General features: G+C 43.9%; 51 protein-coding genes. 15 read left to right on the top strand and 36 right to left on the bottom strand.

All coding sequences use genetic code 11. The annotated features are described in order from the left end of the window. The first annotated feature begins 305 nt into the window (after nucleotides 1-305). A complete protein-coding gene (locus BW716_RS26010) occupies nucleotides 306-683 on the top strand; it encodes a hypothetical protein (protein ID WP_083727605.1) in 378 nt (125 codons plus the stop codon). A gap of 522 nt (nucleotides 684-1,205) precedes the next feature. Here BW716_RS26010 and BW716_RS26005 read toward each other — a convergent pair. From BW716_RS26005 to BW716_RS25965, 9 genes are all read right to left on the bottom strand, one after another. Beyond that, a complete protein-coding gene (locus BW716_RS26005; protein ID WP_083727603.1) occupies nucleotides 1,206-2,900 on the bottom strand; it encodes an ATP-binding protein in 1,695 nt (564 codons plus the stop codon). A gap of 1 nt (nucleotide 2,901) precedes the next feature. Further along, the gene (locus BW716_RS26000; RefSeq protein WP_083727601.1) at nucleotides 2,902-4,026 is read right to left on the bottom strand and encodes a histidine kinase; all 1,125 of its coding nucleotides are present in this window, start codon (nucleotides 4,024-4,026) and stop codon (nucleotides 2,902-2,904) included. Nucleotides 4,027-4,068: 42 nt separating this feature from the next. After that, on the bottom strand, nucleotides 4,069-4,662 hold the full coding sequence (locus BW716_RS25995) for an N-acetyltransferase (protein ID WP_083727599.1): 594 nt from the start codon (nucleotides 4,660-4,662) through the stop codon (nucleotides 4,069-4,071). Nucleotides 4,663-4,670: 8 nt separating this feature from the next. Then, a complete protein-coding gene (gene kdpC, locus BW716_RS25990) occupies nucleotides 4,671-5,225 on the bottom strand; it encodes a potassium-transporting ATPase subunit KdpC (protein ID WP_083727597.1) in 555 nt (184 codons plus the stop codon). 11 nt (nucleotides 5,226-5,236) lie between these two features. Then, the gene (kdpB, locus tag BW716_RS25985; protein ID WP_083727595.1) at nucleotides 5,237-7,252 is read right to left on the bottom strand and encodes a potassium-transporting ATPase subunit KdpB; all 2,016 of its coding nucleotides are present in this window, start codon (nucleotides 7,250-7,252) and stop codon (nucleotides 5,237-5,239) included. A 12-nt stretch (nucleotides 7,253-7,264) separates the two neighbouring features. Then, nucleotides 7,265-8,932 (bottom strand): potassium-transporting ATPase subunit KdpA, encoded by a 1,668-nt coding sequence (kdpA, locus tag BW716_RS25980; protein ID WP_235643950.1) that lies wholly within the window; start codon nucleotides 8,930-8,932, stop codon nucleotides 7,265-7,267. 13 nt (nucleotides 8,933-8,945) lie between these two features. Continuing rightward, nucleotides 8,946-9,023 (bottom strand): K(+)-transporting ATPase subunit F, encoded by a 78-nt coding sequence (gene kdpF, locus BW716_RS39085; protein ID WP_368677926.1) that lies wholly within the window; start codon nucleotides 9,021-9,023, stop codon nucleotides 8,946-8,948. 94 nt (nucleotides 9,024-9,117) lie between these two features. Then, the gene (locus tag BW716_RS25970) at nucleotides 9,118-9,468 is read right to left on the bottom strand and encodes a hypothetical protein (RefSeq protein ID WP_083727589.1); all 351 of its coding nucleotides are present in this window, start codon (nucleotides 9,466-9,468) and stop codon (nucleotides 9,118-9,120) included. A 158-nt stretch (nucleotides 9,469-9,626) separates the two neighbouring features. After that, the gene (locus tag BW716_RS25965) at nucleotides 9,627-10,964 is read right to left on the bottom strand and encodes a sigma-54 dependent transcriptional regulator (protein WP_083727587.1); all 1,338 of its coding nucleotides are present in this window, start codon (nucleotides 10,962-10,964) and stop codon (nucleotides 9,627-9,629) included. 302 nt (nucleotides 10,965-11,266) lie between these two features. Between BW716_RS25965 and BW716_RS25960 the strand changes: the two genes are divergently transcribed. After that, nucleotides 11,267-11,731, top strand: coding sequence for an ATP/GTP-binding protein (locus BW716_RS25960; RefSeq protein ID WP_083727585.1), 465 nt, complete (start codon nucleotides 11,267-11,269; stop codon nucleotides 11,729-11,731). A 16-nt stretch (nucleotides 11,732-11,747) separates the two neighbouring features. On the opposite strand, the gene BW716_RS25955 is transcribed toward BW716_RS25960, so the two are convergent. Both BW716_RS25955 and BW716_RS39080 read right to left on the bottom strand, forming a co-directional pair. Then, nucleotides 11,748-12,062, bottom strand: a complete 315-nt coding sequence (locus BW716_RS25955; RefSeq protein WP_083727583.1) for a hypothetical protein — start codon at nucleotides 12,060-12,062, stop codon at nucleotides 11,748-11,750. A gap of 193 nt (nucleotides 12,063-12,255) precedes the next feature. Continuing rightward, the gene (locus BW716_RS39080; protein ID WP_083727615.1) at nucleotides 12,256-12,531 is read right to left on the bottom strand and encodes a transposase; all 276 of its coding nucleotides are present in this window, start codon (nucleotides 12,529-12,531) and stop codon (nucleotides 12,256-12,258) included. A gap of 156 nt (nucleotides 12,532-12,687) precedes the next feature. Between BW716_RS39080 and BW716_RS25945 the strand changes: the two genes are divergently transcribed. Beyond that, nucleotides 12,688-13,689 carry a hypothetical protein gene (locus tag BW716_RS25945; RefSeq protein ID WP_143709039.1) on the top strand — a complete coding sequence of 334 codons (1,002 nt, stop codon included), beginning with the start codon at nucleotides 12,688-12,690 and terminating at the stop codon, nucleotides 13,687-13,689. 639 nt (nucleotides 13,690-14,328) lie between these two features. Here the strand turns inward: BW716_RS25945 and BW716_RS38670 are convergent. From BW716_RS38670 to BW716_RS25860, 19 genes are all read right to left on the bottom strand, one after another. Further along, the gene (locus BW716_RS38670; protein WP_083727579.1) at nucleotides 14,329-15,546 is read right to left on the bottom strand and encodes a hypothetical protein; all 1,218 of its coding nucleotides are present in this window, start codon (nucleotides 15,544-15,546) and stop codon (nucleotides 14,329-14,331) included. Continuing rightward, the gene (locus BW716_RS38665; RefSeq protein WP_083727577.1) at nucleotides 15,543-16,889 is read right to left on the bottom strand and encodes a hypothetical protein; all 1,347 of its coding nucleotides are present in this window, start codon (nucleotides 16,887-16,889) and stop codon (nucleotides 15,543-15,545) included. Before BW716_RS38665 ends, BW716_RS38670 begins: the two co-directional genes overlap by 4 nt. Then, the gene (locus BW716_RS25930; protein WP_083727575.1) at nucleotides 16,886-18,766 is read right to left on the bottom strand and encodes a glycosyltransferase; all 1,881 of its coding nucleotides are present in this window, start codon (nucleotides 18,764-18,766) and stop codon (nucleotides 16,886-16,888) included. Before BW716_RS25930 ends, BW716_RS38665 begins: the two co-directional genes overlap by 4 nt. Further along, complete coding sequence (locus BW716_RS25925; RefSeq protein ID WP_083727573.1) at nucleotides 18,750-20,582, bottom strand: FISUMP domain-containing protein; 1,833 nt, start codon at nucleotides 20,580-20,582, stop codon at nucleotides 18,750-18,752. The genes BW716_RS25930 and BW716_RS25925 overlap by 17 nt, the downstream gene beginning before the upstream one ends. Before the next feature lie 31 nt (nucleotides 20,583-20,613). Further along, complete coding sequence (locus BW716_RS25920) at nucleotides 20,614-24,960, bottom strand: hypothetical protein (protein WP_083727571.1); 4,347 nt, start codon at nucleotides 24,958-24,960, stop codon at nucleotides 20,614-20,616. A 14-nt stretch (nucleotides 24,961-24,974) separates the two neighbouring features. Further along, nucleotides 24,975-25,913 carry a hypothetical protein gene (locus BW716_RS25915; RefSeq protein WP_143709038.1) on the bottom strand — a complete coding sequence of 313 codons (939 nt, stop codon included), beginning with the start codon at nucleotides 25,911-25,913 and terminating at the stop codon, nucleotides 24,975-24,977. Between the two features lie 7 nt (nucleotides 25,914-25,920). Continuing rightward, nucleotides 25,921-27,390 carry a hypothetical protein gene (locus tag BW716_RS25910; protein WP_083727567.1) on the bottom strand — a complete coding sequence of 490 codons (1,470 nt, stop codon included), beginning with the start codon at nucleotides 27,388-27,390 and terminating at the stop codon, nucleotides 25,921-25,923. Between the two features lie 26 nt (nucleotides 27,391-27,416). Then, entirely contained in the window at nucleotides 27,417-30,656 is a 3,240-nt protein-coding gene (locus BW716_RS25905; RefSeq protein WP_083727565.1) for a DUF6603 domain-containing protein, read from the bottom strand. A 42-nt stretch (nucleotides 30,657-30,698) separates the two neighbouring features. Then, nucleotides 30,699-31,184 carry a hypothetical protein gene (locus BW716_RS25900; RefSeq protein ID WP_083727563.1) on the bottom strand — a complete coding sequence of 162 codons (486 nt, stop codon included), beginning with the start codon at nucleotides 31,182-31,184 and terminating at the stop codon, nucleotides 30,699-30,701. A 38-nt stretch (nucleotides 31,185-31,222) separates the two neighbouring features. Continuing rightward, a complete protein-coding gene (locus BW716_RS25895; RefSeq protein ID WP_083727561.1) occupies nucleotides 31,223-32,392 on the bottom strand; it encodes a hypothetical protein in 1,170 nt (389 codons plus the stop codon). 16 nt (nucleotides 32,393-32,408) lie between these two features. Next, entirely contained in the window at nucleotides 32,409-33,410 is a 1,002-nt protein-coding gene (locus BW716_RS25890; RefSeq protein ID WP_083727559.1) for a hypothetical protein, read from the bottom strand. A 417-nt stretch (nucleotides 33,411-33,827) separates the two neighbouring features. After that, entirely contained in the window at nucleotides 33,828-33,980 is a 153-nt protein-coding gene (locus BW716_RS36940) for a hypothetical protein (protein ID WP_179091273.1), read from the bottom strand. A gap of 172 nt (nucleotides 33,981-34,152) precedes the next feature. Then, entirely contained in the window at nucleotides 34,153-34,281 is a 129-nt protein-coding gene (locus tag BW716_RS38510) for a hypothetical protein (RefSeq protein ID WP_255373902.1), read from the bottom strand. 240 nt (nucleotides 34,282-34,521) lie between these two features. Continuing rightward, nucleotides 34,522-35,427 carry a hypothetical protein gene (locus tag BW716_RS25880; RefSeq protein ID WP_143709037.1) on the bottom strand — a complete coding sequence of 302 codons (906 nt, stop codon included), beginning with the start codon at nucleotides 35,425-35,427 and terminating at the stop codon, nucleotides 34,522-34,524. Continuing rightward, entirely contained in the window at nucleotides 35,424-35,798 is a 375-nt protein-coding gene (locus BW716_RS25875) for a M91 family zinc metallopeptidase (RefSeq protein WP_083727554.1), read from the bottom strand. Before BW716_RS25875 ends, BW716_RS25880 begins: the two co-directional genes overlap by 4 nt. 113 nt (nucleotides 35,799-35,911) lie before the next feature. Beyond that, nucleotides 35,912-36,457, bottom strand: a complete 546-nt coding sequence (locus tag BW716_RS25870) for a hypothetical protein (RefSeq protein WP_083727552.1) — start codon at nucleotides 36,455-36,457, stop codon at nucleotides 35,912-35,914. A 212-nt stretch (nucleotides 36,458-36,669) separates the two neighbouring features. Next, nucleotides 36,670-36,831, bottom strand: coding sequence for a hypothetical protein (locus BW716_RS36935; RefSeq protein WP_179091272.1), 162 nt, complete (start codon nucleotides 36,829-36,831; stop codon nucleotides 36,670-36,672). A gap of 870 nt (nucleotides 36,832-37,701) precedes the next feature. Next, nucleotides 37,702-38,070 carry a hypothetical protein gene (locus BW716_RS25865; protein WP_083727550.1) on the bottom strand — a complete coding sequence of 123 codons (369 nt, stop codon included), beginning with the start codon at nucleotides 38,068-38,070 and terminating at the stop codon, nucleotides 37,702-37,704. Nucleotides 38,071-38,170: 100 nt separating this feature from the next. Beyond that, nucleotides 38,171-39,298, bottom strand: coding sequence for a Fic family protein (locus BW716_RS25860; RefSeq protein ID WP_179091271.1), 1,128 nt, complete (start codon nucleotides 39,296-39,298; stop codon nucleotides 38,171-38,173). Nucleotides 39,299-39,736: 438 nt separating this feature from the next. Here BW716_RS25860 and BW716_RS25855 point away from each other — a divergent pair, with 438 nt between their 5' ends. Next, a complete protein-coding gene (locus BW716_RS25855) occupies nucleotides 39,737-40,276 on the top strand; it encodes a hypothetical protein (protein WP_083727548.1) in 540 nt (179 codons plus the stop codon). 36 nt (nucleotides 40,277-40,312) lie between these two features. Here the strand turns inward: BW716_RS25855 and BW716_RS25850 are convergent, their stop codons facing one another. Then, nucleotides 40,313-40,936 (bottom strand): hypothetical protein, encoded by a 624-nt coding sequence (locus BW716_RS25850; protein WP_083727546.1) that lies wholly within the window; start codon nucleotides 40,934-40,936, stop codon nucleotides 40,313-40,315. A 102-nt stretch (nucleotides 40,937-41,038) separates the two neighbouring features. Between BW716_RS25850 and BW716_RS25845 the strand changes: the two genes are divergently transcribed. The 11 genes from BW716_RS25845 to BW716_RS25795 all read left to right on the top strand — a co-directional run bounded on the left by BW716_RS25845 (nucleotide 41,039) and on the right by BW716_RS25795 (nucleotide 50,472). Beyond that, complete coding sequence (locus tag BW716_RS25845; protein WP_143709036.1) at nucleotides 41,039-41,320, top strand: hypothetical protein; 282 nt, start codon at nucleotides 41,039-41,041, stop codon at nucleotides 41,318-41,320. A gap of 13 nt (nucleotides 41,321-41,333) precedes the next feature. Continuing rightward, a complete protein-coding gene (locus BW716_RS25840; RefSeq protein WP_083727542.1) occupies nucleotides 41,334-41,657 on the top strand; it encodes a LytTR family DNA-binding domain-containing protein in 324 nt (107 codons plus the stop codon). Between the two features lie 287 nt (nucleotides 41,658-41,944). After that, a complete protein-coding gene (locus tag BW716_RS25835; RefSeq protein WP_083727540.1) occupies nucleotides 41,945-42,508 on the top strand; it encodes a hypothetical protein in 564 nt (187 codons plus the stop codon). Nucleotides 42,509-42,847: 339 nt separating this feature from the next. Beyond that, nucleotides 42,848-43,951, top strand: coding sequence for a hypothetical protein (locus tag BW716_RS25830; RefSeq protein WP_083727538.1), 1,104 nt, complete (start codon nucleotides 42,848-42,850; stop codon nucleotides 43,949-43,951). 132 nt (nucleotides 43,952-44,083) lie between these two features. Further along, the gene (locus tag BW716_RS25825; RefSeq protein ID WP_083727536.1) at nucleotides 44,084-44,956 is read left to right on the top strand and encodes a hypothetical protein; all 873 of its coding nucleotides are present in this window, start codon (nucleotides 44,084-44,086) and stop codon (nucleotides 44,954-44,956) included. Then, a complete protein-coding gene (locus tag BW716_RS25820) occupies nucleotides 44,919-45,560 on the top strand; it encodes an ATPase (protein ID WP_143709035.1) in 642 nt (213 codons plus the stop codon). The genes BW716_RS25825 and BW716_RS25820 overlap by 38 nt, the downstream gene beginning before the upstream one ends. 2 nt (nucleotides 45,561-45,562) lie before the next feature. Then, nucleotides 45,563-45,928, top strand: a complete 366-nt coding sequence (locus BW716_RS25815) for a hypothetical protein (protein ID WP_083727532.1) — start codon at nucleotides 45,563-45,565, stop codon at nucleotides 45,926-45,928. 543 nt (nucleotides 45,929-46,471) lie between these two features. Continuing rightward, nucleotides 46,472-48,007, top strand: coding sequence for a colicin E5-related ribonuclease (locus BW716_RS25810; RefSeq protein WP_179091270.1), 1,536 nt, complete (start codon nucleotides 46,472-46,474; stop codon nucleotides 48,005-48,007). A gap of 5 nt (nucleotides 48,008-48,012) precedes the next feature. Next, nucleotides 48,013-48,303 (top strand): hypothetical protein, encoded by a 291-nt coding sequence (locus BW716_RS25805; RefSeq protein ID WP_083727528.1) that lies wholly within the window; start codon nucleotides 48,013-48,015, stop codon nucleotides 48,301-48,303. Between the two features lie 383 nt (nucleotides 48,304-48,686). Next, nucleotides 48,687-49,334 carry a hypothetical protein gene (locus BW716_RS25800; RefSeq protein WP_083727526.1) on the top strand — a complete coding sequence of 216 codons (648 nt, stop codon included), beginning with the start codon at nucleotides 48,687-48,689 and terminating at the stop codon, nucleotides 49,332-49,334. An 88-nt stretch (nucleotides 49,335-49,422) separates the two neighbouring features. Further along, nucleotides 49,423-50,472 (top strand): hypothetical protein, encoded by a 1,050-nt coding sequence (locus BW716_RS25795; protein ID WP_143709034.1) that lies wholly within the window; start codon nucleotides 49,423-49,425, stop codon nucleotides 50,470-50,472. Nucleotides 50,473-50,782: 310 nt separating this feature from the next. Here BW716_RS25795 and BW716_RS39075 read toward each other — a convergent pair whose 3' ends face one another. The 5 genes from BW716_RS39075 to BW716_RS25775 all read right to left on the bottom strand — a co-directional run bounded on the left by BW716_RS39075 (nucleotide 50,783) and on the right by BW716_RS25775 (nucleotide 53,991). Beyond that, complete coding sequence (locus BW716_RS39075) at nucleotides 50,783-50,890, bottom strand: hypothetical protein (RefSeq protein ID WP_143709041.1); 108 nt, start codon at nucleotides 50,888-50,890, stop codon at nucleotides 50,783-50,785. Between the two features lie 6 nt (nucleotides 50,891-50,896). Next, a complete protein-coding gene (locus tag BW716_RS25790; protein ID WP_179091268.1) occupies nucleotides 50,897-51,805 on the bottom strand; it encodes a hypothetical protein in 909 nt (302 codons plus the stop codon). Between the two features lie 171 nt (nucleotides 51,806-51,976). Then, nucleotides 51,977-52,324: an IS66 family insertion sequence element accessory protein TnpB gene (tnpB, locus tag BW716_RS25785; RefSeq protein ID WP_083727520.1), complete on the bottom strand. Its 348-nt coding sequence runs from the start codon at nucleotides 52,322-52,324 to the stop codon at nucleotides 51,977-51,979. Beyond that, nucleotides 52,321-52,632, bottom strand: a complete 312-nt coding sequence (locus BW716_RS25780; RefSeq protein WP_083727518.1) for a transposase — start codon at nucleotides 52,630-52,632, stop codon at nucleotides 52,321-52,323. Before BW716_RS25780 ends, tnpB begins: the two co-directional genes overlap by 4 nt. Nucleotides 52,633-53,079: 447 nt before the next feature. Further along, complete coding sequence (locus BW716_RS25775) at nucleotides 53,080-53,991, bottom strand: hypothetical protein (protein WP_083727516.1); 912 nt, start codon at nucleotides 53,989-53,991, stop codon at nucleotides 53,080-53,082. Nucleotides 53,992-54,153 lie beyond the last annotated feature (162 nt).

The following is a 54,153-nucleotide window of genomic DNA, read 5'->3' as shown; positions in this document are numbered from 1 at the left end:
CTTCACCCGGGACTTGTTCGCTATTACCGGTAACTATTACTTTCATAATTACAGTATTAACAAGGTTATCAAATGGTCAACTTCACCCGGGACTTGTTCGCTATTACCGGTAACTATTACCCTCATAACTAACGCATTAATAAGGTTCCCAAATGTACAATACTTCACCGGGGACTTGTTCCCCCATACCTGCTTTTAGTAAGATCTCCAAATATACACTACTTCACCCTTGAATTTGTCCGCTTCACCGGAGAAAAAAAGCTCCTATTGGGTAAATTTCTGTCTATTTGCTATAAATCTAAAACATGAAAAACAAAATAGGATTAATTACAATTTTTGTATTGTTTTTGGGAATGTGCCAGGGTGCATTTGCACAGGATGGAACTAAGAAGGACCAGGCTGCGAAAGCAATCACTGATACCATGCAGGTACATCTTTCTCTGAATGATGATCAGTACAAAAAAGTGTATGATATCAATGCGCAGTTTCTGACCAAACTGGCAGGGATTAAGCAGGACAACGGTGGCAAACTGGCCAAATTACAGAAATTCAAGACTGCAGATCAGGAAAGGGATGCCGCGCTGAAACCAGTATTGTCTGACGATCAGTTTAAGAAATTTCAGGAAAATAAGAAAGCGAGAAGAGAGGAAATGAGAGAGAATTATAAAAATAGTAAGAGCTAACGATCAGCTCAGGCACTTTAGCCTTTAGTAAGAATAAAATAAAAACCTGATTTCCATGAAAAAGATATTGATTTGTTCTGTTTTGGGTTTGTTTTGCGCCGTAGGCACAACCGCGCAGGTAGTTGTTGTAAGACCAGTACATAGAGTAGTCGTAGCCGCTCCACCACCCGCAAGAGTTGTGGTAGTCGCAAGGCCAGTTCCTCCACCTCCACCTGCAAGATTCGTGGTGGTCGCAAGACCAGTCCCACCACCTCCACCCAGCGTCGTAATCGTCAGACCAAGACCAATTGTTCGCGTATACGCAAGATTATAAAATCACTTCAGACAACTGCTGCTATTACATTAACTGGAATGGCAGTAATAGTAGTGGTTGTCTGTACCTTCTACACCACCATGAAGACCTTCTACACGACCATGGACAACCCGCTACAAGACAATGAACCCCTTTTAAACCACCATGGCCATCCCTCTTCACCACAGCCACCTGCTCTACCACTTCCACCTCTTCACCACATCCACCCGCTACACCACTATCGGCAAACTAAACCCAAACGTCGCCCCTTCCCCCAACTTACTATTCACCCATATCTTTCCCCCCTGTGCCTCTATAAACTCCCTCGATATCGACAACCCTAACCCTGTCCCCGCTTTCTCGGGCGTACCAGGCACTTTAAAATACCTATCAAAAATCTTCGGCAAATACTTCTCATCTATCCCCCTCCCATGATCCTCCACCGTAAAAGAAATATTATTATGATGAATAGTCGTCGTCAACACAATCTCATCATCCTCCGGTGAATACTTCACCGCATTCGTCAAAAAATTCGTCAACACCCACGCCGTCTTCTCCGGATCCGTCAGCATCTTACATGAAGTACCAGCTTCTTCCACCCGCACCCTGATATTCTTCTGCTGTGCTAAAAAACTCACTGTACTCGTCGCATTTTCAATAATAATCTCCGGACTCACAGGCGCTATCTTCAACTGTATATGCCCCGTTTCTACCTGACTCATATTCAGCAACTCACTGGTGATCTTTAACAATCTGTCTGAATCATCCGTAATACTCCTGATCAACTCATCCTGCTCTTTATTTACCGTACCCACCCGATGATCCGCCAATAACTGCGCACTCATTTTTATACTGGCAATAGGTGTCTTTAACTCATGAGAAATGGTCGCAATAAAGTTCGTCTTTGCCTCATTCAACTCATGGAAAGGCGTGATATTCCGTAACACAATCACCTGCCCGATCACCCGCTCATTATTATCTACATTGATCACATCAAGATGGAAATAACTCTCTTTATTATCCGCAAAGATCTTCAATTCCTTCTCCTTATTATTCTCCTGCAATAAACTGCGCATCAGATCATTCTGCAACGCCACATCCGGGGCATACTTACCAGCTATCTCCATTTCTTTCAACCCTAACAACTTCTCTGCTACGCGATTTGCAAATAGAATATGCCGGGTATCATCTATCCCGATAATACCATCATTCATCTGGTTGATGATCGTATCAATACGGGATTTTTCAAATTTAATTTTAGCAAGATTACTATGTTCATATTCATTCAGCTTTTCCGCCATCGTATTGAAAGCCTGTGCCAGCTCTCCGAATTCATCATGCTGATTCAAATGTATCCTGCGCGAATAGTCTTTATTGACAATAGATTTGATCCCTTCTGATAATGCATTGATAGGCTCACTGATAATACCCGGGAAGTTCACCGCCAGTGTAAATGCAATCAATGAAAGTAAAGAAAAGATAAGCACCAGCCAGTTACTAAACCGCTTTGCATTAGACATCGCAATATTGTTCTTCGCAAAGATAGCCTGTTGATTGGCGGTATTGATCAGGTATATTTTCTCTCTTAATAATTGTTGCAGTGAGTCATTTGATGGTGATTTTTTTAACTGCTCAAAAAGCGCCCGCACAGCGCCTGTCGCCGCACCCTCACCGGGCTCTGTGATATTCGCTTCCTGTTTAGCCAGGTTTTGCTCAAAGGTTTGAATACTGGCAGGATGCGTATGAAACTCCTCGAGTGTCTGCAACATATTATTGCTATACACCAGCGTCTCGTAGTTATCTTTCAATACAAGATGTGCATCTTTCTTCATCAGATTGATAGAGAAGATACCCAGCAATCCGGATACAAGGATGGCCGTAAATAAAAAACCAATGCCTATACTTAATTTCGTTTTCAGGCGCATCTTATGACAGAATTATAATATCAATATCCGATTCTGACAACTTCCCCAGCAACTGGGAAAATACAGCCGTATTCAACACCATCCCCAATACATTCAAATGAGGTTTGCCCATACAAATAGTGGTAATGTTCTTTTCTTCGGCTGTGGTCATGATCGTTTTGGCAATATTACTACTTTTTACTTTCAGTACTTCTCCTCCCAGTTCCATTGCCAGTTTGAAATTATTGATCAGATGGCGCTGAGAGGCCAGCTCGATCCTGTCCATATTCTCCTTTGGCGTTTGTACATACAACACATAGAACCGGCTTTGGTAGTACGCCGCCAGTCTGGCCGTTTTGCGGATCACCTTGCGGGCTATAGCATGATTACTGCTGATGCAGGCCAGAAAGCGTTCACTGCGTAGGTGTGCTGTGCGTGGAAGAGCAGTCTCAATTTTATGCTCCACCTGCGAAGCTACTTCTTTCAATGCCAGCTCACGGAGTTGTAAGATCTTTTCCGGCTGGAAGAAGTTCTTCATGGCTACCGCAATCTTATCCGGGGTATAAATTTTCCCTTCCTTTAAACGGGTGATGAGCTCATCGGCTGTGAGGTCAATATTGACCACTTCATCTGCCTGCATTAAAACGTTGTCAGGAATCCGTTCCGATACATCAATCCCCGTAATATTCTTTACTGAAGCCTGCAGGCTTTCTATATGCTGTATATTCACCGCGCTGATCACATTGATCCCCGCATCGAGTATCTCCATCACATCCTGCCAGCGTTTTTCATTCTTGCTACCTTCTATGTTAGAGTGCGCCAGTTCATCGATCACCACTACTTCCGGGTGCAGGTTCAATACCGCCTGCATATCCAGTTCGTCCAGCATCTTGCCTTTGTAAAATAGCTGGCGGCGGGGTATAACAGGCAACCCCTCCAGTAAGGAGTGGGTTTCTGGCCTGTTATGTGTTTCGATGTATGCGATCTGGATGTTGACACCGTTCCGCAGGAGGGTCCTTGCCTCTGTAAGCATACGATAGGTTTTGCCTACACCGGCACTCATGCCGATGTAGACTTTAAATTTTCCTCTTCTGGACTGACGGATCAGGTCGAGGAAATGTTGGACATTATTTTCTTTTTCAGTCATGAAAAGAAAGGCTGTTTTGTTTTTATCCTGAAAAGGAATTTTTTATTGAACCACCACCTGTTCCCCTGCACGCACGCCTACCCGCAATCCCGCATGTTCTTCCGGCGTATACAACATCGCTGTACATATGCAATGCTTAAAATCCTTTTTCTGTAAAATGTCATAATTGACACAACCCTTACACCCTGCCCAGAAATTCTCATCCTTCGTGATCTCACTAAATGTAACAGGCTCAAATCCCAGTTTGGTATTCATTTTCATTATCGTCAACCCACTCGTAATACTGAATACCTTTGCTGCAGGATACAGTTCCCCCGATAACCGGAAGATTCTTTTCTTAATCCTGGAAGCGACCCCCATATTACGAAAGGCAGGGTTCACTATCAAACCAGAATTGGACACATACTCCCCATGCCCCCATATTTCAATATAAGAAAATCCTACCCAAACTTTATCAGCCGTCACCGCTATTACTGCCTTTCCCTGCCTGATCTTGTCAATAATAGTAGATACAGGTCTCTTTCCTATTCCGGTCCCCCTGGCTTTTGCCGAAGCTTCCATTTCATCCGTAATTGTGGCAGCATATTTAATGTCAGAAAGAGTCGCCTTTCTGACGATTATCCGGTCGTGTTCCATTGTGCAAATTATTTTAACGCGTCCAGCGCGATATTGAGTTTTAAGACATTAATTTTATCCGGGCCTAACCACGATTTATCTGTGTGGTTGGCGATTAATTGGTGCAATACACTGACGTCTATATGACGGGTAGCAGCAATTCTGATTACCTGTATGTCCGCAGCAGCGGGAGAGATGTCCGGATCCAGACCGCTCCCGGATGCAGTAACTAATTCACTTGGAATGTCTGCCATTGCAGTACCGGGATTATGTGCCATAAAGGTATCGATACGCTCCTGTACTGTTTTGATATAATCAGGATTGCTCGCTGCTTTGTTTGAACCACCGGAGCCTGCTGCATTGTAATCTACAGCAGAAGGACGACCCTGAAAATATTTATCTTCAGTAAATTTCTGTCCTATATTTTCGTAACCTACTACTTTACCATCGACAGTTATTGTGCGTCCTTTGCCCTGTCCATTAGCAAAGTGTGCGACACCTGCAATCAACAGTGGATAGGCTACACCTAAAACTAAGATCAGTATTAGGGTGAGTTTTATAGATGGCAAGAGATACTTTTTCATAATTTCAAATTTTACATAAAGATTGACAGGAACAGGTCTATCAGTTTGATACCGATAAAGGGGATGATTACACCACCCAGACCATATATAAACAGGTTTCTGCGCAACAACGCACTTGCCCCAATTGGCTTATAAGCGACACCTTTCAGTGCCAGTGGTATCAATGCCGGTATGATAAGCGCATTGAAGATCACAGCAGAGAGGATCGCACTCTCCGGACTTTTCAGGTGCATAATATTCAGTCCCTGTAATGCGGGTATAGCTGTCACGAACAGCGCCGGCACAATGGCGAAATATTTAGCCACGTCGTTGGCAATAGAGAACGTAGTCAATGTACCACGGGTCATGAGCAACTGTTTACCGATCTCTACGATCTCAATGAGTTTGGTAGGGTCGTTGTCCAGGTCCACCATATTCCCTGCTTCTTTTGCCGCCTGTGTGCCACTGTTCATCGCCACACCTACATCCGCCTGTGCCAGTGCAGGCGCATCGTTTGTACCATCACCCATCATCGCCACGAGCTTACCACCTTCCTGTTCACGACGGATGTAAATCATTTTATCTTCCGGCTTTGCTTCGGCAATGAAGTCGTCCACACCTGCTTTCTCTGCAATGAATTTAGCCGTAAGTGGGTTATCGCCTGTCACCATTACCGTCTTTACACCCATCCGGCGCAAACGTTCAAAACGCTCACGGATACCGGGTTTGATAATATCCTGCAATTCGATCACACCCATTACCTGTTCATTCTGACTCACCACCAGTGGCGTACCACCATTGGAAGAGATCTCTTTTACTTTCTCCTCTGTTTCAGCAGGAAATGAATTTGCAAGTTTGCGAATCGCATCATACGCCCCTTTACGAATACGCAGGTGACCTACATTCACACCACTACAACGTGTCTCGGCTGTAAATGGAATAAACGTAGCACCGGTCGACTGTAAACTGCTGGCTTTGATACCTTTCTCCGCAGCTAATTCAATGATCGATTTACCTTCAGGTGTTTCATCTGCTAAAGAAGCCAATACGCAAGCTTCGAAAAATTCTTTTTTACCGATAGCAAAAGCAGGCCAGAAATGAGTCGCTTTTCTATTACCGATAGTAATAGTACCTGTCTTATCGAGCAAGAGCGTATCCAGGTCACCAGCGGTTTCCACGGCTTTACCACTTTTTGTGATCACATTCGCTCTCAGGGCGCGGTCCATACCTGCTATACCAATAGCACTTAGTAAGCCACCGATAGTAGTAGGAATAAGACACACAAAGAGAGAGACAAATGCAGCAATGGTGATCGGCGTATGTGAGAAGTCACCAAAAGGTTTCAGTGTCACACATACAATAATGAAAACCAGTGTAAAGCTAGCCAGCAGGATCGTAAGGGCGATCTCATTCGGCGTCTTCTGCCGGCTGGCGCCTTCTACAAGGGCGATCATTTTGTCCAGGAAACTTTCCCCGGGATCCGTGGTTACCTTCACTTTAATTTTATCACTCAGTACTTTGGTACCACCGGTTACAGAGCTTTTATCTCCGCCTGATTCGCGGATCACCGGCGCAGATTCACCTGTGATGGCAGATTCATCTATGGTGGCTAGACCCTGAATGATCTCACCATCCATAGGAATCATATCTCCGGCTTCACAAATAAAGATATCACCTTTGCGCAGTTGGGAGGAAGGAACTATTTTCACTTCGTCCATAAAGATTTCACCGACTGCCAGTATTTTTTTGGCGGGGGTTTCTTCTCTTGTTTTACGCAGACTTTCCGCCTGCGCTTTTCCCCTTGCTTCGGCGATAGCTTCTGCAAAGTTGGCAAAGAGTAGGGTTAAAAACAGGATGATAAAGACCGTAAGATTATATCCGGGCGCCCCCTGTGAGCGATCGCCGGTAAAGTAGGTATATATGGTCACAGCCAGCATGATAGCAGTACCTATCTCAACGGTGAACATGACCGGGTTGCGGAACATGATCTTTGGAGACAGCTTCACGAAAGCCTGTTTCAGTGCGCCGGCAAATTTATAATTAGACATGACAGATACTATTTAATAAAGTTGAAAGAATTCAGCAATAGGTCCCAGTGTCAAAGCCGGGAAGAAAGCCAGTGCAGCTACGATCATAATCACAGCATACGTCATGATACCGAAAGTAGCCGTATCCGTTTGCAGCGTACCTGCTGATTCAGGTGTATATTTCTTGCCGGCCAGGATACCTGCGATCGCTACCGGACCAATGATTGGAAGGAAACGACCTAACAACATCACCAGACCCGTGCTGATATTCCAGAAGATATTATTGTCACCCAGCCCTTCAAAACCGGAACCATTGTTGGCGGAGGCAGAAGTATATTCATACAACATCTCTGAAAAACCATGGTGACCGGGATTATTCAACCATCCCGCCTGCGGATGATAAGCCGCGATAGCAGTACTCACGAGTACAAGGAATGGATGGAAGAGGGCAATGATCGCAGCGATCTTCATTTCCTTTGCTTCTACTTTTCGCCCCATGAATTCAGGGGTTCTGCCTACCATGAGACCGGATATAAACACGGCGATGATGAGGAAGATAAAGTAGTTGAGCAGGCCCACACCTTTACCGCCATAAAAGCAGTTGATCATCATACCGAGTAGTTGCATGGCGCCGGAAAGCGGCATAGAACTATCGTGCATAGAGTTCACCGAACCGGTAGAGATGATGGTCGTCATCACCTGCCAGTAAGCAGAAGCTGCTACGCCGAAGCGGACTTCCTTGCCTTCCATGGCACTGTGATCATGCAACCCGATTTTTGCAAGGGCAGGATTACCACCCAGTTCGGAGAGCATATTGGGGATCATCAATGTGAGCATACCAATGGTCATCACACCGAAGATGGCATAACCGAGTTTCCGGCGATTGATGAAGAACCCAAAGGCAAACACCAAAGCCATTGGAAGTATACATTGAGCGATGGCTTCCACCATATTGGTGAAGTAGCTGGGATTTTCCAGCGGGTGGGCGGAGTTAGCGCCGAACCAGCCACCACCGTTAGTACCTAAGTGTTTGATCGCGATCATGCCGGCAGCCGGGCCACGGGATACCTGTACCGTATCACCCTGCAGGGTGGTAATGGTATCCTTGCCATCGAAGGAAGCAGGCGTACCGCTAAAGGCGAGGATGATAGCCATGATCACAGCTAACGGCAATAACAGGCGCGTGATCGTCTTAATAAAGAAAACGAAGAAGTTACCCAGCTTCTCAGTCGTTTTGCCTGCAAACGCCTTAAAAAGCACCGCTACCGCTGCCACACCGGTTGCTGCAGATAAAAATTGCAGGAAGGTGATGACGAGGAGCTGTGTCAGGTAAGTTAATCCGGATTCGCCGGAATAGTGTTGCAGGTTACAGTTGACGAGAAAACTGATACTGGTATTAAAGGCCAGATCGGGAGTCATGCTCGCATTACCATCCGGGTTGAGGGGAAGGTGAGACTGGAACAGGAGTACGAAGAAGGCATAGATGAGCCAGACCAGGTTGATGGTTAATAAAGCCACCATGTGCTGTTTCCAGTTCATTTCCTTATTTGGATCGATGCCGCAGATGCGGTAGAGGAATCTTTCAAAAGGATGGAGAAAGTCGGTAAAGGTGGGCGCCCCGCTGAACACTTTGGCAATGTACTTTCCGAGGGGGAAAGCAATCAGTAAGGTGATTAAAAAAGTGGCTAAGACGCCTGTCATTTCGCTGTTCATTTTAGAATTTTTCAGGTTTTAAGAGCACATACACCAGGTAGATGAATACGAGGACGGATATGATCAGAAGTAATGTCATCATAGCTTAAATGTTTTCGAAGAAGTCAATAGATTTATAAAAGATGTAAAAACAGGCTGCTAAGATGAGCAGGTAGATGAATGTGAGCATATGTTTAAGCGTGTAATTGTTGGATATAAATAGAGAAGATGTTAACGGGCATCTTGCTTTGTATTTCCTGCCATTCCTGGCGGGAACAAACCATTTTCATGGCGCTGAAGCTGTAGATGAATACGTTTTCGATGGCTGTTTTTACCAGCTGATTACCTTTGTTGTAGATTTTTTCGGCCAGGAGCATGGAGTGTTGTACTTCTCTGATTTCATGGTCCTGGATCATTTTCAGGGTATAATTAGCCAATACTTTGATACAGAGATAGGCAGAGCCGAATACGGGGGCTTTGACTATTTCTTTTTGGATGGAAGGGATTTCATCTGCGATTTCGGCAGCGGCTTCATATTGGTTCATAAAAAATGATTTTTATATGGGGAGTGAGGCCAATTGGTGTGCCGGGGTGTTTTTTCTAATTTAAGTGGTTGATTTACAATATGAATGTAAAATAAGTGAAATAATAAAACCCTCTCATTTTGAGAGGGTTTTATCAATTTGGAGGGGCCTGCGGCCGGCTAGAGTTTATACTCTTCAATCTTTCTATACAGCGTAGCAAGCCCTATGTTTAATAGCTTTGCTGCTTCTGTTTTATTGTTTTTAGTATGATGCAACACCTTAATGATATGTAACTTTTCTACACTTGCGAGATCAAATGCAGACAGTATATTTGAGGACTTATCTGCTATCTGCAGGTCAAAAGGTAAATGCTCTACTTTCAATTCATCCCCATCAGCGAGTATCACCGCCCGTTCCAATACATTTTTCAACTCACGTATATTCCCTTTCCATTCATGCAATTGCAGTTTCTCTACAAATGCCGGCGACATAGTAAATGGCTTTCGGTTATTGCGATTGGCAGCGAGCTGGATGAAGTATTCCGCCAGAGCGGGAATATCTTTTTTTCTTTCTCTTAAAGGAGGTAAGGTAATTGCGAATACATTCAGTCTATAATATAGATCTTCCCTGAAAAGCCCTTTCTCAGCTTCTGTCTTCAGATCCCGGTTTGTCGCTGCAATGATGCGTACATTTACTTTGGTAGGTTTGGTATCGCCTACTTTTATAAACTCCCCGGTTTCTAATACGCGGAGTAGTTTGGCCTGTAAGTCCAGCGGCATTTCACCCAGTTCATCCAGGAAGATGGTGCCGTTATTCGCTTCTTCAATCAATCCTTTTTTATCACGGGTGGCATTGGTAAAAGCCCCGGCTTTATAACCGAACAGTTCACTTTCCAATAATTCCCTGCTGAAGGCGCTACAGTTCAGGGCTACAAAGGGTTTGCCGGCGCGCCTGCTATTATTGTGAATAGCCTGGGCAAAGACTTCTTTACCCGTGCCGGTTTCACCTAATAATAATACGGTCGTATCGGAAGGGGCTACTTTGCTGGCCTGAGCGATGGCATCGGAGATGGGGCGGGAATTACCAAGGATACTTTCAAAGCTATATTTCTGTCCTACCTGTTTTTCCAGTTTTTCGATACGTTTTTGCAGCAACACTTTTTCATGGGCACGGTTCAGCAAAGGGATGATACGGTTATTGTCATCTCCTTTGGTGAGGTAGTCGAAAGCCCCGTTTTTAATAGCCTGCACGCCGTCGGGGATGTTGCCATAGGCAGTGAGGAGGATGACTTCAACAGAAGGATATTTTTCTTTAATGGTCTTTACGTAATCTACGCCACTGCCGTCGGGTAGTTTTACATCGCAGAGCACGACATCAATTTCTTCTTTATCGAGTAACTTTTGTGCTGATTTGATATTACCGGTTTCCAGTACGTTGTAACCTTCCAATGTGATGAGGCGTTTCATCAGGCTGCGTAACTTCTCTTCATCGTCGATTATGAGTATCGTTCCTGCCATATAGTTTATTTGTGGGGCAAAATTAAGGTTTATTGGTTAGTAATAGATTTGTCAATGTAATTATAGACTATTAGAAGCACAAGCCAGTTCAACGCATATTCATTTATTAGTATGAAAAGCATTTTGCGCGGGTACAGGTTCTGGCAGGCGTTATTTGAGAAGGCATGCGAACATTTACAGCAAACTGTTATTATCCTGACCGGATTAGGTTCGAGTTTTATTTGCAACGAATGGAATAGCAGTTTTTATTGTTTGTGATTTTGGACATGGTCACCAAATAGAAAAGATTGGTATTTGAGCACATGGGGGAGAAGGAAGAAAAGTTTGAATTCAACTTCAGCGAAGAATCGGATGGTACTAAAAGATTATTGGAATACTTACCAGTATTAAATAGTATTGTGAATTCATCTTCAACCTTTATAATCGATGAAATTGAAAGGAGCATACACCCTCTCATAGTTAAAAAATTGATAAGTAAATTTTCTGGAGATGAATTAACGCAAGGACAACTGATTTTTACTACCCATGAATCAAATCTTTTAGATCAGGAAATTTTTAGGCCTGATGAAATTTGGTTTGCTGAAAAGAACATTATTGGGGCCACCAGCTTATACTCACTTAGTGACTTTAAAGAGCATAATACCATTGATATAAGAAAAGGATATTTAAGTGGAAGGTATGGAGCTATTCCATTCTTAGGGAATTTAAATGACTTAAACTGGCATAAATTCAAGATGAGACGAAGTAATATATACCAGGCGGGATAGGGTGGCGACAGCTTGCTCAATGATTATAATATGTTCTTGGCTCATCATCTCTGTAAGCAGCGTCTATCTCATCTGCTAATTCTACCAGTGTTTCAGCGAGGTAGGAGCCGCGGTATTCAGTATGATGCAGAAATACTTCAGCTACCCAATAGCCAAGGGTATCGTCGAACCATACTATCCCTACGAAATGGGGTGCAAGGTACAGGGCATATTCATGCCGGCCTTTTATTAACTTTGCTATATGGTAATTAATTTTATAGTTAAATCTGGATATGATTGGTTCATTGGAAAATATCATGAAGTTATTGGGTAATGTGAGGGTTGTTTTCATAGTGTTAAAATTATGTAATTCCACACGAAACCAGGCAGCAGTGTAGCCGCTTCTGGTTAGGGAAGGTGGTGAATGGCAATTTGCCGTGCTGTGCATGTTGCCAGGGGAATAAGCTCTTCGAATACCATTTCAACTGGCAGGTGTCTTTTCCGGCCATTAATATGTTTTCCGACATCAATGCCAGTTTCAATATTTATGAATGGACTTTTTTTATACTCTGGTTATCAATGGCTGCTGCAGAAGGAGCATAATTTCGGCCCTGCCTCATTCGTTCCTTTCGTACAACCTTCTTCGTGACATCGTCAAAGAATCCATTCTTCTTCCACTTGTTAAAGTAATAGTAAACTATCTGCCAGTAATGGAATTCGTTGCTTAGGTTGCGCCATTGACAACCCGTTCTGCAAATCCATAGAATAGCATTAAATATGGTTTGAAGAAAATATTTACATTTTCTTTTGTCGGGTAATATTTTTTTCTATACTTTTCCATTGCGAATCGGTCAATAATGTGTACTTCGGTCTCATAGTTTATTTTTGATAAATCCAAACTAATTGATCGATTCGTTTTTAGCTAATTTCCCGCAGTTTTATTTTTAAACATTGTTCCTTAATAAACGGAATTATTTATGAAGAAATTATTTCTTTTCCTATGCCTTGGAGCCAATCTACATATGTTCGCCCAAACAAGCTACGACACCCTCCGCACCAACTACATCGGGGTAGGCGGTAACGTTAACTCTGCCTTCCCCTTGAACGTAGGCGGCATTTCCCGCTTTTCAGAACAAGTCCATTTTGGCGAATGGTATGATGCCGGTGCTTACGGTAAAGTACAGATATCAAGATTGGCTGATCAGGGGGATAATGCCTTTCACCTTTCCTTTGTCAGAGCCGGATCTATTACCGCAGGTATGGGTTTCCTCCGCAACAGCAACACTTTTGCGATACAAACTGCTGCGTCAAATAACTCCTCTACCAAAGGTATCTTTATGACATCCGCCGGAAATGTAGGTGTCAATAATTCCAGTCCAACCGTACCACTTGACGTTACCGGGAATATCAGGCTCAGCGGCAACTTCCTTTATCTGAACACCTATGGCGCATTGTATTCTGATGTCAACAATATCGCCTTATTCGCTGATGGCGGACTTTTCTTTGGAGATAGAAATAATACCTATCCCAGGGCGATTATAGAATCCAGCGGTGTTTTAAGGTTGTACAACAGCACTTCGCATGTGACGACTGCTTATGTAAGCCCCAATGGCGATTCTTATTTAAATAGCGGCGGCCTGGCGATTGGTTTTACCTCCGTGCCGGCGAATTATAAACTGGCTGTAAATGGAACAATAGGCGCTACCAAATTAAAAGTAACGCAATCATGGGCTGACTATGTATTTTCACCAGACTATAAACTTCCTGCATTAAAAGATGTAGAAGCACATATCAAAGCTAATAATAAACTACCTGATATTCCTTCTGAAAAGCAAATTGCTGCTGAAGGGCTTGACGTAGGTGAAATGCAGAAATTGCAAATGCAGAAAATAGAAGAGCTGACACTCTATATCATCGATCTGGAAAAACGCCTGCAAAAACAACAACATGAGATTGATGAATTGAAAACCGGAAAATAATTACTTCCCACCAAACTGATTAATATTAGAACTCATTTCATAATTACCATTTAAGTATTGATTATCAACCACCAATGCCTATTTGTGAAATGAGTTCTATACATAAATTTGCGCTTTCTTTTGTCTGTTAATAATTTTTCTATACTTCTCCATTGCGAATCGGTCAATAATGTGTACTTCGGTCTCATAGTTTGTTTCTGATAAATCCAAACTAATTGATCGATTCGTTTTTAGCTAATTACCTATCATACTAATAATGAGCTTATGTTTTAGAAAAAGCCTTAATACTCATTTAGGATAATCATTCGTGCATTTTTGTTTATTGAAGGGCTGGAATTGAATTTCATGATTTATCTTCTTGGACACTATGGCTAAGAACCATACCACTAAAGTTTATCTGTTTCCCCTGATTGGCCGTGTATATTGAAGTAGATTTCGATTGAATTATTATCATAAGGAAGAAAGCTGCTTAAAAAAGATAATAATCACTTCGGACTTTTTAAAAATATCTTCCCAAAACTCTTCAACTAAGAAATCTTCTCTAAATTCTATTACACCCTATACATCTCATAAAACAGGAAAAAGGCGCCTATTACTTCTGAGACGCCTTTTTAATATTTGAATTACAATCTTTCAATACTACGAAACATTGATCGTGATCGTAGCCGGCGTACCGCTTACCTGGCTGGCTGAACCTGGATTGCCCTGTGAACCCGTAGCGCCCTTGGTACCATTGGTACCGTCGCCATGACCTTTACCGCCATCACCGCCAGTACCTTTCGCGCCACCACCACCGGGAGCGCCGCCCTGTCCGAAATTACCCGGAGGCGCAGTGGCGCTGCCTTTGGTTACCATGCTTGCCATAGCGCTGGGTATCATAACTGTGATATCCCCTGCACAGTTCACCCCATTCCCTGCATCACCTCCACGGCCACCTGAACCACCGGAGCCGCCGTTACCACCATTACCACCTTTGGTGCCGGTACATTCGCAATTGGCGCCATTACCGCCTTTGCCACCGTTACCGCCATTGCCGCCCGTGCCTCCGTTACCACCCGATCCACCTGTACCAGAACGGGTGAAGAAAACTACTGGCTTGCCCGTACTGGTGGTGATTGCATTGTTGATGGTAAATATCGCCTGGCAGCTTGCCAATCCGGGACCACCGGGGTTGCCGGCACCGCCTGTAGCGCCTGCTGTACCATTTCCGCCATTACCGCCTTTGTCGCCGGGTTCTGAACCCGATACTGTACAGGTGCCTTTGCTGCCTTTACTGCCGTTGGTGCCGGTGGCGCCTTTGCTGCCGTTGGTGCCGGTGGCGCCGGTGGCGCCGAAAATATTGAAGTCGCCGATTTCGGAATTGCCGTTGTCCCCATTGCGCACCAAGGTATCCATGGTAAAACCATTGACCACCGTGTTGTAGAAATTGATATAAACACCCTGGTTCAGCGTTACGGTGCCATAGTTGAATGTCAAGGGTATTACCGGGCTATTGAACGTCTTAGGCCCAGTAGGCGTGTAATTGGATTCAGAAGTAGCCTGTATCTGCATCGGGAAGGCGCCCTTGATCCGTTCCCGGTCGGCAGGATGCAATTCAGCATCGCCATAAATAAATTCATTCACACGGCGAAGGGTACCTGCCGCCGTACGGTCGTTCTGTACATCCGTTAATGGAACATTGCCGAAAAGCTGGGCGCCGATGTTGGGATTGTTTTCCCGGTCGATGAATAAATTCGTGATCTCTTTCAACTGGTCAACGTCCTTGACCGTAATGAAGGTGGTAACGGGTATTCCCTTTTCAAGCAATTCGAGGGAATGCCCCAATCGCTCAGCCCTTTCTTTAAAACTCAATTTCATAATGTGTAGTGTTTAGGTAAAGAAAATGATGAATGATACTTATGATCGTTGAGATAGCATACTGCTGCATGTCGCCCCCGGCCATGGAGCCCGTTCTTACCTGGTATTCCATGATGTCCGTTGGTACCGGGCACACCGTTGAGCGTGGCATCGGTCATCGGCACAACGGTTCCGCCTTTGCCGCCCAATCCGGCTTTGCCGCCTTTACCGCCAATACCACCCACCGAGCAGAAAGCCGTCATACGTACATGACCAACCGCTTCTTCCGGCACATTGAGATAAATATTGGAAGAAATACCACCATGACCGGCATTACCGCCACGGCCACCGTTACCGCCGTTGCCGGCATTGCCACCGTTGCCGGCAGGCACTTTCATATTGAAACCATCCAACCCGGGTGCGCCGTTGCCACCATTACCGCCATGGCCTCCATCACTGCCGTCACCACCTGCACCACCGGCACCGGCCTGTGAAAAAAGATGCAGCCGTCCTTCGAGCTCACGAATGGTGATCTCAGCCAGCTTGCACATACCGCCATTACGCCCTTTACCGCCGTCGGTGCCGTTTTCGGCATCGGTTGCATCGGCGCCGTGCAATTCGTTCAATGGCTGTTCGGGTATCCAACGTCCAAGAATACTTGCTTCAGCAATACCCTGTATACCATCACGGCCATGCAAACCGCCCGAGCCATTTTCGCCATGGATGCCGTTTTGCGGACCGTGCCCGAAATCAACCGAAAAAGGTGTAGGCATTATGCCCACCTGGTAATCTATATCAGCACCGGCATTGCCCAGTGTAATGAACCGCTGGCAAAGCAAGGAGAACACATTGCCGCGTATTACTACTTTGGCGCCTTCTTCCAGCACAAGGGTGCCGATATTTACAATGGTGTACAATTCTTCCATTTCGCCCAGGTTCCATATTTCCTGCGGCATGGTCAGGTCCCAGGTTTCTCCTTTGGGAACTACTTTGTGCAGCACCGAAATGCCTTTCAAACACAACGGGAAATGCCGGTTGATCCCTTTGGCATCTTTTTCTGATATGGGCGCACCGGCAAATAATACGGCTTCGCCCCGGTCGTGCTTACCCTGTCCCAGCTTGGTGCGCAGTTCATGTGCGGCACTATAAAATGTAGGCAGGCGCAGGCGGTGCTGTTCATCCGTGGCATTGCTCAGCACCTGGCGTGCAATGTTAAAATCATGCAAATGGAAATATGTGGTGATCTCTTCACCGCTGAGTAATGGTTCATGGTCGTGCCCGATGAGCGATGCCTTGTGCAGGAATTCCTGTATCGATCTTTCAGAAAGTGCGGTAGTCGATTGGGTTTTAACGTTAGCGATCATAATACATCGGTTAAAATAGTTGAAGGATAATACCCGGCCACACGCGCAAAGGGGCGCATGCTGCATACCCATTCAAAATTGTGCAGTTGTGCAGGCCGGTTCACGAAATGATGACTCACGGGGTTCCGGTTATTGTACCGGTATAAAATAGTTTCGTTGAAAATAACGCGGTAAAAGCCGGCCATCTCCATAAGAGGGAACATGATGGCGGTGTCTGTTGCCGATTGTAACCATTCGCCTTCGCTGTTTTTAAGACAATTGTAGTCCGGGTCCTGGTCGGCAATAGCCATAAAAAGTCCGGCACGGAAAGTCCGGATATGCGATACACGCCAGCCCTGTCGCAGGGTGGCAAAATCTTTTGGTGAGGCATAGGGTGCTGAAACGCCCAGGCATCCGTCGGCATCCATATATTGACCGTACATGATCCAGCAATCGTAACGAACATATTGTTCATTGATGATGGAAAGCGCATTGTGGCAGGCCAACTGGTCATCGCCATCGAGGCAAACCACAATATCATCCGGGCGGCACCAGGTTGTGATGGCCTGGTATATATTGTATGCAGATCCCATTTTTTGTTGATTGCGCAACAGCACTGCATCGAGCGCTTGCGGTGGTTCAAAATGCGCACTGGCGTCGGTAGAAGCATCATCTATAAATATCACCTGTGCATTCGGGTAATCCTGCATCAGCATACTGCTTACACATTCACCCAGGAAACGGCCCGGATTGTGAAATGGTACGATCACCACCAGCCGGTTGCGCGTTTCATCCATGTCACGGCCTTTGCCGTGGATCAGTTCAAAAGCCATTTTGCGCGCGTGTATGGTGTATTCGTATATGCCTTGCGGTAAATCGTTCTGCCATAGCAAACGGTTGGCGGCTATAATGGCTTCCGATACCCGGCCACAGGCAATGGCGCAGACCATGAACTCGAACAGCAACTGGTAATCATATACCGGTTTATCGATGAATAGTTTATCATTTGCCGGGTAAGGCGGGTCCTGTAAAGCCATAGATGCCATACAGTATCCCTGCAAGTACTGGTGATTTTCGCGATAATAACGGGCCATGGCATGTAATGTTTCAAGGCGCCAGGGTCTTGCATCGAAGGCCGCCATGTAGGCAGCCTGTACGTCCGTCCATGCGCGTCCCAGCAAACGCAGCATGTCGGCACGCTGCAAACGGGCATACCAGCGTTCTTCATCCCAGCCTTCTTTTTCAATTCTTTTTTCATACCAGTACAATGCCTGTTCGTACAACTCCAGGTCGCTGTACGACTGCGCCAGGTAAAACATATACCGTTCATTGTGCGGCTCGGTTTGCAGCGCTTCGGTAAGCAATTGCACATCGCGCCCGAATTTATCCGAACGGCAACCGCCATCGCCATAATGGGTAAGACTTATTTCGGGCAAAAAAGCCCATTCCGTGGCAGTTTCTGCATGAAGGTATTCGTGGGTAACACCGATGTAACGCCATTGGTGACGGCTGCTGATGAGCATGGGTTGCGAGTAATCGAGACTGCCTTCGTAACGGATCTCGTAAAAATCGTGCTGCAGTTTTTGCCTGAAAGGCGCTTTCACATTCAGCGTCATATCGGCATCCATGATCAACAGGTAATCGGCATGGCTACGCGCCCGTTCAAGTACTTCACTGCGGTTGCGCCCGAAGTTTTTCCAGGTGGTATGATATAGTTGACCGGGTTTGTCCTGCATCACATTGGCAATGACGGCAGGCGTATCATCGGTTGAACCGGTATCGCAAATCACCCAATAGTCTATATACGGCAGTGCCGATTCCAATGCGCGCCGGATGATATGCGCTTCGTTCTTTACCATCATACAAAGGCAGATGGAGGGATCAGGTATTCTTGACATATCGAACGGAAAGAAAATAGGTTCTGTCTATAGAATTTTTGGCGTTCACCGATTTTTGCGTCAGGAAGAAAGCGGTGTCGAAATTATTTCCCGGCTGCTGGTTGTTGGCGGTGGAGGTCCAGTAATAACCTGTAGCCAGGAGGCTGTTGAAATTGCCGAGATTATCGCCCATGCCGCCCGCCTGTGCATTAAAGCCGCTGCTGCCGCCGTTGATCAATGCGGCAAATGCATTGGCGCCAAGCGAAGTGAAAAGATTATTCCAGTCGTCCTGGCTGGGTATACGCCAGCCGGCCGGTGTATTGGTCTGCGCCTGCGCTTCGGTATACAGCATGCCATATTGCTTACGGTTGCTGCTGTTGTTGTCATAGGCCACACAACCATTGCCTGAATTATAATTGTAATTGGCCGCCAGCCAGGTTTGATTGTTGAGGAAAACTGTTGGATACACCTGTCCGTTCGGATCAACAAAAAAGCTGGCCGATATGAATACGGTAAACTGCAGGGCGTTGAGATAATTATTGTTGTTATCGAAAGCCTGCAGTGTAATGAACACGGGCGTTTCCTGCGATACCTGTATGGGCAGCGTCAATGTATAGGTATCATAGGCAAGCGGCTGTATGTTTGGCGACTGGTCGGGCAGGAAATAATTTTTTTGCAGCATGGGTGCCCCGGGAATATTACAAATGAGCTTGATATTATCTACGTAGAACATCGCCCAGCGCAAGGGGATCTGTATGGTTTGTGAAGGTTCCGTTAGGGCTATGATAGAGCCATTGGTGCCAAAAAAGTTGAAGAGTCCACGGGTAGAAGGCGGGTTCTGTTTCGAAATATCGAGTATGAAAGTGACCGGTTTGTATGCCGTGGTACTGTTCATCATAAAGTTGTTGAACGTTACCATCATTTGCGTATGACCGGCTGGCGTAAACGAATTGATATTGTTGAAGGCAAATGTAAGGTTGGCCTCGTTGCCGGTACCGATAATGCCTGTATTGCTGCTTTGGGGATAAAGGGTCCATACAGGTGTATTGCCATCCCCGGTATTGGTGGGGTTTTTGAAAACCCATGACTGGTTGGTAACCAGGGTTACGCCAATATCCCAGGCCTGCCCCGAATTATCGGCAGGCGCCAGGGCACCCGCGGTATTACCATACACGAAAGAAACAGTAACAGTGGGATTGCCCGTCCAGGGTTTGGTATCGTTGTATAAAGGCGTATTCGCCGTGTTGTTGATATTCAGGAAAATGGTATTGCTCAGCGGGTCGCTTGCTGCAGAAACATAAACGGTGCCCTGGTTGTCGAGGCCAAGGTTCAACACCGTAGTAAGGTCTACCGCCTGTGGAGGCGCACTGCTGTTGAGTGCCAGGTTTTGCGATTGCAAACCGGCAGGCACATTCTGACCATTGAGATTGTTGAGATTCACGTTCACTGCACCAATGGTCGGCGATGCAGTGGCTGTTACATTGATGATGGTAAAGGTAAGGCTGGTATCTTTTGCCCAGGTGCCCGATGTATTTCCATACGCGAGCAGCAGCCCTTTGTACGGAGCATCATAGCTGAAGCTCCAGCCCGGTTGCGATATATTGTTGATGGTCATTCCGGCTTTCTGATCGGCGGTAAAAAAATTGGGCATGAACAGCTCGATGCCCGAAGCCGTATCGGCGTTCCCGCCTTGCAGGGTAATATCGGCGCCGGTATTGTTCACAATGGTAATATTCAGCGTAGCGGTAACTTCTACATAGAGCTGGGGCTGGTTGCCGGCATCGGGATTGGCCATGGAAAAGTAAACAGGATCGGAAGAAACGGCATAAGTGCTCATGCTGTTAATAAGTTAATGTTATATGAAAGCATTACTGTTGATTATTTTCCGGTGGTATGGGGCTCAGCACCAACCATCCTTCCTGCAGCACCTGCGGCGAATAGCCGTACACTGGGGTTTCATTCATCACGTTGGCCTTAAGCGCTGTGGTATTGGCGGCGCCGGGCGTTATCCACGACCAGGAATACCCGCTTTCTGCCGGCAGGGGAACGGTCATGCCCTGCGCCATTTGCAGCATGGGGCGCGTAGTGAAGTTCACCGCCAGGTTGTTCATGATATCAGAATACTGATCGGGTGGTATCACCAATTCGCTTACGGCCAGTACACCAGTGGTAGCATGCACCGCAGCACGCGGGTCTACCAGCATGGTAATGGCAATGGGTTGCTGGTTCAACGTAACCTGTATGGTGGTATCGGTAGGTAGCGTTACGCCATTTTTCCAGAAGGCTTTAGCAGCGGGCATGTATAAAGGCTGTTGAGTGTACGGGTTGCTATTAGTTGTTTCAAGCACATAGGCTACCAACCCGTCGTCGAGGTTCGCCAGGTCACCCAGGCGGACAGGAAAAAGTACATTGCCCAGGTTCGCGCTGCTATGGGGCATACGGGTGGGGTAGCTGTAGCGCTGGTTGTTCACATCCTGCGGAAAGGGGCTCTGGGCATTGTTATCCGCCTGGTTCAGCGGCAGCAGGTTGCCCATTGTTTCAAGTCCCAGAATGGCGCGCGTAATTGCCAGCGGGCGTCCGATGAGCACTGCCAGTGAATTGTCCTGCGCATAATTGGAGGGGCTTACAAAGGTTTCCGAATCCTGTATCGCCGTCATCATGTCTTCAAGAAAAGCGCCGCTCTGGTTGAACAGGAACCACATGAAATTAGCCACATGCGGGTTAACGGTAGGCGTGCCACGCTGGCCAATGTCTACAGCGAGCTGCTGTTCGCTGGTGCCGGCATTGGCAATATTACCGGCACGGGTACGGTATACGTTCTGACCATGTTCAACACCAAAGGTGCCAATGGCGGAACCATCTATATCGTAAAAGAAAAGATCGTTATCGAGGTGGTTGGGCATTACCCATCCGCAAATAGGCGCGGTAGCAGGGTGGCTGTTCGTTTCCACGAAATCATTACTTACACCCGTCACTTCGTTATTATGCGTTGCCGACAACCATTTGAACCAGGTCCTTGTGGGTGTTACAATACGGGGCGAAAGGTAAATGCGGCCCTGGTTCTGCTTATCGTTTTCGTTGGGCGTCATGGCATAGGATGTAATGCAACTAAGACCGCCCTGTGGACTGCGGGTTGCTGTTTGCAGGTCCATGCGCTGTCCGAATGCATCAACGATCTCGATGCTGAGGATGTCCATAAACCCGGCGCGCAGCGGACCGAAATTTCCCTGTGCCAGCAAACCGGTAGGGATGGGTTCCAGGTTGGTGAAGGCATCATCGTACCAGTTGTCGTTGGCCGTAGCGCCGGCGGCTGTATTTATCCTTGGCGTAATACTATCCATTCGCCCGGCAACCAGGTTTTCTACTGCTACCTGCGCCACATAGGAAGTAAGTACCAGGTTGCTATTGAAACCGCTCATGGACTGCGAAAGGATCTTACGGTTATCGTACAACGCGGCTATCTGCTTCAGCGTATTGTCTTCCAGGTCGGTTGGATTGTTATTAATATAATTGGTGATCTGGAAAGAGAGTACGCCGGTAGCGCCCGAGCGCATGGTAGCATCGTCATCATAACTTACCGGAGTGAGCGATGTAAAAGGCAGCGGAGCCGTACCATTCATCTTGTATACATAGTCAACCCCATCGGCATCGAGGTTGAAATAATCGGTGATGTTGGTAGCGGCGTACAACTGGTTACCGTGGTCCTGCACCCATTGCAAAGGCGACAGGTTCACATTCCAGATCATAAAGATCGGCATGAAAGGATCTACACGGTTGGCAGCAAATTCAGGCAATGCGTTTTGCGTATTCCAGCCCACGCTGCCACATGAATAGCCGTCGTTGTTGGCATTGGTCCAGGTTACGCTCAGCGCCTGCGGACCTGTTACATTAATGACCAGCGCAGTGCCGGGTTGGTAGGTGCTACTATTGATCAATGCAAATAAACTGTTGGCGGGTGGTGTAGGAACGCCACCGGGATTGGGGGCAATGTCGAGCGGACTGAGTCCTCCCTGTGCATACATCAGCGAAAGCGTACAATTTGCCGGCGATGCTACTGCCGGGTTGCCATTACCGCCTGCCGAAGCAAGCGCCGATGCTACCTGACCAGCCAGCATGGGAGTAGTGAGAAAAGCTTCGCCGATAAGGGTTTGCGCATCGCTTTGTATGGCGGCAGGCATATTGGTGTTCACAGCCGGTACGCCGGGAACAGCCGTTGCATTGACAGTGAAGTTGTTCGAATTGTAGTTGATGAGCAGTTCAGTAAGCAATTCGGTGCTTAACCGCACAAAGGTGGTATCGCCATCGCCATTCCGCTGCGGCGGTTCCATCATATCCCCTTCCATCAAGATCACGGGTTCTGCCGGCATCTGGAAATAATCGGCCATATCGCATTGCAGGGTCCATATGGCATTTGTATTCTGCTTGTTGATGTCGGCAAGTGCATTCAGCACCGTTTGGTAATTGTTATATACGGCATATGCCAGGCTGCTGGTGCTTACGCCCGAACCAGGTGCTATGATGCCACTTACCTGCCCGGTTTCTTCATCGATGGTATATTGCAGCAATCCTACACTGTTGCCATAGCTGATCACATCGTTCAGTTCACCGGCGGTGGACGTGTAGATGAAATTATTCATTGTGCCCTGCTGTATATAGCTGTCGCTGGTTTCGCCCTGGAACATTTTCACGTACCTTACCCAATCCATGAACAGTTGTTTACGGCGCAGGCTCAGCGCGCCGCGTCCCATATCGTACTGCTTTTGCACGCTGTTCAGCAGGTACAACTGTTCGGCCAGGGTAAGCGGCAGGGTTATTTCTGTGTCTTCGGTGCTGCCATCGTTGGTGCCCTGCTTTGTATTTATGATCAGCCAGTTGAAGCCACCCGAAATATTTTCAAACCCATTGTTGTGCAATGCTTCTTCGAGTGTAATGAGTTTGTTGGGCGTTTTTTCAATATCGTTCAGCAAACCCAGTTGCAGGGCATCGAGGAGGTATTCGTAATTCGTAAGTACATTTGGGTCGTCGGTATCCTGCCCCATATCGATCTTCAGAAGTGCCGAAAGCGCTTCTTCTGTTGAATTGCCGATGGCAATTTCGGTATTGGCATTCCATACCGACATATTGCTTTGCCCCGAAGAAAGAAAATAGGTACTGCCTGTATTGCTGGTCATGTTCCATACTACTTCCTGCATAGTGCCGGCGCAAAGTGTTTGCGTGGGCAGGTTCAGTTGTGTGATCTGGTATTCGTCATTTACACTGTATGAAAGATCGCCATTGTTAAAGGTCCACTTCAGGTTTTGTGCGGTTATCTGGCTGAAGAAATCCAGCGGCGTCATTTCAGGCACTGTATTGTTTGCCAGGCAGCGTTGCACATAATCATTATACTGCTCCGTTACCTGGTCCCTGATATCGTTGAGCGGGTCGGTGCTTACATCGTTCAGCCATCCGATCACCTGGTAGGTAGCGCGGAACTGGATGGGGTTATTGCTTTTGATGGCCGATTGCACATCGGGCAGATCGCTGAAATTATCCCAAAAACCAAACACACTGCAACATTCGGGATAATAAGAACTGAAATAAGGTCCCACAAAACCAATTGAAGTGAGATAACAGGGATTGCCATCGGTGTCTTGTTGCGAAGGCAGGTAGCTGGAAGCCGGCTCGGTGGAAGGGTTCCAACTGCTGTGGTCAACCACGCGGCCCATGTACATATAGGGTTGTTGCTGATAAGCGGGGTTTACGGGCAAGGGCACGGTAATATGGGGACGCCCGTCGGAAGGTTTATCAGATGTAATATAGTCGCTCTCCACGATCCAGCTTTTTGCCGTTGGCGCGGCATAGCTGTTGGTCGACTGGTCATAGATGCTGAGATAGCGGGTCACCAGCCAACGGTTTGGGGCATGCGGGAATAAGATATTCGAGCTACCGGGCAGTTGCTGTCCTTTTTTGAAATAATCGGGCAATTCCCAATGCAGATGAATACCCGCGCCCAGCGAGTTGGTGGGGCTCACTAGCGGACCGCCGCTGCTGGTTAAACCCAGCGGTTGAAAAATTTTATCGCCGGTACTTGCCATATTCGTATAGCTGTCACCGGGGTCGGCCCAGGGCATTTTTTCGAACAGGGCGGTCTTGCCCTGGAAATTACCTGCTACTTTATCATAATCATTCTGATTAACGCGCAGTGCGGCGATATTCAGCGGAACGATTGCATTCATACGATCGGGTGCTTTTATTGGTTGATGAAACTTACCATGCCTATGCCTTCGGTCATTTCGAAGCCCATAATGGCGGCATCTATCGTTGCCCCGTTGTTGGCATTTGAAATAGTACCCGCAAGCGCCTTCATATTCAGTACACGGGTAGCCGGCGACCTGAAAGTGTTGCTGATGTCGGTGGGCGTGGAGGTATCGCTCATGTTAACGCTTTGCACTTTGGTGCCATTGGGATTAGTGGTAGTGGTAATGGTGAATGTATGCAGGTTCTTTACTGCCAGCACGGGTACCGTTTTCACCTGGCAATTATCATTGAAACAGTCGATACCATAATGCAGTGCCTGCGGCGCTTCGTGTATGTCGATGCGCCAGGCATTGCCCGAAATAAGACAGATCATGGTGTCGGATTTTGGTCCCAGTTGTTCCAGCCGCAGTATATCGAGCATGTCGGGATCCTGATCATCGGGCGTACCGCCTTTGGGGTACGCATTCACGCCCAGGCTGGGATAATCGAGCACCAGTGAAGAACGCAATAAAAACCCGGTGATGATGGTAGGCGCAGGAGGCGGATCGGTACCCAGTTTCTTCGAACGCACTTTTGTTGTGAATTCGTTGGTCTTTTGCAGCGACTGCGGCAATACCGCCGCATCGAGGTTCAGCATGGCATTGCTGGTATCGGCAGTGAGGTTGCGTCCGATGCTGAAGGCGCCGTCGCACAAAGTTGTTACCCAGTTCTGGTCGAGGTAAAAAAAGCGGATCGATTCCTGCGGCAGCATCCGTTCATCAGGCACCAGGTAGTTGAATGGCACCCCATTCAGCAATGCCAGGCGGCTCAACCAGGAAGCCAGGTCATCCGGCAGATCGGGATCGGTGAGAGAAGCCTGGATACTTGCCACACTGGCATAAGTAGCAGCCAGGCTTTTTCGAAGAAGCGCTCTTGTCAATGTCTTTTTCATAATGGGTTTATTGCTTTAGCTTCAGCACTGTTTGTTTGAAAATACTGCCCGGCAGCAACGATACACGCTTACCACTGCGTTGCGATAAGCCAGGTTGTGGTGATGGCTGCACATTGAAATACTGCATCATCAGCGTATTCTCTACATTGTTGTTCACCTGTTGGGCCAGGCCTTTTTTCCAGTTGTATAGTCCGGTGGAAAAAGAAGTATCCTGAAGGGCTACCATGCGTCCGATGGTCCATGCAGCCGCATAGGAAGTATCGAGCATGCCGGTAGTGGGGTCGAATACGTTCGCCGCATCGGGCGAAGGAATGGGCACCTGCAGGTGGTTGGCGCCGGCATTAGAATAGGGAAGCAGCGGTCCGCGGTACCACGACACGTTTTTTTCGGCGGTGCGCATGGTTTGGTTAAGCGGTACAAAACCCATATTGAAAGCGCCGGCTACCACCGCATTGCTACCGGCATATGGTATGCGAATGTTTGTATTGCTGGCCGGTACGCCACTGCCCGGAGTACAATCATTAAGGCTTTCGAGCTGGTGTACGAATGTGGCGCTTTCGCCGGTGCTGAAAAAGGTCCAGTTTGCCAGCACCGCCAGCCGAATGGTATCAGTTTGTTTATAGTTGGTTGCCGATGGAATGGAACCATCATCCTGCGGCAGAAAAACTTCCAGTCCCTCCAGCGACACCAGGTAAGCCCTGGTTTTACGCTGGGTATTGGGCAGACGGTTGCCAAATACAATCGAAAAGCTGCCGGTAGGCTCGCCGTTCGAATTGCCATTGGTAGGCTGGTTCACCAAACTCACAATGCGCACATGCGCCATCAGTTCCAGGTCATCGATCGAAGGCGCCAGTTGCCAGAACAAACCCATTGGCACGTCGATCACATTGATATTATCTGCCGTATTCTGACCGGGCTCAAGGTCGGCCAGATCGGTAGCTGCGTAAAAGTAAGAATAGGTATTGTCAGGTATTTTACTGTTGGCGTAAGCGGTTTTTGGAAAAAGATCGCAGGTGGTGCAGGGCGTAATACCGTTGGTCAGCGCCGGGTAGGCAGCCGTATCATCATCGTCGAGCAGCAGCACCCAAAGCCAGGTGGGCACATCGCCGTCTACATCCTTACCTGGTTGCGGCGGATCGTACGGTTCCTTAAGCGTGGGATAACGTGTCCAGGGAAATGTTGTTTTATTGAATACCACATGTGGCAGCACGTTCGAAAATTCGCCCGAAGCATTGTCATTCGGGAAAACGCTGTTGATCACGCTACCGGGATTGGCAAGACTGAAGCGATCGCTGGTAACGGCAAATGTATAGGTATTGCTGTAGGCTTCGCCGCTCACGGGCGTTTTACCATCGCTTTGAAATACCTGCTGGTTTAACTGCAACTGGTACTCCCCGGCATCCAGTCCGGGTAAAGCATGTTGTACGAAGGATACCTGTTCATTCAGCAGGTACTGTTCGCTGTTATTATCGGGCATGATACAAATATTTTGATGAAAATATTTTATGCGGCATTGTTGGTTCCAAGAATGGCTATCATTGGCCAATCGGTAAGCATTTCGGTGCTGCCCATATTGGTGAGCGTCACCAGCGAAGATGCGTACGTATTCCAGCCATTATCATTCAGGTCGTCCAGTATGGCATTTCGTTGACCGTTCACCCAGGTATTGATGAATGCACTCAACACATAACTGCTATTATCGAGTTCTTGCGAAGTGGTGCCACTCACGGTGATGTCGAGGGTTTCAGCTTTATCGTTTTCCTTAACCTGCAAGGTGTAGCTGGTATCGGGTTGCGGCGACATATAGCTGAAATTGGTTTGCTCGCCACTGGTAAACAGCAGATCGATGAGCGGCACATTGTTCACTGTATCGGGATTACGCGGCACCGGCGTTATGTTGAAGCCCAGCAGGGTTTGGGTAAGCAGGGCGGGGGTATTGGCATCGTTCGAAGAGAGAGCGGGATCGCCCCAAAGCGCCATATTGCTACTGCCAAGCACGGGGTCAACCGATACATTGTTGCGGTAATCGCTGAACTGGCCTTTTTTATCAGTGCTTTCCCGTTTGCAAAGCGTAATGGTATGTACCGATTGTACATTGGAAAGCTTCATCGGCTTTACATTCACATTCGGGTTCCATACCTGTGTTTTGGAATAGGTTTCTGTACCTGCCGGGAGGTCGTAATAAGGATGACTGCTGGTATCGATATCGGCGCCGTTGTATTGCGTGGGGTCATTGGGAATAGCGGCGTTGGTAGTGGCGCCCGTTGCCCAGTTGGCCATGTTGGCAGGGATGGTGGTAGTGGTAACGATATTGAAATAGTCGGGATCGAGCAGCCAGTTCCAGGTTTCGCCGTCCTGGCTGGAGGCATCCTTGCCCAGCAAACCGGTCGATACCGAAGCCGATACATTGGCCGTAATAGTGGTATCGGTAGCGGCAGCACTCATGCTAACAGCGCTCATCAACCGCGGTTGCGGTTGTGGAGCAGGTTGCTGGGTTTTTACAGGCGGCGGTAAAAAGTTCTGTTCCAGGTTCTGCCAGGTAACCGGTACAGGAGCGGCTGCCGTTGATCCAAACTGGATGGTGATCGTGATCACATCGAGGTCAACATCGGCATGGCCACCAAAGGGTGGTCCCCACAATTGCAGATCGGCGCCTACATGTATCTTGATAGTGAACAGTCCAACATTGAGATCACAGCCTATGTTCACATATGCATCGGCCTCGTACTGGAAGGGCGACCAACAGATGAGAAAATCTGCGCCCATGTTGAACCATACTTTCACCACGGTGGCATCGTAGGTGGCGGCCACCGACATGCCAGCCATGAACATCGAAGGCGTAAGGGCCAGGTAGCTGGAACCAGAAGCCTGGAAGGGACCGAGGTTGAATGTAACGCGAATGCGCGGCACATCAGGATACCATTCAGGTTTGTTAAATGCAGGATGATAACCACCCAGGCTCACAACAAAATCGCCCTGGTGCTCACCGGCAAACCACAGGTAAAAAGCAAAGCCGCCGCTGAGTTTTACAAACGGTCCGAATATATAAGATGCCGGTGTAATAACGCCTGTTACATTGATAAGACCGGTGGAAGGCGTAATGGCCGCCACCAGGTTCACCTGTATACTTGCCAGTGCATCGGGCGAGCCTTCGGGCAGTACAATGGCGCAACTACCTAGCAGGGCTACCTGCATATCTACCCCGAACGAGAAAGTGACCATGGCAAAGGCCGAGATCATATCGAAAGAGGTAAACTGTACGCCGAAACCTACCCAGTACTCACCGGCTTCGTATTTGATCACACTGCCGTTCTGCAACTGGCCGATGATGCTGCTGAGCGCATCCTCGGCGTTGCCCTGCGGCGGCGCCATATTTGGCAGCAACAGGTAGGTTGGCAGAGTGTCGGTGGTAGGCAGTATCAGCGCATAATTCACCCCGAAGCCAAAAGCCAGCCCCGATACATAGAAGAAGGGCGGACCACCAAGCGGCACTTCAAGATTGGCGTAAATGAAGAAAGCTGCCGGGTTGCTGTTTTGCGCCGGGGCATAACCTCCCACAGCTTTAAAACCAAATTCGGCTATCTGTACAATGACTTCACCAAAATAGTTGGTGATATCGGTTTTGGGGTCGACCGTTTTCAGAAAGGCGCCACCGATCTCCAGGCCCGGTTCGGTAAAATCCATACCCAGTCCCTGTATGTCGAAGGTCACTTCATTGCCTGCAGGCATGCCAGGCAATGGGAACGGGAACGTTATGCAAAGTCCCTGCACATCCAGCGTAAAACCGCCCATGCTCATACCGGCGGAAATGCCGAAAGTCGCTTCGCCCGATGCATAGTTCAACCCAATCTTCTGCAGGCTTACCGGGCCAAAGGTTTTGTTTACATTGATCCAGTGCACCGGACTTGCAGGCGGACTGGTTTGTACTTTATTGCCCGGGTTGTTATAATAGGAAGCCGGTGTATTACCAGGTGTTGCAGCAGGCAACGCCAAGGGAAGGGCAAAATTATTTTCCGCCGTAGCCGATCCTTCGCGCATAAGCCCCGCTGTAAGCGAAAAACCACCCTGGGTGAGCGTGAAAGCCGTTTGATCGCCTTTCGTATCGATCGAATAGTTGTTCTTTTCTTTGCCATCGCCAATGGTGCGCGTGTAAAGCGGGTTGGCCGTTGTATTTACTTTGGGAATATGAAAGGTAACTGGTTTGCCCGTTGTTTTCGGATCGGCATTTGTGTAAGAAAAGCCGATGTGCTTCAGGGTATATTCATTGAACACCGGTATATCGCCCACCAATGGAAGGTTTTTAAAAGCCAGGTCGGTATCGATGGCGGCGCCCACCACATATGGGTTGGTGCCGGTTGCCCCGGACTGTATGATGGAGTCAGCATAGAAACTCAATGTTACCTTATCGGTGTTACTGCCATTGGAATACTCCAGTTCAAAACTAGCAGACACGCCCAGCTCGGTAGTAGCATTACCGGTTTTGGGCGATGTATAGATCACCTGTCCGGCTACATAGTTTATGATTGCTTCGAGATTCAGCTCAGGCGGCAATAGCACATTCACACCGAATTGCTGACCAACAAAACTGATGAAGGTACCAATGTCGATCACGGCATTTTGTACGCAGCCGTTGAAAGTATATGTAGTGGCGGTATCGGTGGTGGTCAGTTCTGCAGCCAGCGATACTGGAACGGAACCTATTTCAAGGTTGATGCCTGTTGTCAGATCTACGTTAGTGGGCATAAGGGCGGGTTGAGAGATGCTTAAAGAGTTTGGTCATGTTTGTTACGATGCGCTGCCCGATGTGGCAGAGAAAGCAACGGAAAGGCTTTGGATCTTCAGCCAGTTGTTCAGATCGCCCGGAAGGGCAATGAGCCCCTTCGAAGGATCGCTGCCTTCTATATCGAGATTAAAGGAAAAAAGAAATTCTTTGGAGGATGAGTTGATAGAGAATTCATATACGTTCACCATCGTTTGATTCTGCGCGTTAAAGGTATCTGGTGTAAGCGATGGGAATGCCTGTGTAATGAGCGACATGCCCGGGCTTTGGGAAAGATCGGAAGCGCCGAGTTTCGATTCGATGAAATTGATGACATCGCCCAGGTAGACGGTCACCGGCGGATCGCCCGGCTGCCGGTCGAGTTTGAAAAGAAAGCCATTGGTTACACCATCCTGCGACTGGTCATCACCAAAAGCGAGTTCCGAAGCCAGGGGTACCGTTTGCTCACCGATCAGCAACTTCGCTTTGAAATTAACGGCAGTACTGCTCATGATTTAAAGTTTAAGGTTCACGGTCAAACACCAGGCGGTTATGATGAATAGGCAACCGCTATACTAAATGATTCAAGTGAAAAATTCTCGAAAATGCCGAACTGGCCCGACATAGCTATTTCGAACTCAAAATCCGAAATGTAGCCCGTGGTCACATCGGCATCTGTTGCAAAGTCGAATTTCTCAAGAGTGATACTATTGCCGATGCCGAGGTCAGTAGCCTGCCCCAGCAGGTCCGACACGATCTGCGAAACCGGCTGGTTATATGGATTGTCGAAATTGCCCGAGAGGCTGAAATTAGGTTGATCGGGCGGGTTAGGAAAACCCATATTCAGGTCGAAGGTAAAGTCGGGATTGCCGGTATCGCCCGGGCGATTGAAATTGCACAACACGAAATTACCAACCAGCCCCCAGGCAGGCGTGGGCGTTGTATTTACATTACTGATATTGATCCATATGGCCAGCGGGTTGAGATAGAGGGCTTGTTTATAAATGGGAATATTGGTAATGCCAATGGTAACGTCTACACCACTCACTACTACCGAAAAAGAAGGCGCTGTGCTTACATACAGCGATACCCCCAGACTTAGCAGTTCAAGTTGGGTTTGGTTATTATAATATGGGCCCAGTTGTGTTGAAGGAAAGCAAGTGCTGAAATTGTTATTGCCCGGCACCAAAAAGTTAAGATCACTGAGCGCGATACCGAAATTGGTAAAGCTGGCCGAGATGTTGAAGAAGCCGTCAGACATTGGTATCTGCGTGGTAAGGGTGCCTGTTCCGCTGCCGATGGCAATGGTCATGCTGAGATCTATTTCGTCTGTTTGCGGCTCATCATCGCTGGTTTGCTGTGTGCCGGTAACATTCACGATGCTGATGCCGGCATTTTTACAAATATCGCCCCCGATGATAGGAATGCAGGCGGCAAGTGCTTTGGTCAGTACATCATTATCGGATGATTGCAGGTTCACCGAAAGCTGGTTATTGCTGGTGGTAACGGTGCCAGTTATGGGAATGGTTTTGGTGCCGGTAAGCGCCGCCAGTACATTCATGGCATTGCCGGTAGCTGTAAGATCGAGGCTGGCGCTGAATGAAGTGCCGCTCACAGGCGAGTTGCCCGAAGACACATCGAATACCAGCAAGCTGAGTATACTGTTGGCCAATGCAGGGTAGGTGCTCCCGTACTGGTCGGTAAATTTCCAGTTGGACATGATTGTAGTTTTTTTGTTACCACTCTATTACTACGGGCAGGTGATCGCTCACTATATTATAGGCATTTACCAGTGCCAGCAGGTTGGTGCCTGCCAGCAGGGTATTATTCGCATTCATATTGCGGGCCTTGCCGATCAAATCCACTACCAGTTCCTGACCGTTTTGAAGGACGGTATTGTAAATGATATTATCATATGCATCGCTCAGATAATTAGCCGGTGGCTGCATGCTGTTGGCCGGTTTGGTTCGTACGCTTGATAAAGTGCCGTTAGGTATGAGGGTAATATAGGTAGCCAAACCCGGGGTAAAGGGGAAAACCTGTACTTGCTGCCCACCGACCTGTTCCTTGTTGTAATATGATGCCGGATTGCAATTGAAATCGCCCATGATGAAAGTGTTGTTCATCGTTGCCAGCTCGATAGTAGGCAGAATAGTACAATAGTTGATAGGAGGGCGGTATTTAACACCATCGGCGCCTTTAGGCGGTGGTGCATGAATGCCTACTACCTGGAAAGAATCGGTGCTGTTGAGCACCTGGAACTTGGCGCCATAAGGCGTGCGTGGGTTGATCCAGTTCTGGGTGGTGTTATTGCGAAAAGCCTGTGCCGACAATACTTTCAGCTTTTTGGTATTAAACAATATGCCCACGGTTTCATGATAGCCTGTTATCTGCGGCACAATATAATCGTATTCATAAGGCGGGTTCTGATTATTTGAATAATTTTCTTCAACAAGCGTGTTCAACTTGGCCTTGATATTATTGAGGGTGGGAAGGCAGGTGCCGCTGATGGCTTTGCCTTTCTGGCTGCCGCCAGTCTTCAGCTCTATGACGACAAAGATATCGGCCGGGTTGGTGCTCAGGTTGGGTACGGCATTCCAGCATGGGTTGCCCATTACCAGCCCCGTAATATAATCGATCACATTATTGCCCAGCCCAAAAGCGTTGAAGATTGGGCTGAATGGATTATTAAGTTTGTTATCACCAATATTCTTGAGATTCCAGGAAACGATTTTCATGATAAATTATTGGTATAGGGTTTAGTGGTTATACTGTAATAATGATAAGATCATTTTACTTTTTCAGATACAGTTTCGCTGTTGGGAGAGTTGGGTAGATTGCTATCAGGGGTCAAGGGGTGTTTTCAGTATAATATTTATCCTGTAAAAGGACAAGGTTTTGTTTTCATAATATATGTGTTATCACGCGGAAATGTATTTGAACTGACTATACAATTTAAATCTTTTTTTTCATTAAACCGGATGTATCATTTTACTTTTTTTTAAACCCGGTTATTTTTTTTGAAAATATGTATGGGCCTGACTAAAAAGTAAAACGAAGGCGTTCAGAATTGCGTAAAAGCAATTTCGGCTCCATTACCTACCCGAGAGGGGATAACCTTTTTGGTCAGCCCCTAATGAATATGATATTTGAAATTACATTTGTATCTGGCTTACATATTCAATAAAATCTTTTTTAAATTTCTCTTTATCAAAATCAGGTATTTCCAAAACATTAATAGCTACAATGGAATTAATAAGTTCGGTTTTAATTCGTTTGGTTAACTCTTCTCTTTGTGCATTTAACATACTTTGGAAATCAGCATCCGGCTACAAATTCCGACAGACACCCGATGACAGGAAAAGGCACGATCAGAGAGGATTAGATAAGCTTGGAAAAGCCTCTTCCTAAGTTGTCAAAGTAGAATTAAACGTACCTATAAAACAGCAAAGCCGCAGGAAAAATCTGCGGCTTCGCTGTTTATCTCTTTCGCTTTTTGTATTTCTTATCATACCAGTCATGCCATTTCTGTAAATCTTCCTTTGTAAAATCAAACTGCCCCAAATATGTAATTTTTCCGGATGAAGGGACTTCCGTTTCATCCTTCATAAACCGTACACAATTAATGCATCCATATAGGGTATCATTGGGCGATGCAGCAACCAGTGAGTCCATTATCCTAAAATAATAAGCACGCTCAATATTCTTTTTGGAAGTATTTATGTAATAGTTATCAACTTGGCCATATATAATATTAGGCACAAAAAACACAGTATTAGTATTCTAAAACGCTGACCTACAGACAACATAGTTTTACATTTACGTCTTCTCCGGTAATAACAATCGTGGTCACAGTTGTCTTAAATAATTACCATCTAACTTAAACCTTCGCTTGTTCATAACTACATAATTCCCAATGGGAATCTCAGTCAATACAGTAAGTGCTATTTTTCTTTCATTAAACTTAATGGGAATCCATCCTGACGACATACCATTCTCAAAAGCAATTTTAACGCTATCTATCTTCTCATATTCTCCCTTACACATTCCAATCATTGGGAGACATTTTATAGTGTCATTATTAACTACCACAAAAGCATCTGTCAGGAGTTCATGCTTGACATTTTCTACAACAGCAATATCACAACTATCAACGAATTTTCTATTTTCTCCATTACTTATTTCAGCAGGAAAATTATTCATTTGAAATGTACTTTCCAATATTAATATACCTTCTGACAATTTCCATGTACCCTCACTTATTTGATGAGTGCCAATAGTATTAGCACTATAATAAAAAGTATTATCCTTTTTCAATATTAAGCTTACAAGGCCATAACTGTCTTTGGCTGAATAGTTGAACTTAAAGGAAATACCTTTCATCCTATCATTTTTAGTAATGCGTTCCTTTTTTAATGTTTGGCAATTGCCACATATTGAAAAGAAAATTATGACAGCAACTATAAAAAGTACTTTCATATTGTCAAAAAGCTTTGTAAAACGGGTTGTTAAATGACTTAGAAACGTGTGACGCAGTGATTCCTTATCAATACTATCAGTATTAAGATTGCCCGTACTATGGAGCGCGTCAATGTTATTTTGGTACCATTCTTTTTGTTCAGCCGGTACACTTTGCAATTGATGCTTCATATCAGCTAGCGTAGCTCTATTCCAACCAAGATATAAAGCATCAACGTCTGGTTGAGTTTCTTGTGATAACATTATTATACTTAAACAGGTACTTAGAGGTTTCATAATGACAGTTTATTACTTGGTTGTTTTTTAGGAAACAGAGGCGGCTTCAAATTTGTTTTAATAGAAGGAATAGCTCTTGGAACAACGCCATGCTCTTCTCTTAATTCAGATTCCTTACTCCTTACATTCAATTCCTCGTTTGGAAGATTGCTGCCTGGATGGTCCGGATCGCTGGAATAATTAGCTGTTCTATAGTCCATCTTACCTTCGAAAATTTTTTCAGTATGTATGAGTTCATGCAACAGACCAATAAATGATGGCCTGCCTGATGTTCCGTCTTCATTTTGGATCCTGCTACCCGGATCAGTTGGATTGTATTCTACTACGGCATCCGTCTCATTACCTGTTCCTACTGATTCTTTTGAAAGCATAAATTTGGAGATAAAAAAATATTTTCTTGCTTATTCATCTGCGGGTAAGGTGAAAGCAAAAACAAACGCTACCTGATTGAGTGGCGTTTGTTTATTTTTATTGACTGATAATTTTAGTTTATCATAAAAGCTGGTATCAGCTTTACATAAATACTATCCATTCCTTTTTCATACATGCCCACATAAATAAAATTTGAACCAGATAATGTTTTTCCTTTTTCTTTAGCTAATGTTTCCAATTCTGCAAAGCGATGCTCTTTTAAATATTTTATAATTGCTGTATCGCTGTCTATTGGGTAGCTATACCTTTCAACTTTTTTACTTAAAAAAGGGGTTTTATAAAAGAGCTTTGAAGTATCGTCTATTATCATTTCACCGTAACTGGATTTCCCCCCTTCAAAACTTACCATGTCTAAAATAATAAACCTATCAATCTTTGAAGTATCTGTTTGTACTCCAAATAAAAGAGCAGCTTTTTCCCTTATCGCATATATACGACTATCATAAGACTGATAAGAAGAACCAGCTTTAATTCCTGCTTTTTGTTGATGCTCTTTATTGATTAATTCAATAACAGATTTACTACTCTTAGTTACTTGCAGCGTAGGACTACAAGATATAAAAATAATTATGCTGAATAATATTTTAATGGCTCTCATATTGTACTATTTTGGTTTTCTATAGATATAACGATTGGCTTCAGGTACAGTTTTAGGATAACTATTTCCAGTTGGACTTGTATTACCTGTATTATAATAAAGATTACGATTTTTACTATCTAATATCCTTGTTTTGTACATGGGATTTCCGTCTCCATCTTGAGAGTAATAAGTACGCAATAGCATCCCTCGTTCGGCTCTAAGATTGTTTTCTACATGCATAAGGAGCTATAAGCAGTGGTTGTATAAGCGGAAGGTCTTATAACGGGAGTAGCTGCAGTATGTTGGGTCATAACAGGCACCTGTGCGCTGCTGGGATGGAATATTCCCAACAGGCAGCAAAATGTGATATATATAGATAGATGTTTGTTCATGGGTTTAATTTTTCCAGGTAAGAATCATATTAGGAGCGGAATTGCCGGTGAAAGTGATGGTGGAGCCAGATGAAACTGTTTTCTGGGTGCCATTTACATCGGCGGTCATAGATATGCCGGAACCAATGTGGCAATAGAAATTGTAAATGTTTTACCATGCTGACCGGGCAAATATTGTACTTAAAGAGTACTGCCTGTTCTGCGGGTAGTGGTATAATGGACGGGGATTGTCCCTTTCCCCAATGACAAATAATTAATAGCATCCACCGAAATAAAATCGTCTTAGTAAGGGTGCGGGTTGTGATATACATAATTGAATACAAAAAATGGCAAAGGGATTATACACCTGTAATAAGTTAGAGGTAATGATTTTGATTTGAACTACAATGCAGTGGAGAAATGGTATGAATTACTTAAATTTAATCAAGCTGTTTTCAAATATATGTAGAAAAGTATGAAAAGGCAATTTTTATGGATGGATACCGGGAAATACGCTTTGAGTATGCGAGTCATGCAGATAGAATAAGGGTGTCATACTGGTATAGTATTGTTCTCTCTGACTGGCAGACCTTACACCAGGATTTGGGTGTTGATGTTGGTTTAGGTTTTGGAATTTTAAAATCATCAGGGTGAATTCAAAGATCCCGTCATATTCAAATCGAGGCAGACCTCTATACCAGCTCCATATTTATGATACGAAATTTTCTCCTACGATGATGTTTTGTTGATAAATACCAGCGGATATTTGATTTTTTTCAGGATAGATAGATACGTTATATGGTTCTTCGCCAATGGCCTCGAATTTTTAAATACCTGGTTCCTGCAGAATCTTTTCAGGATCTACAGTAGTGACATACCTATTCTCCTAAATTATAACGGTACTTTTTCTACGGTTTCAGCAAGAATTTTTATTGTACCTCCAGTAGAATTGGTTTCTATTATGTAACAATTTATTTTTTTGCTGGCTAACACTCCTTTTGCTTTTTGATAGAAATTGATAAGATCAGGATCTTCCTGGATAGCTATCTCGGCGTTTAAAATGGTTTCATCTGCAATAATGCCGAAGTTTAAAGTGGCCTTAAATAAATATACATCCCTAAATATAATTTTTGATTCAGGTTCATCATACCAGTCAATAGTCATTTCAACTGTATCAACATTTCCTGGATCACTTCTATCAATGAAGATATTCTTTAATATAGAATCATGCCAATAGCAATCATTAAAATCAAAATTCATAATGTAGTTTATTCATTTGTTTAAACGGCTGACCTTCCCTTGGATTTATTCGTGAAATACAGCTGATGGTTATAATCTGTGTTAACTCAGGAGAACAGGATCATTTTTCAATGTAAAATTTCTCCTTAAGTAAATATCCTGTACTTCTTCCCCCTGATCCATCATTTACCAGGATATTTCGATCTATTAAGTTTTGTATATCGCGAATGGCGGTGTCATGAGAGCACCTGGCGATCTTCCCCCATTTGGAAGAGGTAAACTTCCCATCAAAGCCATCTAACAGTTTGTTGAGCATTAGTTTTTGTCGATCATTCAAGTCTTTGGTTACCGGATGGTTCCAGAATTTTGCCTTTTTGATGACAGTTGCCAATGTATGCTCAGTAGCATTCAATGCACGGCTTAGGCAGGTAATGAACCATATTATCCATTCAGTGATATCTGTTGCGCCTTTTTGAGTACGTTCCAGGATGTCGTAATAAGCACTTCTTTCTGTTCTGATCTGGGCCGACATGCTGTAGAACCGGCGTGGGGTTTCATCAGCTCTGGCCAGTTGCATATCGTTTATTGCACGGGCTATACGACCGTTTCCATCGTCAAAGGGATGGATGGTTATAAACCATAAATGTGCAATGGCAGCCTTTATTATAGGGTCTATTGTGCTTTCGCTGTTGAACCAGTTAATAAATTGATTCATTTCTGCATCCAGGTTATCGGCATCCGGGGCCTGAAAATGGACTTTTTCCCTGCCTATTCCACCGGAGACTACCTGCATGGGGTCATCCTTGGCATTGTTACGCCAGTTGCCGACTACAATTTTATACATACCACTAAAGCCCGTGGGGAACATGGATGTCTGCCAACCGAATAGACAATCGGTAGTCAATGGTTGGGTATATCGTTGTGTAGCATCCAGCATCATTTCCACAATGCCTTCTACATTTCTGTCAGCAGGGATTAATCCAGCGACTTCGATGCCTAACCGACGGGCGATTGAAGAACGAACCTGATCATGGTTTAATATTTCGCCTTCAATTTCACTGGATTTTATTACATCGAGGGTGAGTGTTTCTAACGTGGCCTCGTCCTGTAAATTGAAGCTTAAACTCTCCATACTACCTAATAGCCTGCCTTGCCTGAAGCGTACATCTGCAAGTATTTCGGTTATTGCTTCCTTATCCCATTGGAAATGGGGCCAATCTTTCAATTGATATATGTAGATGTAACTCATTCTACGTAAGATTTGCGTCAAGTATAGCTAATATTCTTCGCATGAAGAAGTATTCTACGCAAGATTTGCGTAGAATAAGTGGCGTAATCTACGCAAGGGCAGATGAGGAAGGCCATAACCGGTGGTGAGTCTGCTGGGAGCTGCGCTCAAATATTCCAATCTCCCTAGTATAACAATGAAGGCATCACCCACGTGGTAAGACAATCTATCTATCTATGACAGGAACTATACTTGTCTATCTAATTATAGACCTCCAAAGCTATAGCATAGCTATACTGCTACCAGTACACCATAAGTACATTAAAAGTACATTTCTATATCAATTCGATATTGAGGTGTTGATTAAGTGTAGTATTAGTACTCATTTAGTAATATAGTTACACTACAGTTCGGGAGAAGATTTTAATATTGTCCTTATTACCCCAAAAATTGTTTGTTATGGCGCTTGTAAAAGACAACATACTCCTTCAACTTGTCAGAGGTACCCTCGGCGATCAAATCACGATTTACGAACGGAATGGCCAGATTATAATGGCGAAAAAACGTGGCCCGTCAAAGAATAAGCCGACAACGAAACAGCTGGAAGCCCGGTATAAAATGAAAGTAGCTGCGGCTTATGCAAAATTGATCTTGCAGGATCCTGCGCTAAAGGCTTATTATAAGTCACTGGCAGGTCTTGGTCAGAATGCTTACAATATGGCAGTAAAAGATGCATACAAGTCTCCTGAAGTGCAGCAAATACAGTTCGAAGACACGACGGTCGTCGTGACGGCAAAAGATGAATTTAGGGTAGCAGCAGTGGAAATTCGCATAGAAGATGCGGCAGGTAATATACAGGAACGGGGCAATGCGGTATTAGGGCGAAATGGCGTGGATTGGTATTATAAAGGGAAAGGTTTCCCGGCAGGGGGGAGGGTGATAGTGGTGGCGGTAGATCTGCCAGGTAATGAGACGGTGAGAGAGGTGAGATTGGAATAGAAAAGTTTACTTATTCTCAGGGCGTAAAATGCTTGCTTAGTTTCCGTTGTTCACGCCAATTATTTTTACTGCCTGACAAGTAATAGCGGATGCAGTGTCGTTCGTATATGCTACCCCTATAGCTACAAATAACGGTTGATCATTATTTATTTCAATATAAACAGGTCCAGCCTGCAGATCGCTCCTGGCGATCCACGCTGTGCTTCCGGATGTTGTTGTGGAGGTATAAGATGCAAGATCTATTCCTACACCCAACAATATAATTTTACAATAAGCAGTATGCACCGGCCACCCGATCTGGTTGGATGGGATGGTAAGCGTGATCTTATTATCAATGCCTGTTATTATTCCGGCAGGAATGTAATTCGATACCTGGTGATCCGGGTCGAACTCATATCCCTCAAAAAACTTTAAATTTTCAATGAGTATTTGCCGCTCACCTGTTTTGTGGGAGGTGTCTGCATGAATGACATGATGTAGTATAAACTTCGCGAGCCGGTGAAAACGACTGCGATCTGGTTTCATTAAAGCTGCGCAAACCCTGATCAGTTTTGCAGCACGGATGGCGGTTGTAAATTCTGGATTCAGGGTTCTTTTGGAGACTTTCTTTTGAGACTTTTTATTATGAAGATGCAACAATAATTTACTCTTTGCCGGCATAATTAATTTAAATTTTGAGTAGTACAAAATGGCCATGGAAGCCGCATTATGTCTATATTTGTTTTACCCAAAACAATTATAAACAAAATAAATTTCAGCGTATTGAGCAATGAAAAACGGGACGAAATTGACAGTTTTGAGAAATTTACTGTCAATGGCGAGTATGCATATTTATTCCATGAGGTGATAAGAGCAAAGGCGCTCATGTGGATGATAGATGATTCTTTATCTACTGCTTATAGATTATTGAATAAGGCGAAAATTGCGTTGGAGAAACCTTTGACCTATAAGTTGACGTTGGGGGAATTTTGTGTTTATTATCGCGATCAGCGGCCGGAGTGGCTGGCGTATCGATTTTGGAGGTATATGGAAGGTGGAAAGTAAAATTCTTTTTTAGATGATGGATGATTTTCTTTTTGTTAAGCAATCAAATGGGCTTTTCACGAAAGTGGATAGTCGGGGGATTGTGCTCGTGGAGGCTAGGGGAGGATGTTCAAAGATCGTTACCACTGGTGGTCATTACCTGGTGAATAGCACGCTGGGGGAACTGGAAGGGATATTGCCTGAGATACATTTTTGTAGGGTCAATAGATCTTGTTTGGTCGGGATAGGGCATATTAGTGGGTTTACGGTTGAGTCGATTTTTATTTTGGATAAGGAGGTGGCTTTGACAAAGGCGTATGCGGAGAAGTTTTTTGAGCGGGTGAAGGTCGTGTTTTGATTCGTTCATGGTGGTCTTGTGAGGAGGACGATGGCGAGGTTGTTTGTGATAGATTGGCTAAAAACCTTTCGTAAACGTAGTCAAGGCTTTTTAAATATTCATCCCCACCCTCATCCTCCTCTTTTCGATTCCCCAACCCCCACTTTTCGATTCCCCAACAGATTTTCTTATTCCGCACCCATTTCTTGCCGATCATTGCTCCAGGAATACAGGCCGTGCCGGGGATGAAAGAGAGGCACCTTTTATCCCACTGTATCCTATCTTTTTCACCCCTTAAAACAAATATCATGGCAAAATCAGCAGCAATGATCTGGAAATCCGCTTCCGGAACCGTAGGGAAAGAACTTACCATTACCACTAAAAGATCCGGTACTGTCCTGATAGGCAAACACCGCAAGGCAAGTTCTGTAGATCCTACGGAAGATCAACTCAAAGTGCAGCAAAAATTTAAACAGGGCACTATCTATGCAAAAGCTGTGATGCAGAACCCTGATCTGAAAGCACAATACCAGGCAGCGGCAAAAAACGACCAATCTGCCTATAACGTGGCTTTACGGGATGCCTTCAAAGCCCCGGAGATCAATGATGTCAGCACAGCCAACTATACCGGTGCTATTGGTACTACCATCACCGTTAGGGCTACCGATGATTTCAAAGTAGCCGGTGTGAAAGTGCAAATCACCAGTGCAGCGGGAGTATTGCTCGAACAGGGAGATGCTATACTGCTGGAGAATGGGCTGGACTGGTTATACACCGCCACCGTGTTGAATGATGCTGTGCAGGGTAGTATCATCACCGTGAGTGCAAAGGATCTGCCTGCGAATGAAACGGTGAAGGAAATTGTGCTGTAATCTTAATGAGGCTATTGGATGTTAAGTGGCCAGTTGCATCTTAAAACGTCAATTACATTTTATAACCGCAATTGCATTTTAAATCCCCAATTCCACCTTCATACAATCCAATTTCCTCTTAAGAATACCTGTCTGTTTTTTAAAAAGCGCCTGCTTTTTTTCTTAAACCCCGTGTTGCTCCCGATTATTCGGGAGCAACTTTTTTTATAAATATCATAGTATCACTTATGGTACTATCCAATGCTGTATTGCATTTCACGTCATGGTATCACTTGTGATACCCCTGCTCGTTGCAGTTATGTTCCGGTACTTTGCACTAAGATCAAATTCAATACTCACATGAATCACCTATCAACCTTCGAACACCTGGTTAACGCCACCGGTCAAACAGATTTTCCTACCATCCTACATGAAGAAAAAAACAGGATTATCGCCGAATGGCAGCAAAATCTTTATGCAGATGATAACAGATTGAAACAACGCATCCAGCTATATCAAAACAAACTTCTATTCCTGTTGGAAACCATTACGAACCAGTTCCCTCCTGAAATGTTCACCACAGATCAATCAGACGATCAGCTTGTTCAGCTTTCCTTCACCTTGTATGATTTGCTTGTCTACCTTGAAGAGAACTATGCCGCCTACCTGGATCTTTGTTATAACATTTCCCGGCTTCACCTACTATCAGCCCGCGAAGAATTAGCCAGGGAAACACCGCTACTGAACCGGATACTGCCAGACACTGATGTAATGAGAATCGTGATCTCTTCTTTTGAAGAAACCCTGCGATCGGATCATGTCACTTTCCGGCAGCTTTATTATACCAGGGAGTTGAGAAAATGCCTGCGAAACCTACAGCCAGACAGTCTCCCCGAAGATGTAGAAGCTCTATTGCTTTACATGAATTTTAATGATAGTATGTACCTGAAATATAAACTACAGTTGTTATCAGTAGAGATCAATTCGCATCCAACAACTCATCAACAACTAACACAAACAAAATGGTTGTTGAAAATGAATAACCAGCAACAGGAACAGTACGGTTATGCATACGACATTGATCAACTATCCCTAAAAGACCAGATCAGTGACTGGCTAATGCATGAAAGTGAATTCCTGGAATATAAAATCAAGATCGATGAAACAACCCCCTTGCCACAAGAGGTGGCCCGGTGGCACAACTTTAAAGTGAAAGTAGATCTGTCTGTCAATGAATTGGCCTTCCTGTTGCGGGTGATGATCGAACATGGATTGATCCTGAATAACAATAAAAGCGAAGTGGCGGAGTTTTTTGCCAGGTATTTTGCTACGAATAATCAACCGGCTATTTCAGCAGATAGCCTTAGGAGAAAAATGTATGATTATTCTGCATCCAGCATAGAATCAGTAAAGCAATTACTACTTGACCTCTTTCATACGAGTAAACGTATCAATTCTGATTAAAAATCTAGCACTTTTTTTATTTAGTAACACTTTTAAAATCAATTAGTCGCAACCCTGGTTGTCACCCCTGTCACTAGTCTGGCATCGTTTATTGGTCTTCATTTGCATCATAAACAAAACAAAAAATACGCTATGATTTCAAATTTACCTTCGGATGAATTACATCATTTCAAAACAGGCGTGCTGGCTGAAAAGCAGGTAAGAATGACTCTCCCGGAACAGTATACAACGGAGGGAGCTGGCGAGATTAACTACATACGCCATATGAATGCTTTCTATACAAGGTTAAAGAACGAGCGCCGGTTAAAAGCACATCATATCAGTTTGTATTTGTCGCTCTTTATGGCCTGGAACAAAAATCATTTCCGGGATAGTTTCCCTGTATTTCGCGAGCAGGTGATGTCTACCAGTGGAATAGGATCTACCAAAACGTATACCGATAGTCTGAAATGGTTGCATGAATGTGGATATATCATCTATCGTCCCTCCGGGAAAATATATGTTCCCTGCCAGATCAGTATCATTTCTTATACCGGAAGCCGATCGGGTGGTAGCAAATATGCTACTGATACGGGTAGTAAATATGATACAGATACAGGTAGTAAATATGCCACTGATACAGGTAGCAAATATGCTACTGATACAGGGCCTCAAAATGGTACCGTCTCAGTAGCAAAATCGCTACACAATTATAATAATAAACAAATAAACGGGGGAAATGATTGTAAACAGGCACTCCAATCCCCCCAATTAATTATTCATGAAAAAAAAATTCCAACAATGGAAGCTGCCACGCATTGGTTTGCGCAAAAAGGCCAAACGGCCCAGGAAGCCCGCAAATTTTTCTACCATTACGATGCGATTAACTGGCGGTTCGGCACGCAGCCGATAGCGAATTGGAAATCACTCGCATCGAAATGGATCGAGAGTATCAGAATAACCAGGAATGAAAAACCAGGAAAGTTGCATGTCGACAAAAACAAATTATATAGCGAGCCCCTATGATTATCATTTTATGCTGCAGCATGTGTCCAAAACAGGGAAAGATCTTTTCGGCCGCGATTTTGTAATCGAGGATGTTGATAAGCCAGTGATCAACAGGTTGTTATCTTATTTCCTGAAAGATAAAAGAGTGGCGGAATCGGAAGGGATCAGCCTACACAAAGGCATACTCCTCGTTGGTCCGGTAGGGTGTGGTAAAACATCTATCCTGAAGATCATGAGCAATTTTTGCTCTTCGGCGGAAAAACCTGTTTTTCGTTCGTGCAGCGACGTGGTATTTGATTTTAATACGAAGGGATATGAGGGTATTGAACCTTACACCAGGGGGGCGTTTTGGTCATACTCTTCTCAGCCACTCGTCCATTGCTTTGACGACCTCGGACCGGAACCTATAGGGAATTACTATGGAAATAATACCAATGTCATCGCAGAGATTTTATTGTCACGGTACAACTATTTTATTTCCAGGAAAATGATCACGCATATTACGACGAACATGAATAGTGATGAGCTGGAAGGAATATATGGAAATCGCATTCGTAGTCGTATGCGCGAGATGTTTAACCTGGTTGTTTATAGCAATTTGTCAACAGATAAACGAAAGTAACCATGTTCTTAGTAAAAATAAATAATCAATTGGATGGTTCGCGGGTATTGGAAATTTGTGGGCAGGCATTTATAGCGGAGGCTGATGATCATTCCATTGATCGGGCCATCGAACTGGCGGGCTGTTGGGAACCTTACCAGGTCACATACGCAAGAGTGGTGCATTTGAGAAATTGGATCAGGGAGAATGAGGAGTACCAGGTGTCTTTGGTGGATATATATGATATGGTAGGGTGTAAGCGATTTGTAGATAAAGTGATCAATGCTGCATTTGTTGACTTAGGTGGGCGGTACCGGGAAGGTTTTCTTGCAAGGATGAGGGAGAATGAACGAATTTTTTTTGAAGAAGATTTTATGGATACAGTTTGAGTGATTTGAAAATGTAGGAATGAAAAGGGCCTGGTATTCTTGCCGGGCCTGTATTTAAAAGATATTAAGAGTTATTAGGGTTAACATAGAGTAAGTAAGAGTAAGGCGTGGTATTCTTGCCGTGCCTGTATTTAAAGGATATTTATTAGGGTTAAACATAGAGTAAGTAAGAGTAAGGCGTGGTATTCTTGCCGGGCCTGTATTTAGAAGATATTTATTAGGGTTAAACATAGAGTAAGTAAGAGTAAGGACTGGTAATCTTGCTTTGCCTGTATTTAGAAGATATTAAGATATTTATTAGGGTTAACATAGAGTAAGTAAGAGTAAGGCTAGGTAATCTTACCTGGCTTTACTATAAAGATTTTCATCAGAACGGATAATGTGTAAGGCCTGGTAATCCTGCCGGGCCTTTAATTTCCCGTATTCCCCAATGAAGAATGATGCCTCTGGAAATATCTTGAGTATTTATACTTATAATGACACAACAGTTAATAAGGGAGAACTCAGATGGAAACCAATCTGTACGGGTCAAGTCGGCTGGGTATGACAACATTACCAACCAATGTAGAGGATGCGATACCTGCTGCTGATTTAAATATGGCGGGATTGGGTGTAGGGAAATATATTACCTTTACCAGGGGAAAGAAAAGCTTTGAGTTAACAAACCATCTGGGTAATGTACTTGCTCCAGTTTCTGACCGAAAAATTGGCGTGTCAACCAATAATTCTAAAGTAGACTATTATAAACCAATCCTCACATCAGCACAGGAATATTATCCTTTCGGTATGTCGATGCCTGGCAGAGGTGGTCATATAGGCACAGGAAAGAATATTGTGGGTAGCACAGTCGTAAAGGACGGAAATACAATCCCAGCAACACTGACAGTTACTCAGCGAACGAATAATACTCCAGGAACTTATATGGCTACACAGGTGATAAGTTTTGAAGATGGATTTACAAGTGGATCGCCTGATGAGTTTACTACGCTGTTTGTGGATCAGTCAAATGCGGATCGTGGAACAGAGAGTGGGGTAAGTTATGGTATAGCTGCTAGTGGATATAGGTATGGGTTTAATGGGAAGGAAAATGATAATGATGTGAAGGGTGAAGGAAATGAGCTTGATTATGGTATGAGGGTGTATGATTCGAGAATTGGGAAGTTTTTGAGTGTTGATCCACTGGCGACGAAATTTCCACACTATACACCATATCAGTTTTCTGGGAATACGCCAATTCAAGCTGTTGATTTGGATGGAAGAGAAGATATTCATTACATATTTGTTTGGTTAAAGACAGCGTCCGGAAAAGAAACTGTGTTGAAGCTTTTCGGCTGGAGTGAAGGAGAGGCAACAGGAAAGGTTGATAAACAAGGCAGATTAGAATATGATCGCCCTTACAGAGTAGTTGGTCATTACCCAGCGAAAGCTTTTGGGCAAACTATTTTTGTAAATGCGGAGTATAAATCAGAAGCTGAATTTAGCCATGCAAAGGCATCAGATTTTTATGCTTCAACTATTGTAGAAGGTTCAGGAAAAGCAGCCGAATTCGCTAATGATTTTGGCTTTGCTTTAAATATGGGATTTGTTGGGGCAAGCCTTGGAAAATTATCTAAACAGCTTATAACAGAATATGTTGAAACAAAAACTGCCCAATATACAAATGCGCTTGCAGATAAGGCCGTTTTGAATAAATTAGTAGAGGCAAATATTCAGCAAACATTAGAAAAGGCTAATTTAAATGGTGCTACTGCAGTGAATAAATATGCAGAATTGAAGGCTTTTGCTGAGTCAGGTAGGGCAACCAGTGTTTATGGCATAATAAACAAAAAAATTGCTGATCAAATGTTGTATGGAAAATTGACAGGAGAGTTAATTGATGAGACAATATTACATCCATATACTACAAGAGTCTCTACAAATAAAGCAACAGGAGTAGAGTCTACAGTTTTTTATCAAGAAAATGGATCCTACGTAATAAGAGAAAATAATGCTAATAAAATTATTCAAATTAGCGATAGGACAGTTCCTGATTGGATTCCTGATGATAATATTATTAATCCATATATTCCTAAAAAATAATTATAATGAATGAAGTTGAAATTTTTTTTCAAGAAAAAGCAATAAAGCGAGGTGGGGTTGTTTTATATTCAAAACAGGACACTTTGGATTTTATTAAAAAGTGTAAAGATTGCGACATTGGTATTCTTGGAATAGACGGATTCTATATAAAAGAGACAAATATTCAGCCAAGTTTGGACAATAGCATTGATTATTCAGCTGATTTATCAAATAATTCTATTTATGATTATGATAACGCATTGGAATTTGTTTCAAAACGTGATGACAATCTTTTTTTTGAAATAGTATGTGATTAACTGCAAGGCTTCGTCTCATAAATAATAATTGCTTCATTTTTTATAACGTGGTTGCTACATCGAAAGAATGATCACCAGTATAATTTCAAGCGATTATATAGGAGGATGAATGGATGTATAAGAGGTGATGATGTGAATAGCTTCAATTTTTATTACTGAACATGACAAATAAGGCACCTTATACCATAAGGTGCCTTATTTTATTTACTTAGCGGTCACATTATAGGATGTCTCACAGTTGTTTAATTGTATAAATGCTAAGGTTTTTACCATATTCCTGGGAGGAAATAGAGACATGGCCTTATTAGACTGGTTTAAAGAGATAGTGGTTATAAACGAGAGGTATTATCCCCTCATATTCTAATTATTACCAGGGAAAGCTTTTGGTTCTTGGAACGGGAAATAAGAAGTTAGCAGATTTTTCCAATGATTCATGGAACATTGCAGCAGCTACATTAGTGTATTTACGTGCGTTACAAAATAGTCCGGATCCTGAAATAAGGCGAAGATTTGAGGTGCTGAATAGTAGTCCTAGATACCATATTATTTCTGTAAGAACAACTAGGATATTAAAAGCAAGAAATTGGTATGGTGATTCATGGGAAACTACGGAAGGAAACTTTGTGGCGTCACCATTAGAGACGGATAGTTACAAGATGAGGAATGGGACTAATATAGGATTTGCCCCTTTAGATTGGTATTTAACCCAAAAAGGTTCTATAAGACATTCGATTATTAGTTTGACACATGAGATGCTTGGACATTCATATTACCAGGAACTGGGGGAAAAGTGGCCTAATGATTCTCTTTCTAACCGTAGCGTTAAGTGGAATGAAGTGGTAGCTGTAGATATAGAAAATTATATGCGTGCAATGTTGAGAGAAGAAATTAGAATAAATTATGATGGTAAAAGAATTGACGACAGTGAGAGAAATATTGATTTGCCGCATATTGGTGTATTCCCTCCTCTAATGCAAATTCAATCGCTTCCAACGCCTGCGAATTTGAATAAATATATTCAAAACAAATAGTGTATATTCAACTGTTATAATTAAAACGATGTACTTTATTCAAAATTATATTAAACCTATACTATACATAGTTACGTTTACCACAATTATGTTTGCCACAGCTTGTAAAGAAAATCAGAAAGAAATTGTAACTATTCATGCGGTCGGCCTTAGTGCCGATACTTTGAATATAGGCCCTATGTTTTTTCTTAATAGGGATACGGGTTTTATAGCTGGGTGCTCTTTGGTTAATACTAAAAACCCAAATTACCCTGGAAAAGATGATAGGGAATATTTACGTACTAAATGGGAAGCAATATTGTTCAAAACAATAGATGGAGGTAAAACCTGGACGAATAAGATTTTTGGAGAAGGTTGCATAGTCCAGATTGACCGATTTGGAGACTCTATTATTGCTCTTATGAAGAATAATTATTACACAAGGGTTTTTACCAGTTCTGTCTATAGTCCGGATAACTGGAGGGAGATTTCATCTTTCCCCAGATATGCATCTCAAATATTTTTTTCTGGAGATCAAATGGCGGCAATAGCAACAGACAGCTTTAAATTTCACAATTTTTTATGTTTTTCTGATAATGGAGGTAAAAACTGGAGTGCCAATTATGATCCTATTCATGTTCCTTATCAGGTCCCTGTATTGAAGGATGATAAGTTGTTCTATTTAGCCAGACATGCTGGTGACAATCGATATCCTGATTCTTTAGTGGTGTATGATATCCATAGCCATATTGATCAGGTAATAACGTTACCAAAGGGTTTTGTATGTCTTGATTTCACCTGTTTTCAGAACAGTATTAGACTAACTGGCATGATGGGTGGAAAAATAGCTGTTTATGCTGTTGAACAAAATCTAGGATTTAAAGAACAATATACTTATGCTGCTAATAATATCTCCGGGCCATTACGTTTTTATAAAAGTAGTAATGCCGACTGGATTTTCGCCGTCGAAAAGAATGGGCAGAAGAAAAAAATTGTAATAATTAAAACATCCGACAATGGGAGGAGTTTTAAGACATTCAAAGTTGATTATATCCTCAATATTTACCTTCGTTCCTTTATTGAACAGGATAGTGTGGTAAAAGCATGGTTTTTCGATGGATCAGAGAAGTTTCAGGTATTTGAATCAGGAAATAAATAAGCTTTCTTAATATTGATTAAAATCCATTTGAAAAAGGTATAGGAGAAATTCTATACCTTTTTATTTATATAGTTAGGCAGACAGAGTTGATGTAAACGTTGAGCCACCTATGGATACAGGGAAGAATGTAGGAGGTAGTACCATCATTATAGTCAGGAGATACAATCCCAATAAAACTGACAGTTACTCAGCGAATGAATAATAATACCCAGGAACTTATAAGTCCAGGGATACATAAAGCTTATTCTATGATTTAACTTAGAGTATGTTTAAATTTCAGTGGGTCCAAAATTAGGAAAGTACGAATCGATCAATTAGTTTGGATTTTCGTTTCATCCATATGAACGTACCGGCTTTTAATTAAATCCTCCCACAGCAGATCCCACAAGGGTCTTAGCACATCGATAGTCGCATTAATCCAGTTCTACAGGGTATTATATTTTAAATCAATGCTGTATTGCTTAAAGCGTTGTTGTATCCTGTATAATGGCATATGGTAGATGAACTTTTCTATTAAAAGCATTACCAATAGCGTAATATCAGCTTTACTTTTAGGGATTGGATGAGAGGCTGGCGGCGCAATCAGTTGTTTGTATTTCCCTCTTTCATCCGCTTTAATAATATAAATATCGCGCTCTTCCACGTTCACATATAATTTCATCATCTGTACAGCCAATCTTTCAGTGCGCTCTGTACCCACCTTTACGGCACCAGCAGGAACATCCTGATCTACCCTTATTACACAACGCATCAGGTGATCAGGTAATGCATGACGGCCAGGGTGTGGTAGTGGATCTGCATTTTTTGCCACTACTACCATGCGCCCTTTTATTTTCTTCGCATCTTTGAGCTGTACTGAACCTTCATGATCGGCAGGTTCATCAAAAAGCCGGCCTTGTACACTGTCCTTATTTTCTGCAGGTGCAGCCGTGATAAAACGTTTTTCGCTTCTTCTGCCGTAAATCATTTTTCTCAGCTGCATCCACTGATAGCGGAGCATTTTATAATCGAAGAGATCACCTTTGTTTTTCTGCAGGCGATTAAGTTGTTCGCTGACTACATTATAGAGCTTACCAATAAGCAGTATATGCTGCTGGTTTTTCTCCTCCAATGATACGATGGTCTGCGCATCCAGCTTTTGTTTCGTTAATAACGTGGTAATTGTCTGGTCACGATCAGTAATAATTATATCCTTCTGTATATGACTCTCTAATAAATTCTGGTTAGCCTGCTGAAGGCTCATCACAGGTTGCTTTAGCATGGCTATCATTTGCAACGCAGCTGATAACTGCAATTGACAATCTGTAGCCTTATGTGATGAGGAGCGTTTCATATTTACATATGCAAATAACAAAAAGCAGATCATTTTTAGTTGATCTGCTTCAGGAAATTTCACACAATATTCCATATATTCCTGGGGATAAACCTGCCCGTAATTTTGATTTTGAAAAAGACCAGGCCGAAGCGCTATTACAAAAAATCTACTCCTTAAGTTCTTAATATCTTATACTCTTTTTTGAGTATGGTGAAGCATGAGCCCATTAAGCAAAGACAGCACTTCAACTGCTGTTAATTTAATACTCCCGTTTTCTGCGGTCATTTCAGGCAATGTAAAACGATCTCTTTGCCTGCGGTACAGTAGTGTGAATCCGTTATTTTCATGCAGCAATAGTTTCAGGTGAGTACGATTCTTATTCAGAAAAATAAATACCTCTTTCTGGTTTTTCTCAACACGTCTGCTCATATATTTTTCTACCACACCACATAAGCCGTCAAATGACTTGCGCATATCTACTTCAGAACAACAAAAGTAGAATTTATAGGTATCGGTCAGCACCAGCAATGCGCTCATGATAAAATCGCTTTTAACTGTTCAATCCAAAGACCTCCGTAAATCTTAATCACTTTCACCTCCATTTGCAACGAAGCCTCAGGTTGAGGAATGCCGGTTATCTCCAGCGGAATAAAATCAGCTTGTGGTTCCGATGCTTCTCCAAATTTTTTGCGCCAATAGTAGAAGGTTCCAGTATTTACGCCTATCTTCTCGCAGTACGCGCGAACGGACAATCCCTCACTATCTTCAAAACCACGCAAAAATTGATTAATCTCCGCAGGGGTATGTTGGTTTCTAGCGCTTTTTACAGTATTGTTTGATTCCATTTCTTTGGTATATTTTAGTATCCAAAAATATCACCATTCTGCCTACTGTAGTGCAAGGGGAAGTATGGGGTTAGTGGAAGGATTACTGTGGTATTACAAGTGCCGTAAAGATGGTTGTAAATGCAATAAAAGTGCTAAAAGGATGCACGAATTATTTGAGCAGTTCCATTCGGTACCTATAATTGCTGGGCTTTTCTCCTCTATGGGTTAGTAGGCGCCTCAAAAGTTCAACTAGACTGGAATCGGTCAATGTAATCTTTAGCTTCTTTCATTGAGCATTTTGTTACTTTGTGTCTTAACTATTGCTCCTGCAAGGGCTTTTTTTGTTTTGCAGAGCAATATTTGTATCTCTTATAGTGTGTCAGGAAGAATTATCATACTGTTAATATAAAAAAAGCGCCTTCAGATGAATATGAAAGCGCTTTTAAAGACAAAAGATTTACCACCTCAATATTGAAAATCCGGATGACTAATGATCTTCGTGTAATTTTCCTTTAAATATTCTTTAGCCCATTTCTCAAAAACATTATAGTAATGAAGAAACAATTCAGCCACTAACAATATAAATATATTACCATTATCCAATACCATTTGGGAGTTTGTAACTAAAAAGATATCCTCTCCAGGTATCTGGAATATAAATGGTTCATCTTTTCTATAATGAGGAATTAACCGCTGGTGTTCATTCGTCGTATATGTTACATATTGATTATATAAAAACAAAAAAGAGCGTCTGCAGAATGTAAAAGACTTTAGATCGGTTTGCAGATTACATTTAAAAACCTTTCCGTTAATTTTGAATAATAAATCTGGGAAAAAATAGTCTGGAAGACTGCTGAAAGACATATCATTCCTCATTCTATCAAAGACAATAGATACTCCTTCAAAAAGCTCTTTTTCAATCTGAGATGATATATTGTTCTTTTTAAAAGACGGAAGAGATGAGAATATTAAATCATCAAAATATTCCACAAAATTCTCCTTTATCAGAAAATATGGACGAGGAAAAGAAGCTACTGCGGTCTCAAAAGAATTATATGTATCCTGCCGAAAAAATTGATAGCTTTTTGTTCCAATGTCTTTTATGTATTTAAATTGATGCCCGAATAGATTCAGGTCTTCTAATCTGCAATACTCAGGTCTTTTATCACGCACTCCCATCCAATCTAATTCATCAAAATCGACCACTCCAATTTTCCTATGCCATACAAGAAATTCCTGAAATGAAAAATTAGAATAAAATAGTTTGTTTACCATCTCTGCATAATTCGGCGAATTCTCAAAATCCTCCATTAACAATTTATGGTAACCAGATATACCCGGCCGAATGAACTCAGCTATAAAATGTACAAAATGCATTTGAGAAATTTTTACAAAACTAATAATAAATACAATAAAGCTTCAGCAGTTATCGCTAATCCAGCAGCCGGAGCAACCAGAACTGGTTGTTTTGGGGCATCCTTCTCTTGTGATTTATGATAAGGAGATAATACTGCTTGAGGTTTGTAATCGGCAATTACA

This window comes from [Flexibacter] sp. ATCC 35208, assembly GCF_001975825.1.
GTDB lineage: Bacteria > Bacteroidota > Bacteroidia > Chitinophagales > Chitinophagaceae > Chitinophaga.
This window is presented reverse-complemented; position numbering and strand designations above follow the sequence as displayed.

Excerpts from the sequence above, each read along its gene's own strand:
- BW716_RS26010 (WP_083727605.1), top strand. The coding sequence starts at position 306 with ATGAAAAACAAAATAGGATTAATTACAATTTTTGTATTGTTTTTGGGA.
- BW716_RS26005 (WP_083727603.1), bottom strand. The coding sequence starts at position 2,900 with ATGCGCCTGAAAACGAAATTAAGTATAGGCATTGGTTTTTTATTTACG.
- BW716_RS26000 (WP_083727601.1), bottom strand. The coding sequence starts at position 4,026 with ATGACTGAAAAAGAAAATAATGTCCAACATTTCCTCGACCTGATCCGT.
- BW716_RS25995 (WP_083727599.1), bottom strand. The coding sequence starts at position 4,662 with ATGGAACACGACCGGATAATCGTCAGAAAGGCGACTCTTTCTGACATT.
- kdpC (WP_083727597.1), bottom strand. The coding sequence starts at position 5,225 with ATGAAAAAGTATCTCTTGCCATCTATAAAACTCACCCTAATACTGATC.
- kdpB (WP_083727595.1), bottom strand. The coding sequence starts at position 7,252 with ATGTCTAATTATAAATTTGCCGGCGCACTGAAACAGGCTTTCGTGAAG.
- kdpA (WP_235643950.1), bottom strand. The coding sequence starts at position 8,932 with ATGACAGGCGTCTTAGCCACTTTTTTAATCACCTTACTGATTGCTTTC.
- kdpF (WP_368677926.1), bottom strand. The coding sequence starts at position 9,023 with ATGACATTACTTCTGATCATATCCGTCCTCGTATTCATCTACCTGGTG.
- BW716_RS25970 (WP_083727589.1), bottom strand. The coding sequence starts at position 9,468 with ATGAACCAATATGAAGCCGCTGCCGAAATCGCAGATGAAATCCCTTCC.
- BW716_RS25965 (WP_083727587.1), bottom strand. The coding sequence starts at position 10,964 with ATGGCAGGAACGATACTCATAATCGACGATGAAGAGAAGTTACGCAGC.
- BW716_RS25960 (WP_083727585.1), top strand. The coding sequence starts at position 11,267 with ATGGGGGAGAAGGAAGAAAAGTTTGAATTCAACTTCAGCGAAGAATCG.
- BW716_RS25955 (WP_083727583.1), bottom strand. The coding sequence starts at position 12,062 with ATGAAAACAACCCTCACATTACCCAATAACTTCATGATATTTTCCAAT.
- BW716_RS25945 (WP_143709039.1), top strand. The coding sequence starts at position 12,688 with ATGAAGAAATTATTTCTTTTCCTATGCCTTGGAGCCAATCTACATATG.
- BW716_RS38670 (WP_083727579.1), bottom strand. The coding sequence starts at position 15,546 with ATGAAATTGAGTTTTAAAGAAAGGGCTGAGCGATTGGGGCATTCCCTC.
- BW716_RS38665 (WP_083727577.1), bottom strand. The coding sequence starts at position 16,889 with ATGATCGCTAACGTTAAAACCCAATCGACTACCGCACTTTCTGAAAGA.
- BW716_RS25930 (WP_083727575.1), bottom strand. The coding sequence starts at position 18,766 with ATGTCAAGAATACCTGATCCCTCCATCTGCCTTTGTATGATGGTAAAG.
- BW716_RS25925 (WP_083727573.1), bottom strand. The coding sequence starts at position 20,582 with ATGAGCACTTATGCCGTTTCTTCCGATCCTGTTTACTTTTCCATGGCC.
- BW716_RS25920 (WP_083727571.1), bottom strand. The coding sequence starts at position 24,960 with ATGAATGCAATCGTTCCGCTGAATATCGCCGCACTGCGCGTTAATCAG.
- BW716_RS25915 (WP_143709038.1), bottom strand. The coding sequence starts at position 25,913 with ATGAAAAAGACATTGACAAGAGCGCTTCTTCGAAAAAGCCTGGCTGCT.
- BW716_RS25910 (WP_083727567.1), bottom strand. The coding sequence starts at position 27,390 with ATGCCCGATAATAACAGCGAACAGTACCTGCTGAATGAACAGGTATCC.
- BW716_RS25905 (WP_083727565.1), bottom strand. The coding sequence starts at position 30,656 with ATGCCCACTAACGTAGATCTGACAACAGGCATCAACCTTGAAATAGGT.
- BW716_RS25900 (WP_083727563.1), bottom strand. The coding sequence starts at position 31,184 with ATGAGCAGTACTGCCGTTAATTTCAAAGCGAAGTTGCTGATCGGTGAG.
- BW716_RS25895 (WP_083727561.1), bottom strand. The coding sequence starts at position 32,392 with ATGTCCAACTGGAAATTTACCGACCAGTACGGGAGCACCTACCCTGCA.
- BW716_RS25890 (WP_083727559.1), bottom strand. The coding sequence starts at position 33,410 with ATGAAAATCGTTTCCTGGAATCTCAAGAATATTGGTGATAACAAACTT.
- BW716_RS36940 (WP_179091273.1), bottom strand. The coding sequence starts at position 33,980 with ATGTTAAATGCACAAAGAGAAGAGTTAACCAAACGAATTAAAACCGAA.
- BW716_RS38510 (WP_255373902.1), bottom strand. The coding sequence starts at position 34,281 with ATGAAGGATGAAACGGAAGTCCCTTCATCCGGAAAAATTACATATTTG.
- BW716_RS25880 (WP_143709037.1), bottom strand. The coding sequence starts at position 35,427 with ATGAAACCTCTAAGTACCTGTTTAAGTATAATAATGTTATCACAAGAA.
- BW716_RS25875 (WP_083727554.1), bottom strand. The coding sequence starts at position 35,798 with ATGCTTTCAAAAGAATCAGTAGGAACAGGTAATGAGACGGATGCCGTA.
- BW716_RS25870 (WP_083727552.1), bottom strand. The coding sequence starts at position 36,457 with ATGAGAGCCATTAAAATATTATTCAGCATAATTATTTTTATATCTTGT.
- BW716_RS36935 (WP_179091272.1), bottom strand. The coding sequence starts at position 36,831 with ATGAACAAACATCTATCTATATATATCACATTTTGCTGCCTGTTGGGA.
- BW716_RS25865 (WP_083727550.1), bottom strand. The coding sequence starts at position 38,070 with ATGAATTTTGATTTTAATGATTGCTATTGGCATGATTCTATATTAAAG.
- BW716_RS25860 (WP_179091271.1), bottom strand. The coding sequence starts at position 39,298 with ATGAGTTACATCTACATATATCAATTGAAAGATTGGCCCCATTTCCAA.
- BW716_RS25855 (WP_083727548.1), top strand. The coding sequence starts at position 39,737 with ATGGCGCTTGTAAAAGACAACATACTCCTTCAACTTGTCAGAGGTACC.
- BW716_RS25850 (WP_083727546.1), bottom strand. The coding sequence starts at position 40,936 with ATGCCGGCAAAGAGTAAATTATTGTTGCATCTTCATAATAAAAAGTCT.
- BW716_RS25840 (WP_083727542.1), top strand. The coding sequence starts at position 41,334 with ATGATGGATGATTTTCTTTTTGTTAAGCAATCAAATGGGCTTTTCACG.
- BW716_RS25835 (WP_083727540.1), top strand. The coding sequence starts at position 41,945 with ATGGCAAAATCAGCAGCAATGATCTGGAAATCCGCTTCCGGAACCGTA.
- BW716_RS25830 (WP_083727538.1), top strand. The coding sequence starts at position 42,848 with ATGAATCACCTATCAACCTTCGAACACCTGGTTAACGCCACCGGTCAA.
- BW716_RS25825 (WP_083727536.1), top strand. The coding sequence starts at position 44,084 with ATGATTTCAAATTTACCTTCGGATGAATTACATCATTTCAAAACAGGC.
- BW716_RS25820 (WP_143709035.1), top strand. The coding sequence starts at position 44,919 with ATGTCGACAAAAACAAATTATATAGCGAGCCCCTATGATTATCATTTT.
- BW716_RS25815 (WP_083727532.1), top strand. The coding sequence starts at position 45,563 with ATGTTCTTAGTAAAAATAAATAATCAATTGGATGGTTCGCGGGTATTG.
- BW716_RS25810 (WP_179091270.1), top strand. The coding sequence starts at position 46,472 with ATGACAACATTACCAACCAATGTAGAGGATGCGATACCTGCTGCTGAT.
- BW716_RS25805 (WP_083727528.1), top strand. The coding sequence starts at position 48,013 with ATGAATGAAGTTGAAATTTTTTTTCAAGAAAAAGCAATAAAGCGAGGT.
- BW716_RS25795 (WP_143709034.1), top strand. The coding sequence starts at position 49,423 with ATGTTTGCCACAGCTTGTAAAGAAAATCAGAAAGAAATTGTAACTATT.
- BW716_RS25790 (WP_179091268.1), bottom strand. The coding sequence starts at position 51,805 with ATGAAACGCTCCTCATCACATAAGGCTACAGATTGTCAATTGCAGTTA.
- tnpB (WP_083727520.1), bottom strand. The coding sequence starts at position 52,324 with ATGAGCGCATTGCTGGTGCTGACCGATACCTATAAATTCTACTTTTGT.
- BW716_RS25780 (WP_083727518.1), bottom strand. The coding sequence starts at position 52,632 with ATGGAATCAAACAATACTGTAAAAAGCGCTAGAAACCAACATACCCCT.
- BW716_RS25775 (WP_083727516.1), bottom strand. The coding sequence starts at position 53,991 with ATGCATTTTGTACATTTTATAGCTGAGTTCATTCGGCCGGGTATATCT.